The sequence below is a fragment of the Dactylosporangium sp. NPDC051087 genome (genome assembly GCF_055586325.1).
On record NZ_JBVJIJ010000008.1, the window covers coordinates 55958 to 109636 of the forward strand.

Consider the following 53679-nt stretch of genomic DNA (forward strand, 5'->3'; position numbering starts at 1 on the left):
GAAGCAGAGCGTGGTGGAGAACATCGCGCCGGTGCTGACCCGGCTGTTCACGCCGCTGTTCACGGCCGTGCTGCTGGCGTTCCTCATCGCCGTGGGGGTGACGGCGGCCCGCATCGACGTGCGGCGCGAGGCGCTGATCCTGTTCGACCTGCTGCTGGTCGTCGTCCTGGGGCTGCTGCTGTACTCGATCTCGGCGCGGGACCCGCTCGCCCCGCCCGGACCGTTCGACAAGCTGCAGCTCGCGCTGGTCGTCAGTGCCCTGGCCATCGACGCGCTGGTGCTGATCGAGATCACCGGCAGGGTCGCGGAGTTCGGCACGACCCCCAACAAGGCGGCCGCCCTCGGCGAGAACGTGATCCTGCTCGTCAATCTCGCCGGGTCCGCGCTGCTGCTGCAGCGTTTCATCCGCCGCCGGAGCGGGTTCGCGGCCCTGGAGCGCTGGCAGACCCGCCACCTGCCGGTCTACGCCGCCTGGGCCTGGATCGTCGTGCTGATCTTCCCGCCGGTGTTCCAGTTCATGTGACGGGCGCCGGGACTGGCCGGGGGCGGCCAGTTGTGTCAAGTTCCGTTAAGGCCGGCCCGGACGGCTGAGGCTCGATGCAGGGGGATCGCCGCGGTGGCGGTCCGGCCGGCACGAGGAGGAACTCATGACGACCGTCGAGGCGAAACCGCTGACCGACGAGCAGATCCGGGAGCTGACGATCCGCGCGGGCATGCTGCTGCGCTTCCGGCCGGTGCCCGGGTCCGACCCGCACCAGGCCAAGGTGTGGCTGCAGAGCGTCTCGGAATACCTGGCGTCCGAGGCGCTGCGCCAGGCGCTGCGCCAGCTCGGCGTGGACGTGCCCGACCCGACCGGCCCGGCCGGCCTCGGCGCGGCGGTGGTCATCGCCAGCCCGGGCATCGTCGCCTTCCCGCCCGGCCTCGCCAACCCCGGCGTCGTCGGCTACCCGTTCGCCGCGCAGGGTCCGGCGCTGGACCATCTGGCGCGGCTGCTCGACAGCGGGCAGGACGAGAGCGAGGACGTCGCGCCGCTCATCATCGGCGGTGTCTTCGCGGCGTACCTCGGTCTCGTCGGCTACGCCATCTACTGGAACGTCACGCAGGGCGGGGAGAACCCCGACGCGGGCGCCCCGGTCGACGCCGGTTCGCCGGGTGACGCCGGTTCCCCGGTCGACGCCGGCGCGTCAGGCTGAGCCGGACCCGACGACGATTCCCGGAGGCAGCGATGACCGACCAGCCGCACCTGATCCGGCACGCCGGCCGCACCATGGACCCGGCGGCAGCGGCCACGGCCGGCGGCGTGGTCGGCCGCTCGTGGGGTGCCGGGGTCCGCAGCGTCGTGCAGTTCCGCCGGCCGCTGACCCGCGACGAGCGGGACCGGGTCCGGCGCGAGCACGGCCTGACGCTGACGGACTACGTGCCCGACGGCGCCTACCTGGAGAGCGTCCCGGCCGGCCGGATTCCGGCGCTCGAGGCGGACCCGCTGGTCCGGGCGGTCGCTCCGTTCGCCGCGGAGCTGCGCCGCCCGGCCACCCGCGGGAGCAGGACACTGACGAGGCGGCTGCGTCGCCGGCACGAGACGGCCCTGTTCGACGACGCGGACGTGGCAACGGTGCTGAGGGCGCTGGAAGGGCTGGGCGCGGTGGAGCCGGTCGTCCTCGACGACCGGCCCCACGGCGGCACCGTCAAGATCCGCTTCGAGGCGCCGGAGCCGGCCCTGGAAGGGATCGCCGAGCTCGACGACGTCCGCTGGCTCGACGAGGTCGGCGAGGCGAAACTGGACACCGGTCCGGTGACGGCGCCGCCGGCCGCGGCCCGGGCGTGGGTCGCCGCGCTGTGGCAGCTCGGGCTGTCCGGCGCCGGCCAGGTCATCGGCGTCATCGACAGCCCGGTCGACCTGCGGCACGGCTACTTCGCCGACGACCGGCACGAGCCGGGACCCGCGCACCGCAAGGTGACCGGCTACCGCAACGCGGCCGGCGAGCGGCCCGCGCGGCACGGCACGTTCGTCGCCGGGATCGCAGCCGGCGACGACCCGGCCCGCCCCGGTGCGCACCCCGACCGGGGCGTCGCGTGGGGTGCCCGCCTCACCTACGGCAACACCGACGACCTCGAGCGCGCCGGCATCCTCGCGTACCTGGCGGCCGCCGCGGCGGACGGGGCGCACGTGCACACCAACAGCTGGCACGACGAGCCCGCGATCCAGTACGACCAGCTCGCCGCCGACCTCGACACGTTCGCCTGGAACAACGAGGACCACCTGGTCGTCGGGTCGGCCGGGAACCGCGACGAGCGGATGGGGCCGCCCGGCACCGCCAAGAACGTCCTGTGCGTCGCCGCGTCCCGGGGTCCGGCACCGGCCGGGTTCGGCGACGGCGCCACCGGACCGGCCGCCGACGGCCGGCAGAAACCGGACGTGATGGCGGCCGGCTGCTCGATCCGCTCCACCGTCGCCGGTACGGCGGCGGGAACCGCCCTCGACAGGATCGCCTTCGGCAGCCTGACCACGATCTGCGCGAGCAGCTGGGCGACGCCCGCGGTCGCCGGCCTGGCCACGCTCGTGCGGCAGTACTTCATGGACGGCCGCCATCCGGGCGGGCCGCTGACGCCGACGTCGGCGCTGCTGCGGGCGGTGCTCGCCGGCGGCTGCGTGCGGGACGGCGACGGGCCGTACCCGGGCGGCACCGGCGGCTGGGGCGCCGTCCGCGTCGACGAGACGCTCCGCGGACCCCTGTGGGTGCGCGACGTGCGGCACGCCGCCGGGCTCGACACCGGCGAGAGCGCCGACCTCGAGGTCGACCTCCCGCCCACCGCCGGTCCGCTACGGGTCACGCTCGTGTGGACCGACCCGCCCGGGCTCGCCGGGTCGACGGACCCGGCGGTCAACACCCTCGAACTCACCGTCGTCCCGCCCGGCGGCGGCCCGGCGCTGCGCGGCAACGCGCTCAGCGACGGGTTCTCCGTGCCGGGCGCGGCGCCGCACCGGATCGAGCCGGTGCAGCGGGTCCTGGTCCGCGACCCGGCACCGGGCCGGTGGACCGTGCGCGTCACCGCGACCGCCGTCCACGTCGGCAACCCCGGCCAGGGCTACGCCCTCGTCGTACACCCATGACAATCCCGAGGAGGGGACATGAGCACGCAACAGGTCACCGGTGTCCGCGCGATCGTCCAGGGCGACCTGCCCGACGAGATCATGGAGCGCATCGCCGCCGCCGTCCGCCGGACGGTCCTGCACGAACTCGCCGACATCGACCTCGGCCCCCGGCTGCTGCAGATCCCGCTGCAACCGTCCCGGCCGGCGGCGGGCCCGTCGAAGGACGGCCCGGAGGAGTTCCAGCTGCCGGAGATCCCGTTCCTGCTCGGCATCTGGTTCCAGCCCGGCCAGGGGCCGTTCTTCCCGGACGGGACCGTCGAGGGACCCGGCGGGTTCGAGGGCGGCCCGGCCGGCGGGATCGTCGGGCCATGAGCGGCGCGGTGCCCGGCGAGCCCGCGCGGACCTGCCCGAGCAGCTCGTGCACGCCGGGGAACCTCCTGCTCGGCATCGTCCGGCCCGACGGCACCCTCGCCGGGCTCCGCCCGCCGCTGGAGATCGACGCGACGTTCGTGGAGCGGGCGCGGGCCGGCGAACGGGTGCCGGAGGCCCGGATGCGGTTCGCCGGGCCGTGCGTCACGTCCCGGTGCCGGCACTGGAGCGGCTCGCGCTGCGGCGTCGCCGACCTCGTCGCCGACTCCGCCGCCGCCGCTGAAGGTCATGGGGACGGACGGGATGCGGGCCTGGCGCCGTGCCCGATCAGGGCGACCTGCCGGTGGTGGTCGCAGCGCGGCGCCGCCGCCTGCCGGATCTGCCCGGCCGTCGTGCACACCTGGCGGGCACCGGACCCCGCCTGAACCCCGCCTGACGGGCGATGCGGGCGTCGTACGTCCGGCGGCCGACACCAACGGGTGAGCGGACGGACGGCCGATGCCGACCGGCGGCCCGGGCGGGGGACACTGCGGGGGAGCCGTCCGTGGAGGATCGTTTGCGTGCCCTGCCCCGGCCACAGCTGCCACCGGGACCACTCGCCGACCTGTTCGACGAACTGCACCAGCTGCACCATCAGGCCGGCTGGCCGAGCCTGCGCAAGATGGCGGCCGAGGTCGGCTGCAGCCACACCACCATCGCCACCGCGTTCAGCGGCCCCCGGCCACCCCGCTGGGGGCTGCTGGAGCTCATCGTCGAAACTCTCGGCGGCGACCCGGAGCACTTCCGCGCCGCCTGGCTCGCCGCGACCGACACGGACACCGGGTTTGAGGCGCCCGCCGCGACGCCGGCGCCCGCGTACGTCACCCCGCGCGACCTGCCCGCGGCGGCGGCGCCGTTCATCGGCCGGGCCGCCGAGTTCGCGCTGCTGGACGGCGCGCTCGCCGCCGCCCGCGCCGGGGACGCCTCCAACGTCGTGCTCATCGCCGGCCCGCCCGGCGTCGGCAAGACCACCCTGGCCGTCGCCTGGAGCCACACCGTCGCCGACCGGCACCCCGACGGGCAACTCCACCTGGACCTGCGCGGCTACGACGTGAGCCGGCCCCGCACCCCGTCGGCCGCCGCGGACGCGGTGCTGCGCCGCCTCGGCGTGGAGGCGTCGGCGCTGCCGCGGGAGCTGAGCGAGAAGTCGGCGCTGCTGCGCTCCCACCTCGCCGGCCGGCGGCTGCTGCTGGTCCTCGACAACGCGCACTCCGCCGACCAGGTGTGGCCGCTGCTGCCCGGCACGGCGTCCACGTTCGTCGTCATCACCAGCCGCGACAGCATCCCCGGGCTCGTCGCCCGCACCGGCGCCCACCGTATCCTGCTCGACCGCCTCGACGAGCCGGCCGCCGCCGAACTGCTCACCCGGCTCCTCGGCGCGCCCGCCCGCGACGACCCCGACGCGGTCCGGGCCCTCGCCGCCCGCTGCGCGCACCTGCCCCTCGCGTTGCGCGTCGCCGCCGAGGTCGTCACCCAGGACCGGAACCTCGCGCTCGCCGAGCAGGTCGCCCGCTTCGACCGGCGGCCCGCCCGGCTGGACCTGCTCGACGCGGGCGGCGACGAACGCACCGCCGTGCGCAGCGTCTTCTCCTGGTCGCTGCGCCGGCTCAGCCAGCCCGCCAGGACCCTGTTCGACCTGCTCGGCCTCAGCCCCGCCCGGCACCTCGACGACGCCGCAGCCGCCGCGCTGCTCGGCGCGGGGCCCGCCGCAGGTGCCGCCGCAGTCGCCGAGCTGCTGCGCGCGCACCTCATCGAACGGCACGGTGACAGTTTCGGGCTGCACGACCTGCTGCGTGACTACGTCGTCGAGCTGGCCGCGCAACGCCCCGAAGCCGAGCGGCGGCACGCCCGGCTGCGGCTCTTCGAGCACTACACCGCCGCGTGCCGCCGCGCCACCAGCCCGGACCCGGGCGGCACCGACTGGCTGCGCCGGCACCGCTCGTCACTCGTCGCGGTCGCCCGCTCGGCCGCGCAGGACACCCCCGCGATCTGCCTCGAGCTCGCCGGGCTGCTGCACGCGTACCTCGAAGGCGCCGGCCACTACAGCGACGCCATCGCGTTGCAGCGCACCGCGATCGAGGTCGCCCGCCGCCGCGGTGACACCGGGCCGCTCGGCGCCGCGCTGTGCCGGCTCGCCGACGTCCTGCGCCGCGCCGGCGACCTCACCGGGTCCCTCGCCGCCGCCACGCAGGCCCTCACGATCGGGGAGGACCTCGGCGACCGGGCCGCCGTCGCCGGCGCGCTGCAGGCCATGGCCGCCGTCCACGTACGGCAGGGGCACAACGAACTCGGCGGCGACGAGCTCGGCCGGGCCGCCGGCATCTTCGGCGACCTCGGCGACCGGGCCGGGGAGGCCGCCGCCGCGAACCGCCACGGGATCGCCCTCATGCAGCTCGGCCGGCTCGCGGAAGCGTTGGAGCAGCACGAACGGGCGTACGTCATCCATCGCGACCTCGGTCAGCGGCTGCCGATGGGGCGGGCCGCCAACAACATGGGCGTCCTGTGCGTGCGCCTCGGCCGCTACGAACGCGCCACCGCGGTCCTCACCGAGGCGCTCGAACTGGCCCGTACCACGGGCAACCGCGCCGGCGTCGGGGTGGCGCTGGCCAACCTCGGCGACGTCGCCGCCCGCGAGGAGCGCTGGCAGGACGCGGCCGGGCACTTCCGGCAGGCCGTCGACGCGTGCGAGCAGGTCGGCTACCTCGGTGGTCTCGCCGACTCCCGGCGCGGTCTCGGCCTGGCCCTGGCCCATCTCGGCGCGTACGACGACGGTCTCGCCCTGCTGCACGACGCCCTCGACCTGGGCCGGCGGGTCGGCGACGCCGACATCGAGGCGGCCACCCTCATCGACATCGGGCACCTGCACCGGCTGGCGGGCAAGGACGGCTCCGGCAGCTACCGGGCCGCCCACGCCACCACGATGGTCACCGGCGACCTGTACCAGCGGGCCCGCGCCCTCGACGGGCAGGGCCGCTGCGCGTCCGACGCCGGGCACCCCGGCCGGGCCGCCGAGCACTGGCGGGCGGCCCTGGACCTCTTCACCCAGCTCGGCGTCCCGGAGGCGGCGACGGTCCGGGGGCTGCTGGACGCCGCGGGGTAGCCGCGGGCTTTGGACCGCGGCCTGGGTTGCGGGCTTTGGTCTGCGGGCCGCGGGCGGCGCCGTCAGAGCGGCGCGATCCAGTTCGGGAACACGACCATCACGAACGCCGCCGCGATGTCCGCGCCGGCCGGGCCGAGCAGCGCGTGCCCGAGCGCCGCGGCCGTCGCGACCAGCGCCGTCAGCAGCACGTTCCACGACCGCACGAGGCTCGCGTCCGGCAGCGTGGCGGACAGCGCCTCGTACACCTCGGTCGGCAGCGCGTCCGTCACGTGCATCGAGAACTCGGCCGGCCCCGCGAGGACCTGCAGCGCCTGGATGCGGCCCTGCAACTCGGCGCTCTGGTCGGTGGTGAGCACCCCGGTGTCCCCGAGGACGATCACCGACCGGGCCGCCATCCCCACCAGCGCGTCGAGCGGCGCCTCCCGCAACGTCATCACCTCGGCGTGCGCCCAGACGACGAGCATCCGCTGGACCAGCTGCTCCTGCTCCTTCCGTTGCAGGTCCTTGCTGTGCCCCAGCACAGCGCTGCCGGCGTTCTTGCTGTGGCCGGCGCCGAAGTTCTTGCTGTGGCTCATGACCGCTCCCGTCTCGTGACCGACCTGGATGCCCCCATTCTCAGGGCCCCGGATCGCCGGTTGACAGAATTGGCCGGGGACTGACCCTTTCCGGCATCGCCGTGCATCTACTGGTCAGAGAGGCCACGGAAGGCCGCGGAAGGGGACTGCACGGGTGGAGGCCGACGATGAGCGCGAGTACGTCGAGTACGTCAGGTCGCGACTGCCCAGGCTGTACCGGGCCGCGTACCTGGTTCTCGGCGACGGGCACCGGGCCGAGGACGCGGTGCAGAACGCGCTGACGACGCTGTACCGGCGCTGGTCGCGGCGCGGGCAGCTGGACAACCTCGACGCGTACGTGCACACGATGGTCGTGCGGGCCTGCCTGGCCGACCAGCGCCGCCCGTGGGCGAAGGTCTTCCTGCGGGCCGAGGCGCCGGACGCGGCCGTCGAGGGCGGCGCCGCGCTCGTCGACGACCGGCTCGCCATCCGGCAGGCGCTGCGCCGGCTGCCGGAGCGGCAGCGCCTGGTGATCGTGCTGCGGTTCCTGTGCGACCTGCCGATCGCCGACGTCGCGGCGGCGATCGGGCGCTCGGAGAACACGGTGAAGAGCCACACCGCGGCGGCGTTGCGCACGCTGCGGGACATCGGCGAGCTGCGGTTGAGGAGTTCCCTGTGAGCGCCGAGGAGACGCTGCGCGCGTACGCGGCGGGGGAGGACGTCACGCCGACGCTGCTGAGCGCCGAGGGCGTGGTCGTCACCGCCCGCCGGAAGGTCCGCAACCGGCGCCTGCGCATCGTCGCGGCCGCCGGGGTCGTCACCGCGCTGGTCGTCGTCGGGGTCGCGGTCGCGGCGCCGGGCCGGCACACCCAGCCCGCCCCGCCGAAGCCGTCGCCGTCAGCGGTACGGCCGACCGCGCCACCCCTGCGGTGCACGGCCGAGGCGCTGCCCGCGCCGGCCGGGCTGGACGCGGCCCGGCGGATGGTGACCACGATCGACCCGTCGGGGAGGTACACGGTCGGCCGGTACTCCTCGGGCACGAACACGACCGGCCTGCTGCTGTGGACCGACGGCGTCCTCAGCCAGCCCGCCGCGGCGCGGTCGTTCTCCCCGTCCGCGGTCAACACCCGTGGCGTCGTCGCCGGTTCCGCCCCGGGCAGCACCGGCACGAGGCAGGCGGCGGTGTACCGCGACGGCAAGGTCAGCATGCTGCCCACCCCGCAGGGCACGATGTTCAGTTCCACGAAGGGCATCAACGCGCACGGCGACATCGTCGGCGTCGTCTCCGGCAACGACCTGCCGAAGCTCGGCAGCAGCACCGAGGACCTGCCGGTGCTGTGGCCGGCCGCCGGTGGCTTCAAGCTGCTCGAGTCCGGCCGGGCGGACTGGTGGCAGCACGAGGCCAACGCCATCTCCGACGACGGTGTCATCATCGGTACCGTGCGGATCGAGCGACCGGGCTACGTCCTCGCCCGGCCGTTCCGGTGGGACGCCGGCGGGACGGGCGGCATGCTCCCGATCCCGGACCCGGAGGTGAGGGCATGGGCCGGGGCGACGGCGATGGCCGGCCCGTGGGCGATCGGCCAGGGCGGGCACGACGACGTCCAGCCGGGACCCGGCCTCGACATGGTCCCGCCCGCCGGATACCTGCGGTGGAACCTGGTGTCGGGCGGGTTCGACAAGCTGCACGGGTTCGCGCCGCTCACCGTCAGCGCGACCGGGGTCATGATCGGGATCGGCGGCCAGGACGGTGTGCCGTCGGTCTGGCGCGGCGGGACGGCGACGCCGCTGCCGATCCTGGACCCGGCCCGGGCATCGCTGCTGCTCACGGCCGGCATCACCGCCGACGGCGGCACCGCGGTCGGGACCCTGATGCCGCCGCAGAAGGAGACCGACCTCGACCTGAAGGGACCGTACGACATGGTGCGCTGGACATGCCCGACCACGCCGTAGCCCTCGCCGGGTTCGCCGCCGGGCTGCGGTCCCTAGGCTGGGTCAGCGACCTGCTCGTCGCGGGTTCGCTCGCCACCGGCGACCACGTGCCGGGCGTCAGCGACCTCGACCTGGTCGCCGTCACCGACGGACCCGTCGGCGACGCCCGGCAGGCGGAGCTGACCGCGCTGCACCGGCGCCTCGACGCGACCACGGCCGCGGGCGTCAACCTCGGCTGCGCCTACGTCTGCGCCGGCACGCTGGGCGACGTCGACGCGGAGCATCCGACGTGGACGCACGGGCAGCTGGTGCGGCGCATCGTGTCCGGCGTGACCAGGGCCGAGCTGGTGCTGCACGGGTACGCCACCTTCGGCCGCGAGCCGCGGGAGCTGCTGCCGGCCATGACCGGCGACGACGTCCGCGCCGCGGCCCGCGCCGAGCTCGTCGGCTACTGGACGTGGGCGGCGCGCCGGCCGTGGATCTTCCTCGACCCGATGATGGCGGACCTGGGACTCACGTCCATGGCGCGTGGCCGGTACGCGCTGCGGACCGGCGAACTGCTCACCAAGAGCCTCGCCGTCGAGCGGGCCGCCGCACCCGGCTGGCTGGTCGGGCAGCTGCGGGCCCGGCGCCGCGGCGAGGCGGTCACCTCACCGCGGCTGCGCACGGCGTGGATCGCCTGGCGGGACACCCGCCGCACCACGCGGGCGGCGCACCGCTGATTTTTGTCGTACCCCGGCGCTATCTTGACGGCCTCAGATCGATGCGAGGAGGTCCGGTGCGGGCAGAGGATTCGCCGTTTCGTCCGTTCTGGTGGGGCCTCGGCCGGGACACGTGGCACACCTACGGCCGGTATTCGTTCGAGGACCTGCCGCCGGTGCCGTTCCCGATGACCGGTGACCTGGCGTGGCTCGCCGCGCAGCCCGCACCCGGCGAATGGGGGATCGGATCCGCGCCGGCGGCCGGGCTGCCGGCGCTGGAGGCGGCCTGCACGGCGGCGGGCATCACCCTGCCACCCGCGTTCGTGCGGTTCCTGGGCGACCCGGCGCTGCAGCAGCGGGTCCGGTCGTGCACCGCCTGCTATGTCGACGTCAGCGAGGCGCCGGTCCGGGCACCCGGCGCCGACGGCCATCTGGTCAGGTTCCTCGCCGACCAGCAGGGCTGCCTGTTCTGGTATCTGTTCGTCACCGCCGACAGCAGCGACCACGCCGTGCTGTGCTCACCGGAGTTCTACGACCCGGACGAGGGCGACGAGCCGGAGGACGCCGAGGGCGGCCCCGAGGCGCTCGTGTTCTGCGGCGAGTCGTTCGAGACGTTCCTGTGCCGGTTCTGGCTGGAAAACGAGCTGTGGTTCGCCGAGCACGACAAGGGGCCGCTGCCGGCCGTGGACGCCGGCTACATCGGCCGCTATCAGACGATCCTGGCCGGCGGGCACTCCGTGACCGGGTAGCCGCGCGGATCTGTCAGCGGCGCACCTGGTAGCGCACGTGCAGCACCCGGTTGCCCTGGATCGCCACGTCAGGATCCTCCAGCAGGTGCTGCGCGTCGACCGACCCGAAGTAGCGCTTGCCGGACCCGAACACGACTGGCACGACGTCCATGCGCACCTCGTCGACCAGGCCCGCGGCAAGGACCTGGCCACCGACGTCGCCGGCGGCGACCTCGACCATGCGGTCACCCGCGAGCTCCTGCGCCTTGGCCACGGCCGCCTCGACGCCGTCGACGAAGTCAAACGGTGCCTCGGGGTCCCAGCCCTCGGGCGCCGGCCGGTGCGTCACGACGACCACGTGGGCGATCCCGCCCGGAGGCTTGCCCTCCCAGCCGTCCGTCAGGTCGAAGACGTGGCGGCCGACGACGGTGACGCCGATCTGGTCCCAGTAGGGCCGGGTGTAGTCGTAGGACGTCTGCGACACCTTCAGCACGCCGCTGTCGTCCAACGGGACGTCACCGCTTCCCAACCAGTCGAACAGCGGTCCGGGCTGGTCGTTCTCGTCCGCGACGAAGCCGTCCACCGACACCGAGCTGTACATGACGACCTTGCCCACGGGCTCTCCTCTGCGTTGGGTGTGCCCCCAAATTAGCGGGCCGTGGGCGGCCGCTCTTGTAAGAAATCAATCGGCCGGCAGCGGCCAGCTGTTCATCACGTGGCCGGGGTGTTCGCGCAGGAACCGCCGCCGGACCTCGACGTACCGGGTCGGTGTGAGCCCGGTGAACGCCCGGAACTCGTGGCCGAAGTGAGCCTGGTCGAAGTAGCCGGCGCCACCGGCGAGGCCGCCCCAGTCGACCGGCCCGGCGGGGTCGATCGCGAACACGGTGGCGGCGAAGCGGTGGGTGCGCGCCAGCCGCTTCGGCGTGACGCCGATGACCTCCTTGAACCGCTGCGCCAGATGCGTGCTGCTGACACCGGCGGCCAGGCTCAGGTCGCCGATCGTCACCGCCCCGCCGGTCGCCGCGATGAGGTTGCTCGTGTGGCGGACCAGTCCCAGCCCGGCGGTCTCGCTCAGCCGTCGCATCAGCTCGTCCTCGAGCAGCGTCAGCATCTCCTGCGGCCCGTCCGCCGTGGCCAGCCGGTCCCGCAGCTCAGCGGTGGCGGCCCGGCCCCAGACCTGCTCCAACGTCACCGGCCGGTCGCACAGCTCGGCCGCGGGCATCGGCAGGAACGGCGCCAGCCCCCACGGCTTGACGTGCACCCCGACCGACCGGGTCGGGACCGGGTAGCCGAACTCGAACGCCCGGGTGGGCGTGGTGACGACGCAGCCGTCGGCCAGCTCAGCCGTCTCGATGTCGGTGCCGGCCCGGATGCGGAACGGCGCCCCGAGGTTGACGATGAGCAACGCCCCCGGCATCGGCGGCAGCGTCAGCCGCGCGTACGGCGGCACACCCTCCAGGTAGTACAGGTCGTCGATCAGCCCGTCCAGCGGCGGCCTCGGCACTCTGGACACGTACTCCACGCCGACAGCATCCCCGATGTTTTGCCGGCATCACGCGCCGGGGCTGGTCTTTCGCTCGCCGTCGATGTTTGGGTGATCCGGAGCGGGTAATCAGACGGGTGTTCGAGAGGAGCAGTGCCGTGACCGATCGTAATCCGGAGAAGGACCCCGCCGACTGGGTGACCGGCGACGAGCCGATGACCGGGCCGCAGGAGTCATACCTGAACACCCTGGCCCGCGAGGCCGGCGAGGACGCACCCGCCGACCTCACCAAGGCCGAGGCGTCCCAGCTGATCGAGGAACTGCAGGACGCGACCGGCCGCGGCGGCGGGACGGCCACCACCGGGTGACGCGCACGCGCGGCGCGGCCATATTCGGTGTTGATGGGCGTCAGGGCCGCGCCGCCTACGCGGACTGCTGACCGGCGTCGTGCACGGTCAGCTCCAGCCAGACGCACTTGCCCGGCCCGGCATGGCCGCGGTCGACACCCCACCGGCTCGCGAGCGCCTCGACCAGCGCGAGCCCCCGACCGTAGTCCGCGTCCGGCGGCACGTCACGGACGACCGGCGTCTCCGCCCCACCGTCCCGGACACCGACCCGCAACGCGTTCCCCGCATGCCACAACTCGACCGCGGTGACACCCCCACCGTGCACGAGCGCGTTGGTCACCAGCTCGCACAGCAACAGCTCGGTGTCGTCGTGCAGATACCCGCGACCGCTCCTCCCGACCAGCACCGGCAACGCCGCCCGCAACCACGCCCGAGCCTGCCCGACGACACTGACGTCCGCGCCGTCGCTCGGCCGCCACACCAGCCGCGTCGCCGCCTCGGCACCCTGCCCCGAACCACCGTCCACCGTCACCGTCGCCCCTCCTCCACGTGGTGCGATCCGGAGGTGGTACCCGCCACGCTCCCACTCAAGCGAAATTTGCCCCAGCACTCCGGGACACGGCTCGGTGGACCTGCCTCGCTCTCAGCGCCCGGCGGCACACCACAGACGCCGCTCTCTCCAACGTGGTGCGTTCCTGGCGGGAGGCGCGGACAGGCTGCTGATCAGGCCGTTCAATGAGCCGGTCGGTGCCGATGCCGGGGATGACAAGTCCCTCGAACGGCACGCCACTGACGGCTGTCCCCGCAAATCACGACCAACGTTTGACGATTCCGCTCACCGCCCCGCGGTGGACGTAATTGAGCTGTACGAGCGTTCCAGCCGACGGCGGCGCCTGCGATGGCGCGGGGCACTCGGGACAGATGCTTGGCGCACGAGCATTCGGCCGGGCAACCGAGGTCAACGCGCAAGCGGCCAGCAGCCCGACCTGCGAGAGACCGGCCCGGCGAGCAAAGCCGGCGCGCATGCGGCCGGACAGCCCGGTGTGCGCGGGGTCAGCTGGGCGAACACGGTCAGGCGGGCAAACGGTCTGGTTGGTGAACGGTCAGGCAGTGGGGAGGGCGAGCAGTCAGACGGGCGAACACGCGTCAGACCCGCCGACCGTCCGAGGTGGGAGCAGCCCGGCGGGCGAACGAGGTCAGCGCGCAAGCGGTCGGACCGCCCGGTGGGTGAGCAGTCGGGCGGGCGAACGAGGTTGGCGCGAAGGGTTCCGGCAGCTCAATGCGCGAGAGGTCAGCCAGGGCGAACCAGGCCGGTGCGCGAGCGGTCAGACGAGCGAACACGGTCGGGCAAGTGCGAGCGTTCAGACGGCCGAGCGGGTGAGCAGTCAGCGGGGAGAACGCACGTCAGGGCCGCCGGCCGTCGGACGTGGGAGCGGCCGGGTGGGCGAAACGAGGAGATGTTCCATCGACCGGGTCGAGGCGCGGCAGTCCGTCTGAGCGCCCCTGCTACACGCTGCACAAGGTCTCCGCCGGGCTGCTGGACATCAGTGCGCAAGGGGCCAGTAGCCCAACGCGTGAGAGGTCGGCCGGGAGAACGACGTCAGCGCGCATGCGGCCGGACAGCCCGGTGCGCGCGGCCAGCCGGGCGAGTACACGTCAGCTTCGCCAGCAGCCCGACGTGCGAGCCGTCCAACGGTGCGGACCAAAGGATGGCGGCAAGCGGCCGGGCAGCTCGCCGCGTGTGCAGTCAGACCAGCGAACACGGTCATGCGTGCAAGCGGCCGGACGGCCCGGCGGGCGGGCAGCCGGCCGGGCGGGCGACGTCAGGTGCTCAAGCGGTCAGTGCGGGGCAGTACTTCGTCGCCTCGGTGGTGGCCTTGTCCAGGGTTGCCTCGAAGTTGCTGTTGGCGAAGTTGTCCGCGGCCAGGATCTTCGAGAAGGCGGTGACGAAGTTCTGCAGCGCGGCCTTGGCCTGCGGGTCCGTGGCCTTGGCGAGCTCGGCGTTGACCGCGGTGTTGAGCCGGTCGATGACGACCTGGCCCTTCGCCTTGGCGGTGGCGAGGGCGGCCTGGTCCTCCTTGACGCTGGCCATGAGGACCTCGCCGAGGATGGCGGTGAGCTCCTCCTTCTCCTTGTCGTATGCCGCGATGACGCCCTTGCACACGGCCTCGGTGTTGGCCTTCACGTCGGCGGGTTGACCAGCGCCGGCGCCGGCCCCGGCGCTCGCAGCGACAGAGGCGGAAGCGGACGCGGCGGCGGAAGCGGCGGGGGCGGACGAGCCGGCCGCCGACGTCGAGCCCGGGTCCGAGGTGCAGCCCGCGGTCAGCGCGACCACAGCGGACAGGGCCAGGATGATGCGTCGCAGCTGCATGTCTTCAGTGCTCCCAACGTGCTCTCCTACCAAAGCGACCAGAGCATACTTGCGACCACCGACATTTCCCCTCTCGTGGTGCGGTGTACCACAGGGGCGCGTACGCTCCCCGCTCGTGACTGTTGACATTGCAGCTGAGACCCCCGGCGATGTTGAGGCCGAGGAGACCGTCGGTGAGCTGAACGACGGGCCGTCGGTCATCTACACCGCATACTTCACGGCGGCGGAGGAGCTGGTTGAGCACATCCGGGCCGCGGACGTGCTCAACCTGGGCTTCCGGGTCGAGTCCTACCTGGTGACCCCGGAGGACGCGGCGGACGCCAGTCAGATCGAGTTCGAGTTCACCCTGCTCAGCGAGCTGCCGGTCCGCGGCGAGTAGAGGTCTGCCACGGCCTGGGCGGCGGTCCGCAGGGCATCGCGGACCGCCGGCGGGTCGAGGACCTCCACGCGGGTGCCGAGGCCGAGCAGGCTCCCGACCGCGTGTGACGGTCCGGCGAACGCGAGCCGCACGACCGTGGTGTGGCCGTCGTCGGCCGGGTCCAGGTGGCGGGCGAGCAGCCGGCGGACCATGGCGACCGAGTCCGGCGCCGCCGCCGCGACGACGGGCAGTGGGCGCGGCCGCTCCTGCACCTTGTCCCGCAGGGTTGCCCAGGCCGTGTCCAGGTCGAAGCCGGCCGGCAGGACCGCCGGTGACGGCAGGGCCGTGCAGGAGTGCACGCGCGACACCCGTACCAGGGCGGGCTCCGACGTGATCAGATACCAGATCCCGGCCTTCGCCACGAGGCCGGCGGGTGCGACCGTGCGCTGCGAGCGGGTGCCGTCGCTGTCCTGGTAGTCCAGCGACAGGTGGACGCCGCGCAGCAGGGCGTCGTGGATCTGCGGGAGCAGGGGGACGGGCTCGCCGGAGCGCATCCATGGGTCGACGTCGACGATGACGTGCCGGCGGCCCTGGGCCAGGCCGCCACGCAACGCTTGACCGCCGGCGCCGATGATCTTCTCGATGGCGGTGTCGAGGGCGTCGCCGAGGCCGAGCTCGCCGGCGAGGCGGGACTGCCCGACGGCCAGGCCCGCGCCTTCCGCCCGGCTGAGGTTGGCCAGGCCGGAGCGGTACGTGTCGAGCAGGCGGATCCCTCCGCCTCGCCCCTGGGCGGTGTACACCGGGATCCCGGCGGAACTGAGCGCCTCGACGTCGCGCATGACGGTGCGCACCGACACCCCGAGCCGGGCGGCCAGGTCCGGCGCCGTGGCGACATCGCGGGCCTGCAGGAGCAGGACCAGGGACAACAGGCGGTCGGCGCGCACCCGTCGAGAGTATCCGCGAAACATGACAACAGGTGTCTTGTTCAACGGCGCATGCTGCGGGGCATGCAGGCACACATCACCGGCCCGTACGACATGGCCAGGCAGAACGAGTACTTCGGTGGCTGGACGCGGCCGGTCGGCGACGACCGCACGATCGTCATGGCGTTCCCCGTCGAGGGCTGGACCCACTCCGCCGCCGTGCTGCTGCGGCAGACGGCGCCGGACACCGTCACCGGGCAGGGCCCGCAGGACGCGTGGCAGCAGGCCCTGGCGGTGCTGTCGCTCGACGTCGACGGCAGTGGATACGCGCAGGTCGGCGAGCGTGACCCGGTCCTGGGCGAGCTGCAGCGGCGGCACGCGCACCTGCGGCCGGTGTTGTTCCACTCGCCGTACGAGGCCGCCTGCGCCTTCATCATCGCCCACCGGATGCGCGTCGAGCAGGGCCGGGCGATCCGCCAGCGGATGGCCCGCGACCACGGCGAGGCGTTCGAGATCGGCGGCGTCACCGCGCACGCGTTCCCCTCGCCGCAGCAGCTGCTGCGCATCACCGACATCCCGGGCGTAAATGACGAGAAGGTGCGCCGCCTGCACGGCATCGCGGAGGCGGCCCTCGAAGGCCGGCTGGACCGCGCCCGGCTGCGGCGGCTGCCGGTCGAGGAGGCGCTCGCCGACGTGCGCCGGCTGCGCGGTGTCGGCGACTTCTTCGCCACCGCGATCGTGATGCGCGGTGCGGGGCTCGTGGACTCGCTGCCGGGCGACGAGCTCACGATGTCGGGGATGCGCCGCCTGTACAGCCTGCCGGCCACCCCCTCGGCCACCGACATCGCCCGGGTGACCGACGCCTGGCGGCCGTACCGGATGTGGTGCTCGGTCCTCGTGCACGCCTCGGAACGCCGCGCCCGGCAGGGGTAGGCGGCGGGCCGCTACGATGGCCGCGTGGTGATCTTCGGCTGGGGCTGGCGGGTGAAGCACCTGCGCACGCTGACCCTGCGCTGCCCGCACTGCGGCAACACGGTGGCGCACCCGCTGTACAAGCGGACTCTCAAACTCTCGTTGTTCTTCATCCCGCTGATCCCGCTGCAGGTCAAGCACACCGTCCAGTGCACCGCCTGCGCCACCCAGCGCGACGTCGACCCCGCCCGGGTGCACTGAGCGCCTCGGTCAACCCGCCGGCAGCGCCCGGGAGGCCGGTGACACCCGGGCGACGGCGAGCAGCAGCAGGCCGCACGCGGCGACGAGGACCCAGCCGGGCCGCGACGCCGCGGCGTGGCGCACGGGGGCGGCCCCGCGACGAGACCACCGGCGACGGCCATCCCGAGGGCCGCGCCGAGCTGCCGGGCGGTCGACGTGATGCCGCCCGCGACCCCGGCCCGGGCAGCCCGGCCACCGCCGTGTTCGTGATCGGCGCGTTGGCGAAGCCGACCCCGACGCCGAGCAGCAGGGAACGCCACGAGGTGGCGGAGTCCGAGACGAGCGTGTCGCACTGGTTCGGTCCGGCGGGGGAGCAGGCGGTGGAGATCCTGCACCTGTTCGGGCCGCAGGGAGAGAAACCCCGCACCCGCACGTGACGGCGGAGCCGATGGCCCCGCCGTCAGTGGAGAACCGGTGGATCAGACGGCGACCGGCTGCGCGGCGACCGCGTTCGCCGCGCGCTGGCTGCGCTCGGTGAGATACCCGAACAGCAGGCCGAGGGTGGCCCAGTTGACCGCCTGGGTGCCCAGCGAGGCGAGGCGGAACTTCCACAGCAGGATCGGGGCGAACCCGTCCGGCACCTCGTTGACCGCCGGCAGCAGCGCGATCGCGACACCGACGACGACCACGCCACCGATGACCGCGGCCGTCGCCGCGTTCCAGGTGCCGTAGCGGGCCTGCAGCGACCGGGTCACGACGGCGACGCCGATCACGGTCGCGACCCCGATGACGATCATCAGGAAGAACAGCCCGGTGCGCTGCTGCAGCGTGTCCGGGTTGCCGGTGGCCGGCGGGTTGGCCGGGTACTTCAGGAACGGCACGAGCGCCACCCCGACGAACCCGGCGAGGGCGACCAGCCCGGCGGTGGCCCGGGCGCTGATCCGCCCGATCCGGCCGAGGGTGATCGCGACGGCGATGGCGAACAGACCGCCGAGTGCCACCCCGTAGACGACGGAGGCGGTGGCGAGACCGACGGTGCTCTGCACACCGCGGCTGACGAGCTCGTGCTCGTGCTCACCGGCGGGCAGCTGCGCCGCCTGGGCCTCCTCGAACGCGATCGCGTCGTTGATCGGGCCCTCGCCGAACAGATAGGCGAACAGGAACGCGGCGACCCCGGCGACGGCACCGGCGATCATCCCGCGAACCAGAAGGGTGCGGGCGTTGAGCATGTCGGCTCCCCGTCTCAGTGGCAGGGGAAGCCGAGCAGGTGCCGCCCGTCGTGGACGAACTCGTGCACGGTCTCACCGGCGATGACCGAGGTGATGCCCTGCTCGGCGCCGACGAAGTAGAGCAGGACGACGGCGAGCACGACGCCGAACGTCGCCCACGGCAGGATCTGCCGCAGCGGGATCGGGGCCGGTGCGGCGGCCGGGGTGGGAAGAGCCGAGATCGATGCCATCTGTGCAGCCTCCTGCGGGATTTCGCGTCCCATCGAGCGTTGTCGTGACAGTGGCCGGGTCTGACTCCCACGGGTGCGTGGTTACAGCGGCGCGACCGTGCCGGGCTTGCACCGGCTTCCGTTCACTGTCACGTTTCGTTTCGGACGGTACGGACGGCGTACCGGTGTGTCAATCGAAGCGACCCCCGACGGACCCCTCCGGTGCTGATCAGCGGGGGTCCGGCGAAAGGCGAAGGTGATCAACTTCTCGCGGGCGGCAGGGCGGCGAGGTCGGTGCCGACCTTGTGCAGGCCGTCGAGCCGCCGGTCGAGGTCCTTGCCGCCGGGGCTGAGCAGCCCGTCGTACTTCGCCCAGATGGTGCCGCCGCTCGCGGTGAACGCCCACGGGTAGTGCCGGTCGGCGGCCGCGACCACCTGCGGCGCCAGGTCCACCCAGTGCTGCGCGGTGCCGCCGAGCAGCCTGGCGCCCTCCTTGCCCTTGGCCTCCACCGACAGGTTCGGTACCTCCTCCGGCAGGCCGACCAGCAGCCCGGTGTGCCGGTCGTCCTTCTGCGCGTAGTCGAAGACCATGAACGCCCGGCCGCGGTGCGAGCCGGTGACGACCCCGCCCGCGAACGGCTGCGCGCCGGGCCAGCCGAGACGCTCTATCAGCGTCGGGTTGATCCGCTCGTACGTGTGGCCGCGCCGCTTCGCCCAGCGTTTCCGCCCGGTCCGGGCCCGGAACGACGACACCAGCGCGGCGGCCGCGATCAGGGCGAACAGAGTGCCCGCGCCGCCGAGGATCCGGGAGCCCGTGCCGCCGTCGCCGGTGACGTTGCGCAGCCACGCGACGGTGGCCACCACGCCGCCGACGACCAGGAAGAACAGGCGCGTCTGGTACGGCGTGATCACCTGCTGCGGCTCGCCGGCGCCGAACCGGACCACCTCGACCAGGCTCAGGACGAAGAACAGCAGCGACAGCGTGCCGACGAGCAGGGCCAGGTTGCCGGTGAGCCGCCACGACCGGTCCGCGTCGGCGATCCTCTCCGGCGAGTTCCGCGCCGCGAACCGGTCGATCATGTGCTGGTAGGAGCCGCCCTCGTCGCCGCTGCCGCCGAAGACCAGGCATGTGTCGCCGCGCCGCATCGTCTTGCCGTCGCAGGTCGGCGAGTAGTCCGCGATGCGCTGCGCGGACTCCTGCTGCCGCTGCGCCGCCGTGCTGCTGCCGTGCTCGACCATCTGCCATCCGGCCAGCAGGAACACCACTGCCAGGACGATCCGGACGAGAAGCCCCACATGCCGTCGGTTCACGCGGGAATGTATAGCAGCCGATGCCTGCCCTGCGTGCGCCGGTGAGGTCCGGCATCGATGGACGAGCGCTGCCAGGGACCCGCGATCACGCTAGTGTCAGCGGTGTGGGCGTCATGATGGACTACTTCGCCGCCACCGCGCCGGAGCTCGCCGCGCTGGATCTCGACGTCGGCCCCGCCGGCAACGACTGGCCGTTCGTCGACTGCAAGGGCTGGATACTCGAGGTCGAGGAGTTCGCCGCGGAGATCGACGGCCGGGACCCGAGCGAGTTCGGCAAGGACGAGCCGCTCGGCGGCATCCCCGACCCGGAGTATCTGGGGCCGTGGACGGCCAGGATCAACGCGGAGCTCGTCGACACCCTCGCCAGGATCGGCGACGGGCAGATCCGCGACTACGCGGACGAGTATCTGCTGGAGGACTGGGAGGCGGAGCGGCTCATCGCCCTCGCGGGACTGGCCCGGTCGGCCGTCGCCGAGGGGCGGGCGCTCTACTCCTGGTCGTCGGTGTAGCCGGTCACCTACCCCTGGCCGTCGCCGTAGGCCGTCACCAGGAGCGCCCAGAGCCGGTCCCGCACCTGCGGCGGCAGCCGGTGCCCGAGCTCCCGGCGGCGGATCAGCACGAAGCCCTTCGGGTCGCGCGGCCGGCCGGTGCACACGAAGTCGACCGCCTGCGCGGCGAGCAGCGGGTCGGGCCAGGTGCCGGCGGGAGCGTCGCGGATCGCGGCGGTGACCTCCGCCGCGCGCTCGTCGACCCGGTCGATCAACGCGTATTCGTCGCCGTCGGCGGGCCAGCGCTGCGCGCCGAGGTCGATGTCGCGGAAGTCGACGTCGACGAGCTCGGCGCCGGAGAAGTCATTGCCGCGCCACTCATTGTTCACCCGGCCCGGCGGTCCGGTCCACCCGCCGCCTGGAGCGCCGCAGAAGACGGTGTGCCAAATCCGGCCACGGAACACACAATCGACAAATTCGGCGCATTCGGTGTCAAGCTCGCGGATGCGGGCATGGTCGAACAGGCAGCCCTCGAAGCGCACGTCACCGAGATACGTGTTGCCCAGCGGAAACCTGGTGCGCCGGAAGGTGCAGTCGACGAATCGAGTCTGACCCTGGTGTCCGACGCTGAACTTCCCGAATGTCGTTTCCGTGAAGTTACATCGCAAGAATGACCCGCCGTACGCGCCAAAAGTGTCGAACGAACGACCGGTAAAGTCGACGTCGGCCAATTCCACGTGGCGGTGTTCCACCCGTAGCAGATCCACAAGTGGACGTTACCAGTCGTCCGCGAGTGCGGCTCGAGTTCGATCCCGAACGATCTGTCGGCCGCCGCGGCGACCGGCCTACCGCGGGTCGCCGAGCCGGTCGCGCAGTGCCGTGAGCGGGCCGTCCCAGTCGCGGGCGAGGGCGGCGAGGAACTGCTGCGCCACCTTCATCGACGCGGAGTCCAGGCGGAAGCGGATCCGGCGCCGCTCGCCCGGCTCGGCGACGACGAGACCCGCGTCCGCGAGGAGGGTCAGGTGCTTGGCGATCGCCTGCCGGGTGATCGGCAGCCGGGCGGCGAGCTGGGTGGCGGTGGCCGGGCCGCCGGCCGCGAGCGCGGCGAGGATCCCCCGCCGGCTCGGGTCGGCCAGGGCGACGAAGACCTCCTGCGCCACCGCCTCCGGGTCAGGCCTGCCCATCGAGGTATGCGACGAGCTCGCCGAGCTCGCTGGTCCAGCCCTTGGTGTTGCCCGTGTAGGCGGTCTGGCCGGCCTCTCCGGGCAGCTGCGCGAAACCGGTCTCGACCATCGTCAGCGTGGTGCCGGCGCCGGACGGCTCGAGGGTGAACTCGACGAGGTTGCGGCGCGGATCCTCCTTGGGCAGGCCGTAGAGCGGCCAGGTGTAGGCGAAGACGTGCGGCGGCTCGACGCGCTCGATCGTCAGGTCGGCGGTGTCGCCGCTGTCCCAGATGAGCTTGGCCTTCCCGCCGACCCGCAGGTCGATCTCGGCGCGGTTGCCGAACCAGGTGCCGAGACCCTCGGCGGTGGTCAGCGCCGCCCACACCTTCTCCGGCGGGTGGGCCAGCTGCAGCGTGCGCTCGATCCGGTCGGGGAACGTCATGTCGACCTCCATGTAGCAACCATTCAGTTGCTATTGAAGCTATAGCAATCGTCAGGTTGCGTCAACCGGAACTGCGTACGATCACCACCATGCTGGGAGTGCACTTCGCCGTCACGGCGGAGCAGGAGAAGGCGCTGCTCGAGGCGGCCAGGAACGACGAGGTCGGCGACCTCCTCGAGGACCTCGAGGAGGAGTGGGACGACGAGTCCATGAAGGTCGACTCCGACAAGGCGTGGGACGCCGTGCACCGCTGCCTGGGCGAGGAGTACCCGCTGTCGCACGCGATCCTCGGCGGGGAGGATTTGAGCGAGGACGTCTGGGTCGTGTACGTCGCCGCCGAGCAGGTGCGCGACGTGGCGGCGGCCCTGCGCGGCCTGGACCGGGCGTGGCTGCGCGAGCGGTTCGACGCGTTCGACAAGGACGACTACAGGGGCGCGGGCGACGACGACGACTTCGAGTACACCTGGGACAACTTCACCGACATCCAGGCGTTCTACGACCGCGCCGTCGGCGCCGGCCGCGCGGTGGTCTTCACGGCCATGTGAGACGGCCAGGTGAAACGGCCGTGTGAAACGGCCAGGTGAAACGGCCGTGTGAGACGGCCGTGTGAAACGGCCAGGTAAAACGGCCGTGTGAGACGTGAGAGGGGGCGGCACCGCGACGCGGCACCGCCCCCGGTCGGAGCAGGGTCAGCCGGCCATCGGCTCGACCCAGATGTTGCGGTAGTACAGGTTCGCGCCGGCGTCACCGTGGTCCTGCAGACGGATCTTGCCGGTGCCCGCGCCCTCGGCGGCGCCGTTGCCGGTCGGACCGTCGATGGCCACGTTGTTGTGCACCGTCACGCCGTTCCACACGACCGTGACCCGGGCGTTCTCCGTCTTGGTGCCGGAGCTGTTGTACCGGGCCGCGCGGAACGTCACGTCGTACGTCTGCCACGTCTCCGGTGCCGTCGCCGCGTTGCTGGTCGCGGCGATCTTGTTGTAGATCGACGCGCAGGTGTCGATGCCGGGTGCCGAGGCGACCCCGTACGAGTCGAGCACCTGCAGCTCGTAGCGGTCCTGCAGGTAGATGCCGCTGTTGGAGCGCTGCTGCCCGGTGACGTTGCCCGGCAGGTTCGGCAGCCAGAACTCGATGTGCAGCTTGAAGTCGCCGAAGCTCTCCTTGCTGCGGATGTCGCCGCCGAGCACCTCGACGCCGCCGTTGCCGAGCGGCCAGGTGACCGCGCTGCCGCCGGAGCCCTCGAAGTTGTTCATGTTCGAGCCGTTGAACAGCACGATCCGGCCCGGGTTGGCACCGCCGGTCGAGTACGCCTCGAACTCGTAGATGCGGGCGGCACCGTTGCCGTCGCTGGCCGGGGTGGTGATGTTGAGCCGCAGGTAGCGGGCCTGCACGGCGGTGAAGTCGTGCGTCGTGGAGCTCAGGACGTTGCCGGTGACGGTGGCCACGGTCGTCCACGAGGTGCCGTTGGTGCTCCACTGCAGGTTGAAGTCGCGCGTGTTCCAGGCGCTGTTCTCGCCGCCGGCGCCGGCGTGCTTGAGCACGATCCGGCTGACGCTCTGGGTGGAGCCGAGGTCGACCTGCATCCACTTGCTGGCCCCGAGGGAGCACCACTTGTCGGTGTTGCCGCCGTTGACCGTGCCGTTGACCGCCTTCGCCGCAGTCTCCGTCGTCGCGCAGGAGCTGTCCTGCGTGGTGGTCTTGTTCAGCGCCAGGTTGCCGGTGGCCGGTGGCGCCGTCCCTCCGTACACCTCGAGCTCGTAGATGCGGGCGGCGGTGTTGCCGTCACTGGCCGGCGTGGTGACGTTGACCCGCACGTAGCGCGCCTGTGTCGAGGCGAAGTTGTGCGTGGTCGTGCTGGCCGTGTTGCCGGTGACCGTCGCGACCGTCGTCCACGCGGTGCCGTTCGTGCTCACCTGGACGTTGAAGTCGCGGGTGTTCCACGCCGTGTTCTCGCCGCCGGTGCCGGCGTGCTGCAGCACGACCTTGTTGATCGCCTGGGTGGCGCCGGTGTCGACCTGCAGCCACTTCGTGGCGCCCTGCGAGCACCACTTGTCGAGGTTGCCGTTGGTGGTGGTGCCGTTGACGGCGCGGGCCGCCTTCTCGTTGGTGGAGCAGTTGCTGTCGGACGTGGCGGGCTTGCCCAGCGCCAGGTTGACGGCCGGGACCTGGCCGGGGATGGCGTTGAGCGTGTACCAGACCTCGGTGCTCCACAGCGACTGGCCGTTGGCCGCGGCGAACGGCTTGGGCGAGCGGATGTGCACCACCCGGCCGGCCTTGAGGCCGGGGATGACCAGGGTGACCTTCTTGCTGTCGGCGGACAGCGTCGCCGAGGACACCGACAGGGTCTCCTCGTCGACCTTCGGGCCGCCGTACGCCGCGGTGGGCACGTAGCGCCACTGCTTCACCTTGTACTTGCTGGCGAGCGCCGTGGCGGTGGCGGCGGACAGCGGCTGGGTGTATTCGATCTCGAAGCCGTTCGCCGTCGCCTTGGTGTTGAGCATGTCGAACGTGTTGCCGCCGTTGGGGGTCAGCTTCTGCAGGCCGTAGGTGAGCTTGCCGGACTGGCCCCAGTTGCCGCCGGCGCCGAGGCCACCGACGTAGATGGCGCCGTCCGGGCCGAGCCCGACCTCGGAGATGCCGGCCTCGAGGCCCTGCGTCATCCGGTACAGCGCGCCCTGGTACTCGCCGTTGACCTTCTCCACGTTGGCCCGCTGCAGGCCGCCGTAGGTGACGTCACCGATGAGGAACTGCCCGGCGTAGATGCCGCTGGGCATGTACAGCGGGGTGCTCGGCGAGTTGCCGATCTCGTTCTGCGGCAGCCACAGCACCGGCTGGCTCACCGGCTGGTCGTCGAACAGCGCCTGCGGGTTGAGGTAGTGGTTGAAGAAGCGGCCCTGCTTGATGTGCAGCAGCTTCGACGCGGGCTGGTAGCCGCCCTGGTTGTCGGTGACGAAGATGCCGTTCTCCGGGCCCCAGCCGATGCCGTGCGGGGTGCGCAGGCCGCCGGCGACGTAGGTGAACGTCCCGTCCGCTGCGTTGATCTTGATGGTGGTGCCCCGGTTCACGACACCCTGCGGGTTCGTGGTGGCGCCGCCGTAGTCGATCGACACCGACAGGTTCAGGTAGAAGTAGCCCGCCTCGTACAGCAGGCCGAACGCGAACGAGTGGAAGTTGCCGTCGAACGGCATCGTCGCGACGGTCTGGTACTGGTCGGCGACCTCGTCACCGTTGGTGTCGACGAGCCGGGTCAGCCGCTGCTTCTCCGACACGTACACGACGCCGTTGACGACTTTGAGACCCATCGGCTCCTTGAGGTTGCTGCCGATGCGCTTGGTGGTGACGTTGCCGGGGCTGGTGGCGCCGCCGGTGTTGCCGAGGATGTACACCTCGCCGGCCTGTGACGTGCCGGACTGGTCGCTGCCGCCCCAGGTGCAGATGACCAGGCGGCCGTCGGGCAGCCAGTCCATGCCGGTGACCTTCGGCTGGAACGACGAGTTCGGCCGCAGGTTGGTCAGCGTGAAGTTGGGGTTGACCGAGGTGAGCGGCAGGCCGTCGCCGGGGGAGTCGCCGGTGCCTTCGCACTCCTTGCGGCCGGGGGCGGTGACCCGCACGACGCCGGCGTCGGTGCTGAGCACCGAGTTGGGCACCGTCACGAACGACGAGGAGCCGGGCGTCTGCCACTGCAGCGTGAGCTGCTGCCCGCCGCCCGCCTCGAAGAACTCGACGAACAGCGAGTGGTAGCCGGTGCCCAGCTGGACGGAGCCGTCCTTGGTGGTCGCGCCGTGCAGCCCGTCGTGGTTGATGACAACGTTGCCATCAACAGTCAGACGCGAGCCGTCGTCGCTGATCAGCCGGAACGTGTAGTTGCCGGCCGTGGCGATGTTGATGTTGCCGATGACCTGCGAAGTGAAGTTGTCCTCGAGGCCGAACTGGGCCGAGGTGGTCCAGTCGATCGTGGACATGAGCTTGTCGACGTTCGGCGTCTGCGCCGGCTTCAGCGTGCAGAGGCTGCTCAGGGGTGTCTGCAGGTCGAAGGTGCGCAGGGTGACGCCGGGCTCCTGTGGCGGTGGAGCGGCGGATGCGCCGGCCGAGGGCAGGACCAGCGCTGAGAACAGCAGGGTGGAGGCGAGCGCACCCACGATCGGGATGCGCGTGCGCCGGGGCGGGACGGACACGGTTCCTCCAGGGAGAGCGGGACGCTCCGCCTGTGGATACGGCAAACCGCCACGGCGGCGTGCTCGGACAACAGGCGGGGCATCACAAAATCGATGTCCTGCGGGTTGCCTGGCACGCCGATGCCTGGCGCGGTCAATCTATGAGGCTTTCATTTCCGTGTCTAGATGTTTCGTTCGCAATCGGCGAACTTTCTCTCAACATCGACAGAAGATTTAAGACGAGCTTGTCCGCTTGTAGTTCTCGCGCATCCGCTTGTACTGCGCCTTGGCCTCAGGGCTCCACCCCTGGATCGCGCCCTCGACGGTGGCCGGGCCGAAGACCTGGAACATCGCGTCGCCGAAGCGGTCCTTCTTGGGCTCCGCCGGGTTGCTGCGGGAGCGCTTGAACTTCCACATGACGACTCCTTGGTGTACTAACCATTAGGGCGCTATCAGTGTGCCACAGGCCGGGCCGTCTCCGACAGGGTCGTAGGCTGGCCGTAGGACCCACCGGAGGTGTGATGACCCACTCGACCGAGCTGGACAACCCGCTCGCCTTGGAGCAGCAGGTGTGCTTCGCGCTCGCCGTCGCCTCCCGGACGGTCATCGCCGTCTACCGCCCGCTGCTCGACCCGATGGGCCTGACGCACCCGCAGTACCTGGTGATGCTGGCGCTGTGGCAGCACTCGCCGCTGTCGCTCAACGAGCTCGCCCGGCTGCTGCAGCTCGACCCCGCCACGCTGTCGCCGCTGCTGAAGCGGCTGCAGGCGGCCGGATACATCACCCGCGAGCGGGCCGCCGCCGACGAGCGGATCCTCGAGGTCGGCCTCACCGAGGAGGGCCGCGCGCTGCGGGCCGAGGCGGAGAAGATCCCACCGGCGATCGTCGCCCGCCTCGGCATGCCCATCGAGCGGCTCCAGCAGCTGCACGCCGCGCTGACCGAGGTCATCGCGGCGGCCACCACGCCCCCGGCGGTCAGTTGAAGGTCAGTTGAAGAAGGGCGACGGGCCGCGGACGTCGCCGCCGCGCCCCTTCGGCTCCTCCCAGCTCTCCTGCCGCCCGAGCGCCGTCAGGTCGAGGATGCCGTAGGCGCCGCCGGCGTGTTCGGTGCCGCGGGCGAAGGTCGAATAGGTGTGGAAGACCTCCCCGTCGTGCCGCAGGAAGCAGCTCATCCCCGGCTGCTCGACCGGCTGCCCGGCCGGGTCGAGGATCCAGTCCATGCCGGCCGCCCGCAGCTCGTCCGGCCCGCGGTAGTTGAAGAGGACCGGCGCGACCGTCTCGTCGAACGTGACGTGGAAGTCGAAGTTGAAGTCCGACCCCGCCGACGAGTACAGCGGGATCGACCAGCCGCGCCGCAGCCGGTACTCCTGCAACCGCGCGATCGGGCCGCGCGCCACCACCGCGTACGTGGTGCTCCGCGACCGCAGGTGCCGCAGCAGCCCGTCGGAGAGCTCGTCGACGGTGGCCGTGCACCCGGCGCACCCGGATTCCGCGTCCGGCCCGAACATGAAGTGCTGCACGACCAGCTGCCGCTGACCGTCGAACAGGTCCAGCAGCCCGACCGGCCCGTCAGGCCCGTCGAAGCGGTAGTCCTTGTCGACCCGCACCATCGGCAGCTCGCGGCGCCGCGTGTTCAGCGCGTCCCTCGCCCGCAGCGCCGCCTTCTCGCGGTGGAGCAGTTCCTTGCGCGCGACCAGCCACGCCTCGCGCGACACGACATCCGGAAGGTTGAGATCACTCATACCCATACGACGAACGAGCCGCCGCGCGGATCTACACCTCGCCGTGAAAACGCACGGACCGCCAGGTGCGCAGCGCCCACTCGTGGTCGGCCGGGTCGTCGTGCACGCAGGTGACGCTGAGCATGCTGCCGGGGCGGATGACCAGGCCGTACAGCTCGTGCTGCGCACCGGCCACCAACCAGCGGGCGTGCCGCAGCTCGCCGCCGTCGCGCTCGGTGAGCCGGCCGTCGGCGGCCGGCGCTCCCTCGGTCATCATGGCGAGGACCTCGTCGACGGTCTCCGCCGGGTCGATGCCGAAGATGTCGAGGATGACGGTGCGCCCCGGCCCGACGAACCGCAGCGACCCCTCGTGCAACCTGACGGTGAACCCGGCGCCGCGCTCGACCGACCACTCGTCGCTCACCCGCGCCTGGATCGGCACCGGCAGCGCGGTCGCGAGGGACCCGAGCACGGTGTCGCGGTCCCATTCGTCGGCGACGACCCGCCCGAGTGTCGCATGTGGACTCGCCACCACGTAGGGGATCTCGTCGGCCTTGCGGACCGCCACCCGCGCGGGCGCGCCGAGAATGGCCTCTCCCCACGGCCGGATCGCGTTGGCGAGGACGCCGTCGAGCTCCAGCGCCGCATAGTCCGCGGTCCGCCAGACCTCCCGCGCCCGCCGCAGGTCGCCGGGGTGCACGCCGAGCCACGTCCCGAACGTCAGCAGCATCCCACCGGTCAGGTGCACCGGCAGCAGGCACCGCATGAACGCCCCGACGCCGTCGACCTCCAGCAGCGGCCCCTGGCCCCAGTCCGCGCCCCGCTCATGGCGCGGTGTGTCCAGGAGCGCGTCGGGCAGCAGGACCCGCACGTCCAGCTGCTCGGCGTCGAGCCCACTCCCGCACCGCTGACACGAGGGATCATGGTCCGCCACCCGGCCCACGCTACAGGTCGAACAGCGTCTCGGCCTGCGGTGGCCGCGGCATAGAGTAGGTGCGTGACGTTCGACGTCGATCGCTGGTGCCGGCGCCACCTCGGCGCCGCCGTGGCCGAGGTCATGTCCATCGGCGGTCATTTGTCGCAGGTGTACGCACTGCGCCTGTCCGACGCACGCACCGTCGCCGTCAAGGTGCGGCCGCAGTCGCCGCGCCTGCCCTCCTGCGCCGCCGTCCAGCGGGCACTGTGGCGCTCGGGGTTCCCCGCCCCGGAGCCGCTCGCCGGCCCGCTCGCCGGGTCCGGGCCGGCGGTCAGCGCCGAGACCCTGGTCCCCGGCGGTTCGATGGCACCCTCGGCCGCCGGTGTCGAGCGCGCGCACCTGTTCGCGGGGTTGCTGGCCCGGCTCATCCGGCTCGCTCCGCCGCCGGAGGAGATCGGCACCCTGGACCCGCCGCCGCCGTGGACCGCGTGGGACCACGACGTGCCCGGGGTGTGGCCCGCCGCCGACGACCGCGACGACGACCTCAACACCGCCGGGCCGCCGACGCCGTGGCTCGACGAGGCCGGGGCACGGGTCCGCGAGCGGCTCCGCGGCTTCACCCGCACCGGGCACGGCGGCCGCCTGGTCATCGGCCACGGCGACTGGGAGGCCCAGAACCTCCGCTGGCGCGGCGACGAGCCGCTCGTCGTCCACGACTGGGACAGCGTCATCGCCGCCCCCGAAGCCGCCGTGGTCGGTCTGGCCGCCGCCGTCTGGCCCTGCGGCATCGTCCCCAGACCGGCGACGCTGGCCGAGTCCGCCGCCTTCCTCGACGGGTACCAGCGCGCCACCGGCCGCACCTGGCATCCCGACGAGGTCGAGGCCGGCTGGGCCGCCGGTCTGTGGGTCGGCGCCTTCAACACGAAGAAGGCGTCGCTGGACGGCCGTGCGTGGCTGTCCCAGGACGAGGCGGAGCGGCGCCTGTCCCTCGCCGGCGCGGCCTGACCGGGGAGTAGGTTCGGGGGATGGCACGGGAGCGGCGGGCGCGGGTCGAGGACGTGCACGAGCTGGCGGCGGGCATGCCGCACGTCACCGTCGAGCACGGGTCCGGGGACAACCCGGTGTATCAGGTCGGCGGGAAGTCGTTCGTCTTCTTCCGCAACCCACGGCCCGACGCGGTCGATCCGGACACCGGCGAGCGGTATGCGGACGTGATCGTGTTCTGGGTCGAGTCCGAGGCGGACAAGCAGGCCCTCGTCCAGGACGGGTCGACGCCGTTCTTCACCACCGCGCACTTCGACGGGCACCCGTCGGTGCTGCTGCGGGCCTGCCGGGTCGGTGAGCTGAGCCGGCGGAGCTCGCCGAGCTGGTCCAGGACGCGTGGCTGGCACGGGCCTCCGCCCGCCGCGCCGCGACCTGGCTCGCCGCGCACCCTCCCGGCTGACCGCGCCGCGGCCTGGCTGGCGGCGCCCGCGTTGTTGACGGAATCCGGGCGCTGCTCCCAGACTGGCACGACGGAGGTGGCGGATGTCCTCGGACACCCCTGAAGTGGCCCAGCTGCTGGCCGACGACGGGTTCAACAGCCGGCTCGCCGAGCTGGGGGGCGAGCTCGGCCGCGACCGGGGCGAGGTGACGGCCGAGGCCGCCGGCTATCTGCGCGAGATGGGCGCGATGCACACCGCGCGGGCGATGAGCACCTGGTCGAAGTTCACGACGTGGATGTTCCGCGCGCACGAGCTGCTCGTGGACGAGGCGGCCGCGCGCCGGCTGCAGGACCTGGACCAGCAGTACTCACTGCTGTTCCTGTTCTCCCACCGGTCCTATCTGGACGGTGCGGCGGTCCCGGTGGCGCTGGACCGGCACGGGCTCAGCCCGGCGTTCACGCTCGGCGGGGCGAACCTGAACCTCTTCCCCGTCAACCATCTCGCGCGCCGCTCCGGCATCGTCTACATCCGCCGGGCGACGCAGGACCAGCCGGTGTACCGGTTGACGCTGCGCGCCTACATCGGCCGGCTGATCCGCAACAGGCAGAACCTCAGCTGGTCCATCGAGGGCGGCCGGACCCGCACGGGCAAGCTGCGGCCACCGACCTACGGCATCCTGCGCTACGTGACCGACGCGCTCGACGCCGCCCCCGGCGCCGAGGCGCTCATCGTCCCGGTGTCCATCGTGTACGAGCAGCTGCACGAGGTCGGCGCGATGACGGCGGAGGCGCGCGGGGCGAGGAAACGCCCCGAGGACGTCCGCTGGCTGGTCAACTTCGCCCGGCTGCAGGCCGACCGGCTCGGCCGTGCCTACCTGGACTTCGGTGAGCCGGTCCCGCTCCGCGAGCGGATGGCCGAGCTGCGCGACGGCGACCGGCAGGGCCGGCACGTCGTCGAGCGGATCGCCCTGGACACCTCGCACCGCATCAACCAGGCGACCCCGGTCACCGTCACCGCGGTCGTCTGCCTCGCGATGCTGGCCGCCGACCGGGCGCTCACCCTCGACGAGGTGCTGCGGACCATCGCGCCGATGGCCACCTACATCGGGTCCCGGCGCTGGCCGGTGGCCGGCGCGGCGGACCTCACCGACCGGGACACGGTCGGCCGCACCCTCTCGGAGCTGGTCGCGTCGGGGGTACTGACGAGCTACGACGGCGGCACCGACCCGGTGTGGGCGATCGGCCCGGGCCAGCACCTGGTGGCCGCGTTCTACCGCAACACGGCCATCCACCTGCTGGTCGACCGGGCGATCGGCGAGCTCGCCCTGGTCGCCGCCGCCGAAGGCGGCCCGGACGGCCTGACGACGGCGACCGGGGAGGCGATGCGCCTGCGCGAGCTGCTGAAGTTCGACTTCTTCTTCGCCCGCCGCCGGGACTTCGCCGAGCAGATGGCGCTGGAGCTGGCGATCATCGAGCCCGGCGACGGCAGCGGCCTGCGCGAGTTCACCCCGGCCGAGGCCCGCACCTGGCTGGGACAGGGCAGCCCGCTGGTCGCCCCGCTGGTCCTGCGGCCGTTCCTCGACGCCTACCACCTGGTCGCCGACCGCCTCGCCGCCGCCGCGGACCACGAGATCGACGAGCCCCGCTTCCTCGACGAGTGCCTGCGCGTCGGCCGGCAGTGGGCGCTGCAGGGCCGGCTGGCCAGCGAGGAGTCGGTGTCGCTGGAGCTGTTCAAGCCGGCGCTGCAGCTGGCCCGCCACCGCGGCCTGCTCGACCCGGCCACGCCGGACCTGCCGCAGCGCCGGGCGGACTTCCGCGACGAGCTGCGCGAGACGGTCCGCCGGGTGACCGTGGTCGCCGAGCTGGTGCGCCGGCCACCCGCATAGCCGCCCGCGGCTGGCCTACGATCCATCGGTGGACGACGACTTCCTCGACGAGTTCATGACGGCCGACCGGGAGCGCGATCTCGGTGTGTACGGGGTCCACGTGCACCGTGAGGGCGCCGACCCGGTGCAGCGGCGGGTCAGGTCCGACGACCGCGTCAACCTGTACTCGGTGTCGAAGACGTTCACGTCGGTCGCGCTCGGCATCGCCGAGGCAGAGGGCCGGCTGGGCGTCGACGACCGGCTCCTGGACCACTTCCCGGAGCTGCGCGCCGTGGCGGCCGACGGGTTCGAGGCGGTGACCCTGCGGCAGCTCGCGTCGATGTCCAGCGGCACCGGGCACGAGTGGTTCGCCGACATGCGGGTCGACGCGCCGGACCTGCTGCACGAGATCGTCGCCGCGCCGATGAGCGCCGAGCCGGGGACCCGGTTCGCCTACACCGACTCGGGGCCGTACGCGATCGGCCGGGTCATCGCGAGAGCGACCGGCGCGGACGTGCGCGCCTTCCTGACCCCGCGGCTGTTCGCGCCGCTGGACCTGCACAACCCCGCCTGGCACACGTGCCCGCTCGGGTTCCCGTTCGCGGCGAGCGACCTGTTCCTGCGGACCGCCGAGCTCGCCCGCTTCGCGCGGCTGCTGCTGCAGGACGGCGAGTGGGACGGCCGGCGGATCGTGCCGGCGGCCTACATCGCGCGGATGGTCGCCGAGCCCGCCGACACCAGCGGCCTGGCCGGCGAGGGCGAGCGGTTCACGCACGGCTATGGGCTCGGTGTCTGGCTCGACCGCGACGGCATGTTCCGGATGGACGGCCGCTACGGGCAGTACGCCGTCATCTGCCCGCGGCGCCGCGCTGCGGTCACCGTCACCGCGCACTCCGAGCGGGAGGTCGACCTGCTCGAGGCGATCCACGACCTCATCCTGGACCGGCTGCCGTAAGCCTGGCCTTGACGGCGGCGACCACGTCGTCGAGGCCGCCCCGGATCGCGGCGCCGGTGACGTGGTCGAAGTAGTCTCGGGACTCGACGATCTCGCCGTCGCGGACCCGCATGACGAAGATGCCCGGCAGCGTGAAGGGCACCCCGTCGGCGGTCCCCTCATAGGCGAACTCGGCGACGATGACCTCGGGGTCGGTCGTCTCGTGGACGGTGATGCCGGTGGCCCGGCGCTCGATGCGCGGCCCGGCACCGGCCGGCGGCGTGAAGTGCTCGCGGAGCTCGTCGCGGCTGCGCAGCGCCGGGGCGCGGTGCGGGTCGAACGGGTGCACGACGTGCGTGCGCTCCGCATACAGCTCGGGCAGCTCCTCCCACCGCCCCGCCGCGACCCCGTCGACGAGCTTCCGGAAGACGTCCTGCGGGCGCATGGCGGGCACCTTTCGCTACGATACGGAGTCTCGACTCCGAATATATGGAGTCCAGACTTCGGATGTCAATGAGGAGGCACGATGACCGGACGCGTCCAGCGCGTCGACGCGCGGGCCAACCGCGAACGCATCCTCGACGTCGCCGAGGACGTCTTCGGCACGGGCGGCAAGGCCGCGTCGACGGAGGAGGTGGCCCGCCGCGCCGGCGTCGGCATCGCCACCGTCTTCCGGCACTTCCCGACCAAGGCCGCGCTGGTCGAGGCCGTCCTGGTGCGCCGCTTCGACCGCCTGCGCGGCCGTGCCGAGACCCTCCTGCACGCCCCCGACCCGGGCCCCGCCTTCTACGGCTTCTTCACCGAACTGGTCGCCGACGCGGCCACGAAGATCGCCATCGGCGAGGCCCTGCACGACCTGTCCGGCGACGACGGCGCCGGCGAGGCGATGGCCGCCTCCCTCGCCCTGCGCCGCACCTTCGGCACCCTGCTGCAGCACGCCCAACAGGCCGGCGCCGTCCGCGACGACGCCGAGCTGCCCGAGGTGTACGCCCTGCTCGTCGCCACCTCACGGGCCGCCTCCCAGGCGGACATCGACGACGACGTACGGACCCGGATGCTCGCGATCGTCTTCGACGGCCTGGCCGGGAAACCCCGGGACAGCGCGGACCCACATGGTCTACGGTCGAGCGATCAACAGCGTGTAGCTCAGTGAGCAGAGCACCGGGCTGCACCCGGAGGGCGCGGGAGCAAAGCCCGCCACGCTGGCATGGACCCTCACGGTTACCCGATGGCACAGCTGGCGAAGGCGTTCACGGCCGCGGTCTCCGGCGGTGATCCGCGCGCCGACCGGCGGGCCCGCCAATGGTGGGACGTGCTGCGAGGGATGCGCTCAGGAAGGCTGACCGTCGGCTCCCGCACCCCGGTCGCCGGGTGGCCCGCCTGGGTGACGCCCGAGGTGGCGCGCGGCGGGTTCGCCACCGGCACCGCAGCGGCCGGCGGGCCGCTGCGCCCGCACGAGACCGCCCTCGCGGACCGCGCCGGCCTCGACCCGGCGCGCGGCCCGATCTTCGCCTGGCACCTCGGCGACGCCGGCCTCGACGCCCTCCACACGATGCTGGACAGCGGCGCGTACCGCCTCGAAGTCCCCGAGCAGGGAGCGCTGCTGAGCGTGGCGTGGCTGGTGCGGGCCGGGGACCGTGCCGCGGCGCTGGACCTGCTCGACGCGCTCGGGCCGTTCGCCGGTGAGCTGTGCTTCACCCCGGTGCCCGACCGCGCGGCGGCGGCCCGCGACTGGGAGGTCGTGTGGCGCGAGCCCGCCGGCACGGCCGCCGCGGCGTTGCGGGGGCGGACGGAGAACGAGCGGATCGCGGCGATGCGCGAGGCGCTGACGGTCTGGAACCCGTTCGGCGACGAGCTGCTCGCACTGTGGTTGGACACCCGCGACGGGTCCGGGACCGTCGCCGCCGTCTTCCCGCCCGGCTGGCAGGCGCGGGCGGAGGAGCTCGCCGCCCGCTACGAGCGGCTCGCCGCCGTCCACCAGCGCTGCGGCAAGCACCGCCGCCGCCGGGAGAACCTCGCCGTCCTGCGCACCGCGACCAAGGAGCAGGTCGCCGGCGCGCTCACCCCGCGGACGCTCGGCCTGCTCCGGAAGGTGGTCGAGGCGATGGTCGCCCGGCGCGGCCTGCCCGGGTCGCCCGGACACGCCGCCCTCCGCGCGACGCAGGCCGCCGAGGCGGCCCGTCCCGGCCTGCACGTCACCGCCCAGGCCGTCGCGGACCGGATCGGGGCGCTGGACCCGGACGCCGGGATCAGCGACGTCGACGCCGTGTGCGCACCCGTCGCAGGACGTCCCGTGCCCGACCCGATCCGGCGTGTGGTCCACCGCGCGGCCGCCGGCACCGTCACGGAACTCATCGACGCGGGCGTCGTCCCGTCCGCGGAGGTCCTCGCCGGTCTGGTACCGCAGCTGTCCGCGACCACGAGCGCCGCCGCCTACCCGGACCCGGCGCTGCGCACGCTGATGGCCGCCTCGTACCGCGCGTCCGCGGCCGCCGGTCGCTGCTGCTGCTCGACCTGGAGCACCAGGTGCGGATGGACGAGCTGCCATGGGTGCGGGCCCTCGCGGCGCACCGGCAGGCGACCGCCGGCACCCGCGACGAGGCCCGCGCGACGCTCGTCCGGCTCGGGGAGGACGCCCTCGGCGGGTTCCCGGCGACCCTGCTGCCCAACCCGCTCGTCACGGAGCTCGCCGCGCTCAGCCGCGCCGCCGGGGACGACCTGCCGTGGGTGGAGGAGCTCGCCGCGGACATCTTCATGGGCCGGTTCTCCCCGAAGTTCGCCGGCGCCGCCCGCCTCGCCGGGCAGGTCCTCGCCGGCAGCCTGTACGCGCGGTACTACGACATCGACACGTTCGACACCGCCGACTTCGGCGAGCTGTGCCGTGCCCGGGCGGACGTGCCCACCTCGCGCCGCTCGTGGGTCGCGGCCAACGGCATGGTGATCGAACAGGCGCAGATCCTCACCACGCACAACCTCGCCACCCTCGCGTCCCTCGGCGTCGTGCCGCCCGGCGGATGGGCGGCCCTCGCCCGGCGTACGTTCGCGACCGTGGTCCGGCTCACCGGCCGCCTCGACAACAACCCGCGCCCGCTGCCGACGGTGAAGGACATCGCGTACGCGTGGCGGCACCTCGTCTGCTACCTGTCGATGCCCGGCGCCGGCGACCCGGGCCCGGTCGTCGAAGCGCTCCGCGAAGACCTCGCCGCCGCACCCGCACCCGTGTCGACGCGGCTGACACCCGTCGTGGACGGGCTGGAAACCGGGGGCCGCCCGCTGCTGGGATGGACCGTCCGCCCGCATCCGCTCCTGGAACCCGCCGCCGACCGGACGTGACGGCGCCGGCCGGGTGTCTAGCCGGGGGCCAGCCGGAACACCGGCCAGCCGATCTCGGTGCGCCAGTCGGCGGCGACCGCCGTGTCGCGCGGGCCGACCGGGTAGGTCTCATGCACCGGGCCGTCGACGGTCAGGGCGTGCCCGACGACCCACGCGCCGAGCCGCCCGTACGTGACGTCGATGTCGTCGTGCGGGCCCTCGTGCACCGCGACCGCCAGGTCCGTCGCCGGCAGCTCGACGACCTCGATCCGGCCCAGCGCGCGAGGCGCACGGACCGGGTGGAACACCGTCACGACCCCGGCGCCGCCGGTGAACAGCTCGTTGTCGTACCGGCCACCGGGCGGCCCGGTCCGTTCGGCCGGCGGGAAGGCGGCGTCGAGCTCGGCCATCGCCGCGTCGTACCAGCCGAGCACATCGGCATGCGAGACCTTGTCGCTGACGGCGGCCACGGTCCGCGCCGGCACCGAGCGCAGCTGGACCTCGAGGCCCGCCGGCGCCGGCCGCAGCAGCCGCCGCAGCGACACGACCGCGGCGCGGGTGCGCTCCAGCTCGCCCTCGAGCCGCCGGAGGTGCCCGGCGACCAGGTCGGCGCGCCGCCCAGGGTCGCCGGTGGCGAGGATCGCCTTGACCTCGGCGAGCGGGACGCCGAGCTGCCGCAGCCGGTGGATGACCTGCGCGGCCGGGATCTGTCCGGGCTCGTAGTAGCGGTACCTGGTGGCCGGGTCGACGTGCGCCGGTTCGAGGAGCCCGCCCTCGTGGTAGCGGCGCAACGTCCGCACGCTCAGGTGGGTCAGCGTGGCGAACTCCCCGATCGTCAGGCCTTCGCGCATGTGCCCAGTCTGCTTGACCCTCTCCCCGGGAGAGACCCGAAGGTGGGGACATGACCGAAACCCCGATCGCACCGGCGGACCTGCCCGCCGTCATCCTCACGTACCTCACCGCACACCAGGCCCGCGACGCGGCGACGGCGGCGGCCACCTGTACCGGCGACGCCGTCGTCACCGATGACGGCAAGACGTATCGCGGCCCGGCCGAGATCCAGGCCTGGATCCGTGACGCGGCGAGCGAATACCGCTACACCACCACCGTCACCGCCGCCACCCGGATCGACGCCACGCGCTACGCCGCCCTCCACCACCTGGAAGGCGACTTCCCCGGCGGCACCGTCGACCTGTCGTACCGCTTCACCCTGCGCGGCGACCTGATCGCCGGCCTGACGATCGCCCCAGCGCACTGAACACCGGGGAAGCCGGTCACAGCAGGCCCCGGTCGCGCAACAGGGCGGCCTGTGCCGGCGGCAGGCAGGCGGCGAGGTTGCGTTCGAGGTCGGCCATCTCCAGGTCGACCGCGTAGACGACGAAGTCGTCGGTGACCGGGAGCACCCGCGACCACCGCATCGTGCGCCGCCGCCCGTCGCGCGGAGTACTCCTCGGCCAGGCGCGGGAAGCGCGCGTCGAGGTCCGTGAGGGCGGCGCCGGACATGTGCCGGATCGTACCGGGCGGCTACGCTGCTGGCCGTGTACGCCGGACTGGACGCGGTCGACTGGGCCTCGATGCGGCACGCCTACGGCCCGGCCGGTGAGGTGCCGGACCTGCTGCGCAGCCTCGTCGACGAGGACCCGGCGACCCGCGAGGAGGCCCTCGACGCGATGTACGGCGCCGTCCACCATCAGGGCGACGTCTACGACTGCACCCTCGCCGCGGTGCCGTTCCTGCTGGAAGCGCTGCGCACCCCGGGCGCGCCGGGGCGGGCCGGCATCGCTGAACTCCTGGCGAGCATCGGGGCGGCGGACGAATGGCCGTACACGAGCGACGACGAAGAAGACGAGGACGACCCGGACAGCTGGGCCGCGATGATGGCACGGACCGGACGGGCGCGGGAGCTCATCGCCGGGGCCGATCTCAGCCACCTGCTCGACGATCCGGATCCTGAGGTGCGGGCGGCCGTGCCGCGGCTGCTGACCGCGTGCGACGGCGACCCGCGGGTTCCGGGGCTGCTGGCCGACCGGCTGGCGGTGGAGACCGACGCCGAGGGGCGGCGGGCGTTGCTCGACGCGCTCGGCCGGTTCGCCGCGGCCGACGCGGGTGTCACCGCGCACCTGCTGCGGGTCGCGGCGACCGCGGCGGAGGCGTCGACGAGGGTCGCCGCGCTCATCGCGGTCGCCCGCGTCGACCCCGCGGTGGTGCCGCTCGACGGGGTCGTGGCGTTGCTGGAGCGGGCGTACGCGGAGGACGCCGGGCCCGCCGAGCCGGCCGGGTTCACCACGGACACGCACATCGGGGCGGTCCGGGTCCTGTTCGAGGAACTGGACGCGCACCGGCGGGCGCCGCACGCGGCCCGGCTCGTCGACGAGCTCACCGACGTGCTCGGGCCGCGGGTCGCCGAGCGCACGGCGATCCTGGAGGAGCTGCTGCGCTCGCCGCACGCAGACGTCGTCGACGACGCGTTGTACGGCGCGACCAAACTCGTCGAGCGGTGGCGCGGTGACCACAGTGGCCTGATCAGGCTCGTCGGCGAGCACCTCACGCACCCGTCGTCGCAGGTCCGCGGGCATGCCGTCAAGATGCTGCGGTACTGGGCGCCGCTGACCGCCGTGGTCGCCGACCGGGTCGCGGCGGTCGTCGCCGACCTGGCGGCCCGGCCGTGGCGGGACGGGCTGCCCGCGTGGGCCGACCCGGGGCCGCACCCGGCGCTGGATACCCTGGCCCGGCTCGGCGACGAGCGGGTGCTGCCGCTGCTCCTTGCCGCGCTGCGCCTCGACCGGGGCCCGCGGGACGTCGGCCACCTGCTGGCCCGCTATCCGGGGCACGCCGCGCGGATCGTCGAGGCGATCCTGCCCGCGCTGCCGTCCCGCCGGCCCGGTGAGCGTCCACCGCCGACGTGGTACGGCTTCCACGCCGCCCTGCGCGCGTTCGGGCCGGACTCGGCGCCGGCGGTGCCGTGGCTGACGGCGAGCCTTCCCGACGAGTGGACCGCCGGCACCCTCGGGCTGATCGGCCCGGCCGCGGCCCCGGCGACCGCGGCGCTGCGCGCCGCCGCCGGTGGTGACGACGCCAGGCTGGCCGTCGCGGCCGCGGGCGCGTTGTGGCGGATCGGCGGCGCGCCGGAGGCGGTGCCGCTGCTGACCGCCCGCCTCGACGAGCCGTCCGCCTTCGCCGAGCTCGCCGGGATGGGCGCCGCCGCGTCGGAGGCCGCGCCGCGGGTGGCGGCGTTCCTGGACGTCCCGGACACGTCCTGGCGACGGCCCACGCAGGCGGCGCTCGCACTGTGGCGGATCACCGGCGACGCGACCCGGTCCGTGCCGGTGCTCGCGGCGGCGTGGGCCGGCAACCCGCTGCTGCGCAATGACATCGCGGCGGCGGCGACCGGCGCGCTCGCCGAGGGGCTGGCGCCGCTGCTGCGTGCGGAGCTCGCCGAGCCGGGCCGCTGCGGCGTCAGCTCCACGTCGTGGTCCAGCGCGCAGGTCACCGACGACGAACGGCTCCTGGCCACGATCGGTAGGGTCCTGGCGTGACGATCGAGATCCACGACCACGACCCGGCCTGGGCGGGGCTCGCCCGGCAGGCGGTCGGCGAGTTGTGTTCGGCGCTGCCCGGCGCGTTCGGTGTCGTCGAGCACGTGGGCAGCACCGCGGTGCCTGGGCTGGCGGCGAAACCCGTCATCGACCTCATGGCGGCCACCGGCGACCTCGGCACCGTTGTGGGCAACGACGACGTCCTCGCGGCGCTGGGGTACCGGCGGCTGGAGACCGGCATGCGGGGGCGGCTGTTCTACCGGCGGGACGGTGCGCCCGCCTACCACCTGCACGTCGTCACCGCCGGCACCTGGGACACCCGCAACGAGCGGCTGCTGCGCGACCACCTCCTGCGGCACCCCGCGGACCGCGACGAGTACGGCCGCCTGAAACGGGAGCTCGCCGCCGCCGGGCATGACGGTGACACGTACACCCGCCGGAAAACGGCACTCATCCAGCGGATGGTCGACGCGGCCCGCGACGCGCGGGGACTCGACCGCGTCGACGTGTGGGAGGACTGAGCGGCACTCAGCGGGTTAACAGCATCGTCACCGCATGATGGCGCGCATGCGAGCGGTCATGTTCCGGGCGTACGGCCCGCCCGAGGTCCTCACCCAGGCGGAGCTGCCGGCGCCGGTGCCGAAGGACGACCAGGTCCTGATCCGGGTGCACGCCACCACCGTCACGTCCGCCGAGTGCGGGATGCGCCGCGGCGAACCGCGGTGGGGGCGGGTCGTCCTCGGGCTGCGCCGACCGCGCAGGGGCATCCGCGTGCTCGGCCTCGAGTTCGCCGGTCAGGTCACCGCCGTCGGCCCCCTCGTACGGCGGCACCGCGTCGGTGACCGGGTGTTCGGGTTCACCGGCTTCGCCGTCGGCGCGAACGCCGAGTACAAGTGCCTGCCGGAGAAGGCGTCCTTCACCACCATGCCGGACGGCGTCGGCTACCCGGAGGCCGCCGCGGCCGTCGACGGGTTCACCACCGCCTGGTACTTCCTGCACACCCTCGCCCAGGTCCAGGCCGGGCAGAAGGTCCTGGTGATCGGCGCGTCCGGCAGCATCGGCACGTACGCGGTGCAGATCGCGGCCCTGGCCGGCGCCGAGGTCCACGGCGTGTGCAGCGGCCGCAACGCGGAACTCGTCGAGTCCCTCGGCGCGACCCGCGTCCACGACCACACCGTCTCGGACTTCACCGCCAGCGGCGAACGCTACGACGTCATCTTCGACACCGTCACCCGCAGCACGTTCGCCCGGTGCCGGCCGGTTCTCGCGCCGGGCGGCTGCTACCTGCCGACGACCGGCCTGGTCAACAACGTCCACGCCCTGCGGACCGCGGTCACCGGCGGTCCCCGCGTCCGCACCGGCATGTCGGTGCGCAAACACGAGGCCCTGGCCCAGCTCCACGACCTGATCGCCCAGCAACGCATCCGGGTCGTCATCGACCGCTCCTACCCGCTGTCGGACATCGTCGAGGCACACCGGTACGTCGACAGCGGCCGCAAGGTCGGCAACGTCGTCATCACCGTCTGACCCTCGGACGGCGAGCATCCGGTTAGGCTGCCGCGCATGTACGAGGGGCTCGACGAGCTGGACTGGTCCGGCGGCGGCCGCGACGGTACCGTGGCTGCTCGCCGACCCGCTCGACGCCGGGTCGGCCACGACGCTGGGACGCATCGGCCCGGCCGCCGCCGAAGCGGTCCCGGCGCTGCGCGCGGCCGCCACCGGCGACGACGCCAGGTTCGCCGTCGCCGCCGCCGGTGCGCTGTGGCGGATCGAGGGTTCACCGGCGGTACTGCCGCTGCTGACCGCGCGGCTCGACGGTCACGCGGGCACCGCCGCGCTGGAGGAGATCGCCGGAATGGGCCCGGCCGCGGCACCGGCCGCACCGCACGTCACGAGGTACCTGGACGCGCCGGACTGGACCTGGTGGCGCCCGGCACGTGCGGCCCTCGCCCTGTGGCACCTCACCGGCGACGCGGAGCGGGTCGCGCCGGCGCTGACCGCCGCCTGGCACGGCAACCCGCGCACCCGTCCCGAGATCGCCGCGGCGGCCGTCGCGGGGCTGGCCGCCGCGCTGGCGCTGCTGCTGCTCGCCGAGCTGGGCGAGCCGCGCCGGCACGCCGGCCAGGGGGTGGTCAGCCGCGACGAATGCCTGCTCGCGGCCTGTCGTCGGGGGCTGGCGAGCGCGGGCCGCCTACCATCGGGCTCCAACGTCGCGCGCGCCGGGAGGGAGTAGTGCCGTAGCCCCGATGAGTGAGCCAGCCGAGGCCCGTGGCCCGTTCGCGTTCTGTCAGGAGGACCTGGCGGAGGGCAGGTTGCTGGTGGGGGTCGGGCACACGCTGGCCGACTTCCGGGCCTGGGCCGGGGCCAACCCGGAGGCGGTCGAGCGGCACGTCGACCTGTGCACCGAGCAGCTGCGGGAAGCCGGCCGGTTCGGGTGGCGGCGGGCGCGGGTCCGGCAGCGCAGGGAGCTGGTGCACTTCAGCGTCTTCAACCTTGCCGAGGTGCCGGCGCCGGAGGCGGTGGAAGCGGTCACGAAGACGCGGCTGCCGAGCGTGCGGGAGGTCCTCGGCGACATCGACGAGCGGCGCGGGGCGGCCGGGGTCGTCGCGGCGCTGGAGCGGCACCTGCCGGCGTTGCGGGACACGGCCGAGGCGCGGTGGCTCGCCGGGCGGCTGGAGCATCTGCACCGCATCCTGCCCGACGCGGTGGTGCGGGCCGGCGGGATGGGGAAGGTGGTGCGGGCCGCCACCGGGGTGCTGCTCATCGCGGCCCACAGCGGCGCGGCGGACCTCGCGGGTGTCGTGCGCGGCGCGTACGGGCTCGGCGCGGCCTACGCGATCGTCGACGACACGCTGCACGACGGGCCCGGCCGGTACCTGCGGCAGCGGGACCGGGAGCGGCTGCACGAGCTGGTCATGAAGGGGCTCGCGACGGGGGAGCCGGCGGACCTCGCCGAGGTGCCGGAGCACCCCCTCGCCGAGGAGCTGCACGCCGTGCACGGGTGGCTGCTCGAGGACTACCCGTTCGGTGAGTACCGGCACCTGTACCACGCGGCCGAGGCGATGTACCTCGCGCAACACCGTGAGACAGGGCGGGCGGCGGGCGGGCCGGAGGCGACGTACCCGGACATGTTCGTCAAGGCGGGCATGAGCCGGGTCATCGCGAACCTCCTCGCGCGCCGCCGGGTCGGCGACGGGTTCTACCGCCGGTGCATCAACACGATCTTCGTCAGCCAGCTCCGCGACGACGTCGTCGACGCCGCCGAGGACGAGCGGGCGGGGCGCCGGACGGCGGCCGGTGTGGACGACCTGTTCGCGTATCAGGCGTACGTCGCGGAGGAGGTCTACGGCGGTGACCCCGTGGCCGCGGACGCGCTCGCGTACTACACCAGCACCCGGCTGAGCCGCGCCGAGGACCTGCGCGCGCACCGCACCGGCAGCGCCGCGGTCGGCCGGTTCCTGGCCGCGGCCGCCGGGAGACCCGCCCGGGCGGACGTGGCGGAGCAGCGGCTGCGGGAGCGGGCCGGGCGGGTGCTGTCGAGCCGGGCGCCGACCGCCGTCGACTGCCGCACGTTCATCGCCGATCGGGTGCCGTACGTCAACGGCCTGCTCGACCGGCGCTGGCCGGCGCGCGACGGCGACGATCTGGACGCCGTCATCGGGCATGCGCTCGCGGGGTCGGCGAAACGCCTCCGGCCGGCGCTCGGGCTCATGCTCGCCGAGGGGCTCGGCGTGGACCCGGCGACCATCGAGCCGGTCCTCGTCGCCGGCGAGCTGTTCCACACCGCGAGCCTGGTCTTCGACGACCTGCCGGCGCAGGACGGCGCGACGCTGCGCCGCGGACGGCCCGCGCTGCACATGGTGTACGGCGAGGCGAGCGCCCAGCTGGCGGCCCTGTCGATGGTCTCGTCCGCGTTCGGCCTGGTGGCCCAGCTGGACCGTGCCTTCCCGGCGGGCCGGGTCACGAAGGTCATCGACTACGTGGGCTCGGTCCTCGGCCCGGCGGGCCTGTGCCGCGGCCAGCACCTCGACCTGCGGCTCGGCACGGACACCGGTCCGGCGCAGATCATCGAGATGTACGGCCTCAAGACCTCCACGGCGATCGAGGCGGCACTGGTGCCGCTGCTGATGCTGCTGGGCCGGCCGCCGGAGCAGATCGAGGAGCTCAAACGGTTCGCCTTCCACGCCGGTGTGGTGTTCCAGCTGCACGACGACGTCCTGGACGCGACCTCGTCGGCCGGGCTGCTCGGCAAGGACGCCGGCCACGACACCGCCAAGGCCAACATCGTGCGCACCTGCGGCCTCGCCGAGGCCCGCCGCCTGACCGCGGAACACCTCGCCGAGGCGGAGGCGTGCTGCGCCCGCCTGCCGTTCGACACCGACCTGCTCGCCTGCGCCGCCCGCCACTTCGCGACCCGCCGGCACTGACCGCGCGGCGAGCCGCCGGAGGGGATGCGTCAGAGGAGGCGTTCGGCGATCGCGTCGGCGATCTCGGGGTCCTCGGTCCACACCGGGTCGCCGGGCCGCGGGTCGTGGAAGACGATGTCGGTGAAGCCGAGCGCCTCGTAGCGGCCGACGAAGTCCTCGAACGCCGCCACGCTCGCCAGGGGCCGTTCCGCGGTGTTCCCGACCAGGTAGATGCGCTCGATCGACGCCGGGTCCCGGCCGGCCGCCGCGCAGTGGTCCTCGAGGATCGCGGCCTGCCCGCGTACCGCTGCCTCGATCGCGGCCGGTGACTGGTCCGCGGCGTCGGGCTCGCCGAAGGTGATCCACGCGTCGGCGAACCGTGCGGTGAGCGCCAGCGTCTTCGGCCCCGCCGCCGCGACGGCCAGCGGCAGCCGGGGCCGCTGGACGCAGCCGGGGACCATCCGCGCGTCGTCGACGGTGTAGTGCTCGCCCCGGTGCGAGTACACCGGCTCCCGCAGCAGCCCGTCGAGCACCTCGGTGAACTCGGCGAGCCGCGCCGCCCGCTGCCGCGGCGTGCGGACCTCCTCGCCGAGGACGGTCGCGTCGAAGCCGGTGCCGCCGGCGCCGACGCCGAGGGTGAGCCGGCCGCCGCTGACGTGGTCGAGGGTCATCGCCTCCTTCGCCAGCTGCACGGGATGCCGGAACGTCGGCGACGTGACCATCGTGCCGAGCCGCACCCGGCTGGTCACCCCGGCGAGCCCGGTCAGCCAGGGGATCGCGGCGTGCCACGGCTCGTCGCGGTACCGGCGCCAGGACAGGTGGTCGTAGGTCCACAGGTGCGAGTAGCCGAGCGCCTCGAGGTGCCTGGCCCGTTCGACGGTCCGTGCCCAGGGGTCGGTGGGGAGGAGCAGCACACCGAGTCGCATCCCATGATCCTATGCCGCTGCCGCCGCCGGACGAGGAGACCGGCGGCGACGACGAGCAGCGCGGCGCCGTACCCGGCCCGCTGCACGGTGGTCTGCACGAGGCCGAGGTCCGTGGCGAGCTGAGCGAACGTCCCGGCGACGGCGAGCGTGAGCCACTCCACGGGCGCGCCGTAGGCGACGAGCATCACCAGCAGCATCGCGTACCACGGGTAGGTCGGGGTGGTGACGAGCAGCGCCGCGGCGACCATCACCGCCGCGCCCCGCCACGGCCGGGCCGGCTCGGAGGTCCGCAGCACGGCCAGGGCGACCGCGGCGAGCAGGAGCGCCGCGACGGGCGCGACGACCGGGCCGGGGAGCAGCAGGCCCAGCAGCGCGAACCGGGTGCCGCTGGCGTACCCCTCCTCGTGCAGGTACCCGGGCAGGTAGCCGAGCACGTCCGGGCCGGCGGCGGCGACGTGCGGCAGATACACCAGGGCTACCGCGCCCGCGGCGGCCGCGGCGACCGTGACCGGTCGCCGGCGCAGGACCGCGGGGCCGAGCAGCGCCGGGGTGAGCTTCGTGGCGACCGCGAGCCCGAGCAGGACCCCGCCCGCCAGCGCCGCCCGGCGGGTGCCGGCGCGGGCCAGGACGAGCAGGGCGGCCGCGGCGAGCGCGACGGCGGCCACGTCGACGTGCGCGTTGTTCCCCGCTTCCAGGGCGACGAGCGGGCACCAGGCCCACACGACCGCGCGGCGCGGGTCGCGGCCGAGGCGGCGCAGGGCGTACCAGAGCAGTATCGCGGTCCCGAAGGCGAACCCGGCCATGGTGAGCTGCATCGGGCGGGTGCCCCCGGGGTCCGGCACGGCGGCGAAGAGCGCCTCGGCGACCGGCGGGTAGATGGTCGGCACGTCCGGCCGGTTGATGAGCGCGCAGCCGCTCGGCACGCACCAGTTCGAGTGCTCCGGCCACAGGAAACCGTCACGCAGCCCGGCGAGCTGCGGCGCCGACGGCGGAAACCGGTAAGGGTCGACGCCTGAGCGCTGGACGCGGCCGTCCCACACGTAGCGGTACATGTCGTCGCTGCTGTTCGGCGGCTCGAGGCCGGCCGCGAGGGGCAGCGCGGCGCCGCCGAGCAGCACGAGGACGAGCGCGGCCCGCCGGTCCAGGCGGCACACCAGCCAGGCGCCGGCCGCGAACGGCAGCCACATCAGCAGGTACCAGCGGCCGGGCAGGAGCAGCAGCGCCGCGAGCATCGCGACGAGGCACACGGCCGCACCCGCCCTCCGGGCGGTCACCGCCGGCGCCTTCGGAGCAGGCCCGCGACCGTCCACAGCGCGGCGGCGGTCCACACGACGGCGAGGACGACGGCGAGACCGCGGCCGTAGTGCTGCGGGAACGCCGACGGATTGTCGGCGATCCGCCCGGCGCCGACGACGAACGGCAACGCCACCACCGACACGGCGGCGCTGACGACCAGCGCCGCCCGCACCGGCTCGCGCGCCGGCCGCGGCACCCACCGGGCGAGGGCCACGCCGGTGAGGACGACGACGGGGACGACCACGAAGTCGTGCCCGGCGAGCAGCACGGCGAGGAACACCAGGTGCCCGGGCGGGTTGGCGCCGCCGTCGGTGAGCAGGCCGTAGGCGCCGTACCCCACGGCGACGAGCCCCAGGACGCCGAGCAGCGCCCTCATGACGGCAGCACGGTGAGCGCACCGACCCATTTCGTCTGCAGCACGCCCGGGCGGTTCGGGGCGATGAGCCGGCACGGGTACCCGTGGTCGGGGTGCAGCGGCTCGCCGCCGAGCCGCAACGCCAGCAGCGTCAACGGATCCCGGGCCGGGCCGGCGTCCAGTGTGGACGTCCGGTAGCCGCCCTCGCGTTGCAGCGACTCGACGGTCACCCTGGTGTCCGTGTCCGCGGCGCCGACGAGGCGGAGCAGGTCCGCGACGCGGACCCCGGTCCATTCGGCGTCGGCGCTCCAGCCTTCGACGCACGCGATCGGCAGCGACACCGTGTGCTGCGGCATGGCCCGCAGGTCGGCGAGGCTGAGCGCGTGCCGCCCGCCCGGCCCGGTGACCGTCAGCCGGTACGAGTCGTCCACAGTGGTCACGCCGGCGGCGGCCGCGGTCTTGTTCACCGGCACCCCTTGCGGTCCGACGTCCGGCAGGCGCGGAGCGAGCGGCGACAACCGCCGCAGCGGGCGGACCGTCTGCCCGGCGGTGGCGACGGTGATGACGCCGGCGGCGGCGCCGGTGAGGGCCAGCACACCCCGGCGTGACAGGCCCGCACCCGGCACGACCGGGGCGGTGAACGCGGCGACGATGACCGGCAGCTTCGCGGCGACGTGCAGCAGCATCGAGCCGGCGAGCAGCCACGCCGTCCAGTAGTGGGCGCCGACGAACCCGAACGGCATCAGCGAGTACCAGTAGGCGATGTTCAGCAGCCCGGTGACGAGCTCGAACAGCGCCGCGCCGGACAGCAGCGCCACCGCGCCGCGCTCCAGGGCGTGCGGCACGCCGCGGGCCGGCGGCCACGCGAACAGCTTCGGGTAGACCGACCAGACCTTCGCGGTGAGCAGCGGGAAGCACGCGAGGCCGGTGGCGACGTGCAGGCCCTGGGTCACCCGGTACAGCTGGACCGGCCGCGACGGCCAGGACCACCAGCCCGGCGGGTGCTGCAACGCGTGGCTGAGCAGACCCGTCACGAAGCACACGGCGAACGCGACGCCGAGCCACAGGCCCAGCCGCGCGGTCAGCGCCGGCGACCGCAGCGGCGAGGTGAACCGCCGCGACACCGTGGTCAGGGCGTCAGGTGGGCGAACCATCGGCCGGCCTCCGTCCAGGTTCCGGCGACCCGCAGCGCGGCGTCGCGGGCCACGGCGGCGATGTCGTCGACGGTCACGAACGCCCACGCGAACGTGGTGCTGGTCCGGCCGGCGCCGGTGAGCGCGACGGGCCCGCTCCAGGTGCGGCCGCCGGGCGGGTCGACCTCCGTGAGGACGCTGCCGGCGCCGCCGATCAGGGCCCGGCAGCGGCGCAGCAGGCGCGCCGGGTCACCGCCGATGCCGATGTTGCCGTCGGCGAGCAGCGCGCAGCTCCATCCGCCCTCGCCGGGCAGCGGGCCGAACAGGTTGCCGCGGATGACCGGGGCGCCGCGGCGTTGCGCGTACCGCACCGCCTGCGGGCTCACGTCGACGCCGAGGACCCGGCGGCCGGTCGCGGCGACGGCCTCGGTCAGCCGCCCGGCGCCGCAGCCCAGGTCGAGGGTGCCGTCGGTGCAGCGGCGCACGAGCTGCGCGTCGCCGGGCCGCGGCCGCCCCGACCAGGCGCCGGCGTCGAGCGGGCGGACCACCGCGCCGTGCACGTCGACGAGGTCCATCGTGGACGGTTCGCCGCGGGCGGCCCGGCGCAGCGCCGCGCCGTACAGGGCTACCGGCGCGTTCATGACGGGACTCCCGCTGAGACTTCCTGAACGAAGCGACCCGGGGCGCAGTCGGCGGCGACCACGAGGAGGTCCGCGGCGGTGTCGACATCGCGCAATGTAGGCAGCGCCGCCACCTCGAGGCCGAGCCCGCGCAGCGCGGCCCGCGTCGCCGCTGCGGTGTCCGATGTGGACATCGGCACGCCGGCGAGGACCCGGGCCGCGGACGGGTCGCGCAGGCCGAGCGCCCACCAGCCGCCGTCCTCGGCGGGGCCGAGGACCGCGCCGGCCGTGGCGAGGGCGGCGCACGCCTGCACGATGTGCGCGACGCGCAGCTGCGGGGTGTCCATGCCGACGAGCAGCGTCGCGACGCCCGGCAGCGCCGTGTCGGCGTAGGCCGCGGCGAGCCGCTCGCCGAGGCCCCCGCCGCGCTGCGGTCGCCGGTGCCAGCCGGGTGGGGCGGCGAGGTCACCGTCGACGACGAGGGTGCGGCGGGCGGCGGGAGCGGCGCTGAGCACGTCGGCGGTGTCGGCGAGCATGGCCGCGGCGATCCTGGCCGCCTCCACGGGCGTGCACGGGGGACAGAGTCGGGTCTTCACCCGTCCCGGGACCGGCGTCTTGGCCAGCAGCAGCAGTTGTACCTTCATCGGGCCAGCACCTTCGACATGTCGCGGACGGCGCGGACGGTGCCGCGGACGGAGCCGGTGACCTTCGACCGGCCACCGGCGATGCGGGGCGCGTAGTCGACGTCGACCTCGGCGATGCGCCAGCCCGCCCCGGCGGCGCGGACCATCATCTCCAGCGGGTAGCCGAACCGGCGGTCGAGCAGCCCCAGCCCGAGCAGCGCCTCCCGGCGGGCGGCGCGCATCGGGCCGAGGTCGTGCACCGGGATCCCGGCGGCGCGGCGCAACCGCCACGCGACGACGGCGTTGCCGACCCTGCCGTGCACCGGCCACGCGCCCGGGCCGGTCGGGCGGCGCCGGCCGAGCGACAGGTCGAGCCTGCGCTCCTGGACCGGCCCGGCGACCCGGGGCAGTTGCCGCGGGTCGAAGGAACCGTCGGCGTCCATGAAGCACACGACGTCGGCGGTCGCCGCCTCGAGGCCCGCGTGGGCGGCGGCGCCGAACCCGCGCGGGGCGGCGTGGACGAGCGTCGCACCGTGCGCGACGGCGATCGCCGGCGACCCGTCCGTGGAGCCGTTGTCGGCAACGATCGCGCGGTAGCCGTCCGGCAGCCGGGACAGCACCCACGGCAGCGCGGCGGCCTCATTCAGACAAGGCAATACGACATCTGGCACGGATCGGACGCTACCGACGGTTGCCCGCCGAAGATCTTACGAGCGGCGAACCAATCATTACGAACCGCGAACGCCGGCCCGCGTCGGCGGTCGCCGCTGCGTACGGTCGACGGCATGCGCATCCTCGTCACCGGCGGCGCCGGGTTCATCGGCACGCACGTCGTCACCGCGCTGCGCGCCGCGGGCCACGACGTCGCCGTCCTCGACCTGCTGCACCCCGCCGCGCACAGGGCGCCCGAGCCCGGGTTTCCCCGCGCCGACGTGCGCGACCGGGACGCGGTCGCCGCCGCGCTGGACGGTGCCGACGCCGTGGTCCACCACGCGGCGATGGTCGGCATGGGCGTGGACCTCGCCGACCTGCCGGAGTACGTCGGCTGCAACGACCTCGGCACCGCCGTGCTGCTCGCCGGGATGGCCCGCGCGGGCGTGCGCCGGCTCGTCCTGGCCAGCTCGATGGTCGTGTACGGCGAGGGTGGTTACGCGTGCCCCGGCCACGGCCCCACGCCCCCCGCCGCCCGCGCCGCCGGTGACCTCGCCGCCGGCCGGTTCGAGCCGGGCTGCCCGGCCTGCGGCGCGCCGCTGGAGCCCCGCGACGTCGACGAAGACGCCCCGTTACGGCCGCGCAGCGTGTACGCCGCGACGAAGGTCGCCCAGGAACACCTGGCGCAGGCGTGGGCGATCGCCGGTGCCGGCACGGCCGTGGCGTTGCGCTACCACAACGTGTACGGGCCCGGGATGCCCCGCGACACGCCGTACAGCGGCGTCGCCGCCATCTTCCGGTCCGCCCTCGCCGCCGGCCGGCCGCCGCGGGTGTTCGAGGACGGCGCCCAGCGCCGCGACTTCGTGCACGTCACGGACGTCGCCGCCGCCAACGTCCTCGCCGTCGACGCCGCCGTCGACGGGTTCCGGGCGTTCAACATCGCCTCGGGCCGCCCAGTCACGGTCGGCGCCATGGCCTCGACGCTCGCCGCCGCGATGGACGGCCCCGCGCCGGTCGTCACCGGCGACTTCCGCGCCGGCGACGTGCGGCACGTGGTCGCCGCACCGGCCCGGGCCCGCGCGGAGCTCGGCTTCACCGCCCGCGTCGACCTCGCCGCCGGCATGCGCGACTTCGCGACGGCGCCGCTGCGGTCCTGAACGGTCCTGTGCGTCAGCGCGACGGCGGGGCCGGCTGGACGCCGGTGGTCGCCGGCAGCGGTTTGGTGCACAGGACGTCGGGGACCGGCAGATACCCCATGGCCTGCCAGAAGCCGAGGCCGGCGGCATTGTCCGGCAGGACCATGAGGTTCGCCCGGGGGCAGCCCAGCGCGGCGAGGCGCCGCTCCAGCTCCTCCACCAGCGCCTTGGCCAGCCCCTGGCGGCGGTGGGCCGGGTCGACGGCGAGGCGCAGGATCCAGCCCCGCCGCCCGTCGTACGTGCCCAGCACCACCGCCGTCACGGCGCCGGTGGCGTCCGCGACCAGGAACAGCTCCGGGTCGCGGTCGAGCTTCGCCGCCAGTTCGGCGCGCGGCACGACCTCGCTGCCGGCGGACTCCCAGATCCTGACGACGGCGTCGTAGTCGGGCCATTCGAACTGGCGGATGCGCGTCACCGTTGCAGGTTAGTCGCGCCACTGCTCCTTCGGTGACACGCCCGGCAGCGGCCTGCCGATGAGGGCGAGCGGGATGTAGAAGCCGACCTGGCCGATCGCCATGATGAGCGTGGCGAGGGCCTTGTCGTCGTAGTGGCGGCCCGCCTCGTCGTACAGCGCGTCGGGGACCCGCTCGCCGGACGGGTTTGCCGTCAGAACCGCCTCGACCAGGGCGAGCGCGGCCCGTTCGGCGCCGGTGAAGCACAACGCGTCGCGCCAGGAGGCGACGGCGGTGATCCGGTCCTCCGTCTCGCCGGCCTTGCGCAGGATCCCGGTGTGCATGACGGTCAGGTAGGTGTTGCCGACGATCTGCCCCGCCCGCAGGTGCACGAGCCCGATAGTGGCCCGGGGGACGGAACCGTTGCCGGTGGCCCGGAACAGGGCGGCGCCGATCTCCTGCAGCTCCGGGACGAGCCGGGTCGGGTCGGGGAGCCGGGACTGGATGGCGTCGCTGGTCGTGTTGGTCATGCCGGTGTGACGGATCGCGCGGCGGGAAGGTGACCGGTCACCTTTTCCCGGCGCGGCACGTCACCACTGGGACATCACCTCCGAGAGGATCGTGCCCGTGAACGCCGAGGACCTGCTGGCCGTGCAGTTCGAGGACCACCGCGCCCGGCTGAAGGCGGTCGCGTACCGCATGCTCGGCTCCCTGACCGACGCCGACGACGCCGTGCAGGAGGCGTGGCTGCGGCTGGCCCGCACCGGAACGGGCGGCATCGACAACCTCGGCGGCTGGCTGACCACCGTCGTGGGCCGGGTGTGCCTGGACATGCTGCGCGCCCGCGCTTCCCGCCGCGAGGACTGCCTGCCGGACGTCGTGGTCACCGAGGCCGGCGGGCCGGATCCCGAGGGGGAGGCGCTGCTGGCCGAGTCGGTGGGGCTGGCGCTGCTGGTGGTGCTGGAGTCGCTGACCCCGGCGGAGCGGCTCGCGTTCGTCCTGCACGACATGTTCGGGCTGCCGTTCGAGCAGATCGCACCGATCGTGGACCGTACACCGGTGACCGCCAAGAAACTGGCCAGCCGCGCGCGGCAACGGGTCCGCGGTGCGGTCCCCGACCCGGATCCGGACCTCGCCGGCCAGCGCCGGGTGGTCGACGCGTTCCTCGCCGCGGCCCGCGGCGGTGACTTCGCCGCGCTGCTGAGCATCCTGGACCCCGACGTCGTGCTGCGCGCCGACACCGGCGCCGGCATGCGGGTCCTGCGCGGCGTCGCGGCGGTGTCCGGGCAGGCCGCCACGTTCCAGCGGATGGCGACCCTGTGCGACACCGGCGCGGTGCTCGTCAACGGCGCGGCCGGCCTGGTCAACACCGTCGACGGGCAGGTCGTGTCGGTCATGAGCTTCACCGTCGCGGGCGGCCGGATCGCCTCGATCGACATCCTGTCCGACGCTTCGCGGCTGCGGCGGTTGTACGGTTGAGCGCAGGGGGTGAGAGCACGATGATCGTCACCCAGGAACAGATGCGGGTGGCCGTGCCGCCGATGTCCGCCTACGGGCACCTGGTGCGGTTCAGCGAATACCCGCGCTTCATGTCCGGGATTCTCGGCCTGAGCCCGTCCGGTGACCGCGCGGCGCACCTCGCGCTCGACATCGGCGGGCGGCGGGTCGAGATCGACGCGGTCCTCGGCGACACCGAGGAGGGTCGCTACGTGCGCTGGGACAGCGCGCAGCTGATCGAGGCGTTCTGGCTGGAGCCGGTCGACGACGGCGCGACCAACGTGGTGGCCGTCGCGCAGCTGGACGAGCGTCTGGTCCGGCCGCACGACACGCAGCCGGACGCGGCGTTGCACGCCCGGCTGCGCATGGACCTCAAGGGGTTCAAGCGGTACTGCGAGGAGTCAGACCGTCAGTAGCGGTAGTGCTCCGGCTTGTAGGGGCCGGCGACGTCCACGCCGATGTACTCCGCCTGCTCCTTGGACAGCTCGGTGAGCCGGACGCCGAGCGCCTCGAGGTGCAGCGCGGCGACCTTCTCGTCGAGGTGCTTCGGCAGGCGGTACACCTGACGCTCGTACGCGTCCGGCTTCGTGAACAGCTCGATCTGCGCGATCGTCTGGTTGGTGAAGCTGTTGGACATGACGAAGCTCGGGTGCCCGGTCGCGTTGCCGAGGTTGAGCAGCCGGCCCTCCGACAGCACGATGACCGCGTGGCCGTCGGGGAACGTCCACTCG

At 73.6% G+C, this 53679-nt stretch carries 62 protein-coding genes, 1 tRNA gene, 1 pseudogene and 1 riboswitch (2 of these 65 only partly in view); of the genes and pseudogenes, 35 read left to right on the forward strand and 29 right to left on the reverse strand.

From position 1 onward, the window contains the following. From ACZ6TV_RS16690 to ACZ6TV_RS16715, 6 genes are all read left to right on the forward strand, one after another. Nucleotides 1-523, forward strand: the 3' end of a protein-coding gene (locus ACZ6TV_RS16690) for a permease prefix domain 1-containing protein (protein ID WP_465298052.1). Its footprint begins 827 nt before the window's first position; 523 of the gene's 1350 nt are visible here — the last part of the coding sequence; the start codon falls outside the window, past its left edge; the stop codon is at nt 521-523. A 124-nt stretch (nt 524-647) separates the two neighbouring features. Continuing rightward, nucleotides 648-1193, forward strand: a complete 546-nt coding sequence (locus ACZ6TV_RS16695) for a hypothetical protein (RefSeq protein ID WP_465298053.1) — start codon at nt 648-650, stop codon at nt 1191-1193. Nucleotides 1194-1225: 32 nt separating this feature from the next. Then, complete coding sequence (locus ACZ6TV_RS16700; protein WP_465298054.1) at nt 1226-3112, forward strand: S8 family serine peptidase; 1887 nt, start codon at nt 1226-1228, stop codon at nt 3110-3112. A gap of 18 nt (nt 3113-3130) precedes the next feature. Further along, a complete protein-coding gene (locus ACZ6TV_RS16705) occupies nt 3131-3466 on the forward strand; it encodes a hypothetical protein (RefSeq protein ID WP_465298055.1) in 336 nt (111 codons plus the stop codon). Then, nucleotides 3463-3888: a hypothetical protein gene (locus tag ACZ6TV_RS16710; protein WP_465298056.1), complete on the forward strand. Its 426-nt coding sequence runs from the start codon at nt 3463-3465 to the stop codon at nt 3886-3888. Before ACZ6TV_RS16705 ends, ACZ6TV_RS16710 begins: the two co-directional genes overlap by 4 nt. A gap of 119 nt (nt 3889-4007) precedes the next feature. Then, entirely contained in the window at nt 4008-6602 is a 2595-nt protein-coding gene (locus ACZ6TV_RS16715) for an ATP-binding protein (RefSeq protein WP_465298057.1), read from the forward strand. A 62-nt stretch (nt 6603-6664) separates the two neighbouring features. Here ACZ6TV_RS16715 and ACZ6TV_RS16720 read toward each other — a convergent pair whose 3' ends face one another. After that, nucleotides 6665-7177: a hypothetical protein gene (locus ACZ6TV_RS16720; protein ID WP_465298058.1), complete on the reverse strand. Its 513-nt coding sequence runs from the start codon at nt 7175-7177 to the stop codon at nt 6665-6667. A gap of 154 nt (nt 7178-7331) precedes the next feature. On the opposite strand from ACZ6TV_RS16720, the gene ACZ6TV_RS16725 reads away from it, so the two are divergent. The 4 genes from ACZ6TV_RS16725 to ACZ6TV_RS16740 are packed head-to-tail and all read left to right on the forward strand — an operon-like array spanning nt 7332 to nt 10538. Next, nucleotides 7332-7835: a SigE family RNA polymerase sigma factor gene (locus tag ACZ6TV_RS16725; RefSeq protein WP_465298059.1), complete on the forward strand. Its 504-nt coding sequence runs from the start codon at nt 7332-7334 to the stop codon at nt 7833-7835. Further along, nucleotides 7832-9109 (forward strand): hypothetical protein, encoded by a 1278-nt coding sequence (locus ACZ6TV_RS16730; protein ID WP_465298060.1) that lies wholly within the window; start codon nt 7832-7834, stop codon nt 9107-9109. The genes ACZ6TV_RS16725 and ACZ6TV_RS16730 overlap by 4 nt, the downstream gene beginning before the upstream one ends. After that, nucleotides 9091-9810 (forward strand): nucleotidyltransferase domain-containing protein, encoded by a 720-nt coding sequence (locus ACZ6TV_RS16735; RefSeq protein ID WP_465298061.1) that lies wholly within the window; start codon nt 9091-9093, stop codon nt 9808-9810. Before ACZ6TV_RS16730 ends, ACZ6TV_RS16735 begins: the two co-directional genes overlap by 19 nt. A 56-nt stretch (nt 9811-9866) precedes the next feature. Beyond that, on the forward strand, nt 9867-10538 hold the full coding sequence (locus ACZ6TV_RS16740) for a hypothetical protein (RefSeq protein ID WP_465298062.1): 672 nt from the start codon (nt 9867-9869) through the stop codon (nt 10536-10538). 13 nt (nt 10539-10551) lie between these two features. Here ACZ6TV_RS16740 and ACZ6TV_RS16745 read toward each other — a convergent pair whose 3' ends face one another. Further along, nucleotides 10552-11133: a dihydrofolate reductase family protein gene (locus tag ACZ6TV_RS16745; RefSeq protein ID WP_465298063.1), complete on the reverse strand. Its 582-nt coding sequence runs from the start codon at nt 11131-11133 to the stop codon at nt 10552-10554. Between the two features lie 66 nt (nt 11134-11199). Beyond that, the gene (locus ACZ6TV_RS16750; protein ID WP_465298064.1) at nt 11200-12039 is read right to left on the reverse strand and encodes an AraC family transcriptional regulator; all 840 of its coding nucleotides are present in this window, start codon (nt 12037-12039) and stop codon (nt 11200-11202) included. Between the two features lie 119 nt (nt 12040-12158). Here ACZ6TV_RS16750 and ACZ6TV_RS16755 point away from each other — a divergent pair, with 119 nt between their 5' ends. Continuing rightward, nucleotides 12159-12368, forward strand: a complete 210-nt coding sequence (locus ACZ6TV_RS16755) for a DUF3072 domain-containing protein (RefSeq protein ID WP_465298065.1) — start codon at nt 12159-12161, stop codon at nt 12366-12368. A gap of 55 nt (nt 12369-12423) precedes the next feature. On the opposite strand, the gene ACZ6TV_RS16760 is transcribed toward ACZ6TV_RS16755, so the two are convergent. Both ACZ6TV_RS16760 and ACZ6TV_RS16765 read right to left on the reverse strand, forming a co-directional pair. Further along, nucleotides 12424-12879 carry an ATP-binding protein gene (locus ACZ6TV_RS16760; protein WP_465298066.1) on the reverse strand — a complete coding sequence of 152 codons (456 nt, stop codon included), beginning with the start codon at nt 12877-12879 and terminating at the stop codon, nt 12424-12426. 1299 nt (nt 12880-14178) lie between these two features. Then, the gene (locus ACZ6TV_RS16765; protein ID WP_465298067.1) at nt 14179-14718 is read right to left on the reverse strand and encodes a hypothetical protein; all 540 of its coding nucleotides are present in this window, start codon (nt 14716-14718) and stop codon (nt 14179-14181) included. 115 nt (nt 14719-14833) lie between these two features. Between ACZ6TV_RS16765 and ACZ6TV_RS16770 the strand changes: the two genes are divergently transcribed. Further along, the gene (locus tag ACZ6TV_RS16770) at nt 14834-15097 is read left to right on the forward strand and encodes a hypothetical protein (RefSeq protein ID WP_465298068.1); all 264 of its coding nucleotides are present in this window, start codon (nt 14834-14836) and stop codon (nt 15095-15097) included. Here the strand turns inward: ACZ6TV_RS16770 and ACZ6TV_RS16775 are convergent. Continuing rightward, nucleotides 15043-16020 (reverse strand): helix-turn-helix transcriptional regulator, encoded by a 978-nt coding sequence (locus tag ACZ6TV_RS16775; protein ID WP_465298069.1) that lies wholly within the window; start codon nt 16018-16020, stop codon nt 15043-15045. The genes ACZ6TV_RS16770 and ACZ6TV_RS16775 overlap by 55 nt on opposite strands. Before the next feature lie 63 nt (nt 16021-16083). Between ACZ6TV_RS16775 and ACZ6TV_RS16780 the strand changes: the two genes are divergently transcribed. From ACZ6TV_RS16780 to ACZ6TV_RS16790, 3 genes are all read left to right on the forward strand, one after another. Beyond that, the gene (locus tag ACZ6TV_RS16780) at nt 16084-16932 is read left to right on the forward strand and encodes a DNA-3-methyladenine glycosylase family protein (protein WP_465298070.1); all 849 of its coding nucleotides are present in this window, start codon (nt 16084-16086) and stop codon (nt 16930-16932) included. 24 nt (nt 16933-16956) lie between these two features. Then, a complete protein-coding gene (locus ACZ6TV_RS16785) occupies nt 16957-17172 on the forward strand; it encodes a zinc-ribbon domain-containing protein (protein WP_465298071.1) in 216 nt (71 codons plus the stop codon). A gap of 245 nt (nt 17173-17417) precedes the next feature. Next, nucleotides 17418-17588, forward strand: coding sequence for a hypothetical protein (locus ACZ6TV_RS16790; protein ID WP_465298072.1), 171 nt, complete (start codon nt 17418-17420; stop codon nt 17586-17588). A gap of 42 nt (nt 17589-17630) precedes the next feature. On the opposite strand, the gene ACZ6TV_RS16795 is transcribed toward ACZ6TV_RS16790, so the two are convergent. The 3 genes from ACZ6TV_RS16795 to ACZ6TV_RS16805 all read right to left on the reverse strand — a co-directional run bounded on the left by ACZ6TV_RS16795 (nt 17631) and on the right by ACZ6TV_RS16805 (nt 19899). Further along, the gene (locus ACZ6TV_RS16795) at nt 17631-18380 is read right to left on the reverse strand and encodes a CbtA family protein (protein ID WP_465298073.1); all 750 of its coding nucleotides are present in this window, start codon (nt 18378-18380) and stop codon (nt 17631-17633) included. A 14-nt stretch (nt 18381-18394) separates the two neighbouring features. After that, nucleotides 18395-18610: a CbtB domain-containing protein gene (locus ACZ6TV_RS16800; protein WP_465298074.1), complete on the reverse strand. Its 216-nt coding sequence runs from the start codon at nt 18608-18610 to the stop codon at nt 18395-18397. A gap of 35 nt (nt 18611-18645) precedes the next feature. Then, nucleotides 18646-18791: riboswitch (cobalamin riboswitch) on the reverse strand. A 58-nt stretch (nt 18792-18849) separates the two neighbouring features. After that, nucleotides 18850-19899 carry a hypothetical protein gene (locus ACZ6TV_RS16805; RefSeq protein WP_465298075.1) on the reverse strand — a complete coding sequence of 350 codons (1050 nt, stop codon included), beginning with the start codon at nt 19897-19899 and terminating at the stop codon, nt 18850-18852. A 104-nt stretch (nt 19900-20003) separates the two neighbouring features. On the opposite strand from ACZ6TV_RS16805, the gene ACZ6TV_RS16810 reads away from it, so the two are divergent. After that, nucleotides 20004-20408, forward strand: a complete 405-nt coding sequence (locus ACZ6TV_RS16810) for a hypothetical protein (protein WP_465298076.1) — start codon at nt 20004-20006, stop codon at nt 20406-20408. An 8-nt stretch (nt 20409-20416) separates the two neighbouring features. Here ACZ6TV_RS16810 and ACZ6TV_RS16815 read toward each other — a convergent pair whose 3' ends face one another. The 3 genes from ACZ6TV_RS16815 to ACZ6TV_RS16825 all read right to left on the reverse strand — a co-directional run bounded on the left by ACZ6TV_RS16815 (nt 20417) and on the right by ACZ6TV_RS16825 (nt 22004). After that, nucleotides 20417-21154 (reverse strand): hypothetical protein, encoded by a 738-nt coding sequence (locus ACZ6TV_RS16815; RefSeq protein ID WP_465298077.1) that lies wholly within the window; start codon nt 21152-21154, stop codon nt 20417-20419. A gap of 78 nt (nt 21155-21232) precedes the next feature. Beyond that, nucleotides 21233-21571, reverse strand: a complete 339-nt coding sequence (locus ACZ6TV_RS16820) for an ArsR/SmtB family transcription factor (protein WP_465298078.1) — start codon at nt 21569-21571, stop codon at nt 21233-21235. Further along, nucleotides 21558-22004, reverse strand: coding sequence for an SRPBCC family protein (locus ACZ6TV_RS16825; protein WP_465298079.1), 447 nt, complete (start codon nt 22002-22004; stop codon nt 21558-21560). The genes ACZ6TV_RS16820 and ACZ6TV_RS16825 overlap by 14 nt, the downstream gene beginning before the upstream one ends. Nucleotides 22005-22081: 77 nt before the next feature. Between ACZ6TV_RS16825 and ACZ6TV_RS16830 the strand changes: the two genes are divergently transcribed. Then, complete coding sequence (locus tag ACZ6TV_RS16830; protein ID WP_465298080.1) at nt 22082-22537, forward strand: YfbM family protein; 456 nt, start codon at nt 22082-22084, stop codon at nt 22535-22537. Nucleotides 22538-22681: 144 nt separating this feature from the next. On the opposite strand, the gene ACZ6TV_RS16835 is transcribed toward ACZ6TV_RS16830, so the two are convergent. Together ACZ6TV_RS16835 and ACZ6TV_RS16840 are read right to left on the reverse strand one after the other, a co-directional pair. Further along, a complete protein-coding gene (locus ACZ6TV_RS16835; protein WP_465298081.1) occupies nt 22682-26167 on the reverse strand; it encodes a discoidin domain-containing protein in 3486 nt (1161 codons plus the stop codon). Nucleotides 26168-26380: 213 nt separating this feature from the next. Beyond that, nucleotides 26381-26563, reverse strand: coding sequence for a hypothetical protein (locus tag ACZ6TV_RS16840; protein ID WP_465298082.1), 183 nt, complete (start codon nt 26561-26563; stop codon nt 26381-26383). Between the two features lie 104 nt (nt 26564-26667). Between ACZ6TV_RS16840 and ACZ6TV_RS16845 the strand changes: the two genes are divergently transcribed. Further along, nucleotides 26668-27129 carry a MarR family winged helix-turn-helix transcriptional regulator gene (locus ACZ6TV_RS16845; protein ID WP_465298083.1) on the forward strand — a complete coding sequence of 154 codons (462 nt, stop codon included), beginning with the start codon at nt 26668-26670 and terminating at the stop codon, nt 27127-27129. Nucleotides 27130-27132: 3 nt separating this feature from the next. Here the strand turns inward: ACZ6TV_RS16845 and ACZ6TV_RS16850 are convergent, their stop codons facing one another. Continuing rightward, the gene (locus ACZ6TV_RS16850) at nt 27133-27888 is read right to left on the reverse strand and encodes a DUF899 domain-containing protein (protein WP_465298084.1); all 756 of its coding nucleotides are present in this window, start codon (nt 27886-27888) and stop codon (nt 27133-27135) included. Nucleotides 27889-27919: 31 nt separating this feature from the next. Further along, nucleotides 27920-28801: a DUF2199 domain-containing protein gene (locus ACZ6TV_RS16855; protein ID WP_465298085.1), complete on the reverse strand. Its 882-nt coding sequence runs from the start codon at nt 28799-28801 to the stop codon at nt 27920-27922. A 63-nt stretch (nt 28802-28864) separates the two neighbouring features. Here ACZ6TV_RS16855 and ACZ6TV_RS16860 point away from each other — a divergent pair, with 63 nt between their 5' ends. The 4 genes from ACZ6TV_RS16860 to ACZ6TV_RS16875 are packed head-to-tail and all read left to right on the forward strand — an operon-like array spanning nt 28865 to nt 33026. Next, entirely contained in the window at nt 28865-29788 is a 924-nt protein-coding gene (locus ACZ6TV_RS16860; protein WP_465298086.1) for a phosphotransferase family protein, read from the forward strand. Between the two features lie 20 nt (nt 29789-29808). Further along, on the forward strand, nt 29809-30330 hold the full coding sequence (locus ACZ6TV_RS16865; RefSeq protein WP_465298087.1) for a hypothetical protein: 522 nt from the start codon (nt 29809-29811) through the stop codon (nt 30328-30330). After that, nucleotides 30311-32092 (forward strand): lysophospholipid acyltransferase, encoded by a 1782-nt coding sequence (locus tag ACZ6TV_RS16870; protein ID WP_465298088.1) that lies wholly within the window; start codon nt 30311-30313, stop codon nt 32090-32092. The genes ACZ6TV_RS16865 and ACZ6TV_RS16870 overlap by 20 nt, the downstream gene beginning before the upstream one ends. A gap of 28 nt (nt 32093-32120) precedes the next feature. Further along, nucleotides 32121-33026 (forward strand): serine hydrolase domain-containing protein, encoded by a 906-nt coding sequence (locus ACZ6TV_RS16875; RefSeq protein WP_465298089.1) that lies wholly within the window; start codon nt 32121-32123, stop codon nt 33024-33026. Here ACZ6TV_RS16875 and ACZ6TV_RS16880 read toward each other — a convergent pair. Then, nucleotides 33004-33450 carry a nuclear transport factor 2 family protein gene (locus tag ACZ6TV_RS16880; protein WP_465298090.1) on the reverse strand — a complete coding sequence of 149 codons (447 nt, stop codon included), beginning with the start codon at nt 33448-33450 and terminating at the stop codon, nt 33004-33006. The genes ACZ6TV_RS16875 and ACZ6TV_RS16880 overlap by 23 nt on opposite strands. Nucleotides 33451-33531: 81 nt before the next feature. On the opposite strand from ACZ6TV_RS16880, the gene ACZ6TV_RS16885 reads away from it, so the two are divergent. The 4 genes from ACZ6TV_RS16885 (at nt 33532) to ACZ6TV_RS16900 (ending at nt 36338) form a co-directional block, all read left to right on the forward strand. Then, entirely contained in the window at nt 33532-34158 is a 627-nt protein-coding gene (locus tag ACZ6TV_RS16885; RefSeq protein WP_465298091.1) for a TetR/AcrR family transcriptional regulator, read from the forward strand. Beyond that, nucleotides 34141-34211 (forward strand) — tRNA-Ala (locus tag ACZ6TV_RS16890). The genes ACZ6TV_RS16885 and ACZ6TV_RS16890 overlap by 18 nt, the downstream gene beginning before the upstream one ends. A gap of 22 nt (nt 34212-34233) precedes the next feature. After that, a complete protein-coding gene (locus ACZ6TV_RS16895) occupies nt 34234-35946 on the forward strand; it encodes a hypothetical protein (protein ID WP_465298092.1) in 1713 nt (570 codons plus the stop codon). Further along, a complete protein-coding gene (locus tag ACZ6TV_RS16900) occupies nt 35940-36338 on the forward strand; it encodes a hypothetical protein (RefSeq protein WP_465298093.1) in 399 nt (132 codons plus the stop codon). The genes ACZ6TV_RS16895 and ACZ6TV_RS16900 overlap by 7 nt, the downstream gene beginning before the upstream one ends. A gap of 17 nt (nt 36339-36355) precedes the next feature. On the opposite strand, the gene ACZ6TV_RS16905 is transcribed toward ACZ6TV_RS16900, so the two are convergent. Continuing rightward, nucleotides 36356-37168: a MerR family transcriptional regulator gene (locus ACZ6TV_RS16905; RefSeq protein WP_465298094.1), complete on the reverse strand. Its 813-nt coding sequence runs from the start codon at nt 37166-37168 to the stop codon at nt 36356-36358. Between the two features lie 50 nt (nt 37169-37218). Between ACZ6TV_RS16905 and ACZ6TV_RS16910 the strand changes: the two genes are divergently transcribed. Further along, a complete protein-coding gene (locus ACZ6TV_RS16910) occupies nt 37219-37575 on the forward strand; it encodes a nuclear transport factor 2 family protein (RefSeq protein WP_465298095.1) in 357 nt (118 codons plus the stop codon). 16 nt (nt 37576-37591) lie between these two features. Here the strand turns inward: ACZ6TV_RS16910 and ACZ6TV_RS16915 are convergent, their stop codons facing one another. Next, nucleotides 37592-37720, reverse strand: coding sequence for a hypothetical protein (locus ACZ6TV_RS16915; RefSeq protein WP_465298096.1), 129 nt, complete (start codon nt 37718-37720; stop codon nt 37592-37594). Nucleotides 37721-37855: 135 nt separating this feature from the next. Here ACZ6TV_RS16915 and ACZ6TV_RS16920 point away from each other — a divergent pair, with 135 nt between their 5' ends. The 5 genes from ACZ6TV_RS16920 (at nt 37856) to ACZ6TV_RS16940 (ending at nt 44280) form a co-directional block, all read left to right on the forward strand. After that, nucleotides 37856-39853 carry a HEAT repeat domain-containing protein gene (locus ACZ6TV_RS16920; protein ID WP_465298097.1) on the forward strand — a complete coding sequence of 666 codons (1998 nt, stop codon included), beginning with the start codon at nt 37856-37858 and terminating at the stop codon, nt 39851-39853. Then, nucleotides 39850-40374 (forward strand): GrpB family protein, encoded by a 525-nt coding sequence (locus ACZ6TV_RS16925; protein ID WP_465298098.1) that lies wholly within the window; start codon nt 39850-39852, stop codon nt 40372-40374. Before ACZ6TV_RS16920 ends, ACZ6TV_RS16925 begins: the two co-directional genes overlap by 4 nt. A 46-nt stretch (nt 40375-40420) precedes the next feature. Next, nucleotides 40421-41380 carry an NAD(P)-dependent alcohol dehydrogenase gene (locus ACZ6TV_RS16930; RefSeq protein WP_465298099.1) on the forward strand — a complete coding sequence of 320 codons (960 nt, stop codon included), beginning with the start codon at nt 40421-40423 and terminating at the stop codon, nt 41378-41380. A gap of 328 nt (nt 41381-41708) precedes the next feature. Beyond that, entirely contained in the window at nt 41709-42086 is a 378-nt protein-coding gene (locus tag ACZ6TV_RS16935; RefSeq protein WP_465298100.1) for a hypothetical protein, read from the forward strand. 13 nt (nt 42087-42099) lie between these two features. After that, a complete protein-coding gene (locus ACZ6TV_RS16940) occupies nt 42100-44280 on the forward strand; it encodes a polyprenyl synthetase family protein (protein WP_465298101.1) in 2181 nt (726 codons plus the stop codon). A gap of 29 nt (nt 44281-44309) precedes the next feature. Here ACZ6TV_RS16940 and ACZ6TV_RS16945 read toward each other — a convergent pair whose 3' ends face one another. The 7 genes and pseudogenes from ACZ6TV_RS16945 to ACZ6TV_RS16975 form a co-directional block, all read right to left on the reverse strand. Further along, a complete protein-coding gene (locus ACZ6TV_RS16945; RefSeq protein WP_465298102.1) occupies nt 44310-45185 on the reverse strand; it encodes an LLM class flavin-dependent oxidoreductase in 876 nt (291 codons plus the stop codon). A gap of 233 nt (nt 45186-45418) precedes the next feature. Then, nucleotides 45419-46513, reverse strand: a pseudogene (locus tag ACZ6TV_RS16950) (glycosyltransferase 87 family protein); the annotation flags it as partial. Next, nucleotides 46456-46857, reverse strand: coding sequence for a hypothetical protein (locus ACZ6TV_RS16955; protein WP_465298103.1), 402 nt, complete (start codon nt 46855-46857; stop codon nt 46456-46458). The gene ACZ6TV_RS16955 and the pseudogene ACZ6TV_RS16950, both read right to left, overlap by 58 nt. Continuing rightward, nucleotides 46854-47990, reverse strand: a complete 1137-nt coding sequence (locus ACZ6TV_RS16960) for a molybdopterin-dependent oxidoreductase (RefSeq protein WP_465298104.1) — start codon at nt 47988-47990, stop codon at nt 46854-46856. The genes ACZ6TV_RS16955 and ACZ6TV_RS16960 overlap by 4 nt, the downstream gene beginning before the upstream one ends. Further along, the gene (locus ACZ6TV_RS16965; RefSeq protein WP_465298105.1) at nt 47966-48610 is read right to left on the reverse strand and encodes a methyltransferase domain-containing protein; all 645 of its coding nucleotides are present in this window, start codon (nt 48608-48610) and stop codon (nt 47966-47968) included. The genes ACZ6TV_RS16960 and ACZ6TV_RS16965 overlap by 25 nt, the downstream gene beginning before the upstream one ends. Continuing rightward, nucleotides 48607-49233, reverse strand: coding sequence for a TIGR04282 family arsenosugar biosynthesis glycosyltransferase (locus tag ACZ6TV_RS16970; protein WP_465298106.1), 627 nt, complete (start codon nt 49231-49233; stop codon nt 48607-48609). The genes ACZ6TV_RS16965 and ACZ6TV_RS16970 overlap by 4 nt, the downstream gene beginning before the upstream one ends. After that, the gene (locus ACZ6TV_RS16975; RefSeq protein ID WP_465298107.1) at nt 49230-49883 is read right to left on the reverse strand and encodes a glycosyltransferase family 2 protein; all 654 of its coding nucleotides are present in this window, start codon (nt 49881-49883) and stop codon (nt 49230-49232) included. Before ACZ6TV_RS16975 ends, ACZ6TV_RS16970 begins: the two co-directional genes overlap by 4 nt. Before the next feature lie 114 nt (nt 49884-49997). Here ACZ6TV_RS16975 and ACZ6TV_RS16980 point away from each other — a divergent pair, with 114 nt between their 5' ends. Further along, nucleotides 49998-51020 carry an NAD-dependent epimerase/dehydratase family protein gene (locus tag ACZ6TV_RS16980; protein WP_465298108.1) on the forward strand — a complete coding sequence of 341 codons (1023 nt, stop codon included), beginning with the start codon at nt 49998-50000 and terminating at the stop codon, nt 51018-51020. Between the two features lie 13 nt (nt 51021-51033). Here ACZ6TV_RS16980 and ACZ6TV_RS16985 read toward each other — a convergent pair whose 3' ends face one another. Together ACZ6TV_RS16985 and ACZ6TV_RS16990 are read right to left on the reverse strand one after the other, a co-directional pair. After that, nucleotides 51034-51474, reverse strand: a complete 441-nt coding sequence (locus ACZ6TV_RS16985; RefSeq protein ID WP_465298109.1) for a GNAT family N-acetyltransferase — start codon at nt 51472-51474, stop codon at nt 51034-51036. A gap of 9 nt (nt 51475-51483) precedes the next feature. After that, nucleotides 51484-51981 (reverse strand): carboxymuconolactone decarboxylase family protein, encoded by a 498-nt coding sequence (locus tag ACZ6TV_RS16990; RefSeq protein ID WP_465298110.1) that lies wholly within the window; start codon nt 51979-51981, stop codon nt 51484-51486. A gap of 97 nt (nt 51982-52078) precedes the next feature. On the opposite strand from ACZ6TV_RS16990, the gene ACZ6TV_RS16995 reads away from it, so the two are divergent. Both ACZ6TV_RS16995 and ACZ6TV_RS17000 read left to right on the forward strand, forming a co-directional pair. Further along, nucleotides 52079-52930 carry a sigma-70 family RNA polymerase sigma factor gene (locus ACZ6TV_RS16995; RefSeq protein WP_465298111.1) on the forward strand — a complete coding sequence of 284 codons (852 nt, stop codon included), beginning with the start codon at nt 52079-52081 and terminating at the stop codon, nt 52928-52930. Nucleotides 52931-52950: 20 nt separating this feature from the next. Next, nucleotides 52951-53364 carry a hypothetical protein gene (locus ACZ6TV_RS17000; RefSeq protein WP_465298112.1) on the forward strand — a complete coding sequence of 138 codons (414 nt, stop codon included), beginning with the start codon at nt 52951-52953 and terminating at the stop codon, nt 53362-53364. Here ACZ6TV_RS17000 and ahcY read toward each other — a convergent pair. Then, nucleotides 53358-53679, reverse strand: partial view of an adenosylhomocysteinase gene (ahcY, locus tag ACZ6TV_RS17005; RefSeq protein WP_465298113.1) — the end only. 1139 nt of this gene lie beyond the right edge of the window; the window shows 322 of its 1461 coding nt (coding positions 1140-1461); its start codon lies off the right edge, out of view; its stop codon occupies nt 53358-53360. The genes ACZ6TV_RS17000 and ahcY overlap by 7 nt on opposite strands.

Coding starts and splice junctions, on each gene's coding strand:
- ACZ6TV_RS16695 (WP_465298053.1), top strand. CDS start 648: ATGACGACCGTCGAGGCGAAACCGCTGACCGACGAGCAGATCCGGGAG.
- ACZ6TV_RS16700 (WP_465298054.1), top strand. CDS start 1,226: ATGACCGACCAGCCGCACCTGATCCGGCACGCCGGCCGCACCATGGAC.
- ACZ6TV_RS16705 (WP_465298055.1), top strand. CDS start 3,131: ATGAGCACGCAACAGGTCACCGGTGTCCGCGCGATCGTCCAGGGCGAC.
- ACZ6TV_RS16710 (WP_465298056.1), top strand. CDS start 3,463: ATGAGCGGCGCGGTGCCCGGCGAGCCCGCGCGGACCTGCCCGAGCAGC.
- ACZ6TV_RS16720 (WP_465298058.1), bottom strand. CDS start 7,177: ATGAGCCACAGCAAGAACTTCGGCGCCGGCCACAGCAAGAACGCCGGC.
- ACZ6TV_RS16735 (WP_465298061.1), top strand. CDS start 9,091: ATGCCCGACCACGCCGTAGCCCTCGCCGGGTTCGCCGCCGGGCTGCGG.
- ACZ6TV_RS16765 (WP_465298067.1), bottom strand. CDS start 14,718: ATGCAGCTGCGACGCATCATCCTGGCCCTGTCCGCTGTGGTCGCGCTG.
- ACZ6TV_RS16780 (WP_465298070.1), top strand. CDS start 16,084: ATGCAGGCACACATCACCGGCCCGTACGACATGGCCAGGCAGAACGAG.
- ACZ6TV_RS16795 (WP_465298073.1), bottom strand. CDS start 18,380: ATGCTCAACGCCCGCACCCTTCTGGTTCGCGGGATGATCGCCGGTGCC.
- ACZ6TV_RS16800 (WP_465298074.1), bottom strand. CDS start 18,610: ATGGCATCGATCTCGGCTCTTCCCACCCCGGCCGCCGCACCGGCCCCG.
- ACZ6TV_RS16820 (WP_465298078.1), bottom strand. CDS start 21,571: ATGGGCAGGCCTGACCCGGAGGCGGTGGCGCAGGAGGTCTTCGTCGCC.
- ACZ6TV_RS16825 (WP_465298079.1), bottom strand. CDS start 22,004: ATGGAGGTCGACATGACGTTCCCCGACCGGATCGAGCGCACGCTGCAG.
- ACZ6TV_RS16830 (WP_465298080.1), top strand. CDS start 22,082: ATGCTGGGAGTGCACTTCGCCGTCACGGCGGAGCAGGAGAAGGCGCTG.
- ACZ6TV_RS16840 (WP_465298082.1), bottom strand. CDS start 26,563: ATGTGGAAGTTCAAGCGCTCCCGCAGCAACCCGGCGGAGCCCAAGAAG.
- ACZ6TV_RS16845 (WP_465298083.1), top strand. CDS start 26,668: ATGACCCACTCGACCGAGCTGGACAACCCGCTCGCCTTGGAGCAGCAG.
- ACZ6TV_RS16850 (WP_465298084.1), bottom strand. CDS start 27,888: ATGAGTGATCTCAACCTTCCGGATGTCGTGTCGCGCGAGGCGTGGCTG.
- ACZ6TV_RS16865 (WP_465298087.1), top strand. CDS start 29,809: ATGGCACGGGAGCGGCGGGCGCGGGTCGAGGACGTGCACGAGCTGGCG.
- ACZ6TV_RS16870 (WP_465298088.1), top strand. CDS start 30,311: ATGTCCTCGGACACCCCTGAAGTGGCCCAGCTGCTGGCCGACGACGGG.
- ACZ6TV_RS16880 (WP_465298090.1), bottom strand. CDS start 33,450: ATGCGCCCGCAGGACGTCTTCCGGAAGCTCGTCGACGGGGTCGCGGCG.
- ACZ6TV_RS16885 (WP_465298091.1), top strand. CDS start 33,532: ATGACCGGACGCGTCCAGCGCGTCGACGCGCGGGCCAACCGCGAACGC.
- ACZ6TV_RS16895 (WP_465298092.1), top strand. CDS start 34,234: ATGGCACAGCTGGCGAAGGCGTTCACGGCCGCGGTCTCCGGCGGTGAT.
- ACZ6TV_RS16900 (WP_465298093.1), top strand. CDS start 35,940: ATGGTGATCGAACAGGCGCAGATCCTCACCACGCACAACCTCGCCACC.
- ACZ6TV_RS16905 (WP_465298094.1), bottom strand. CDS start 37,168: ATGCGCGAAGGCCTGACGATCGGGGAGTTCGCCACGCTGACCCACCTG.
- ACZ6TV_RS16910 (WP_465298095.1), top strand. CDS start 37,219: ATGACCGAAACCCCGATCGCACCGGCGGACCTGCCCGCCGTCATCCTC.
- ACZ6TV_RS16930 (WP_465298099.1), top strand. CDS start 40,421: ATGCGAGCGGTCATGTTCCGGGCGTACGGCCCGCCCGAGGTCCTCACC.
- ACZ6TV_RS16935 (WP_465298100.1), top strand. CDS start 41,709: ATGGGCCCGGCCGCGGCACCGGCCGCACCGCACGTCACGAGGTACCTG.
- ACZ6TV_RS16940 (WP_465298101.1), top strand. CDS start 42,100: ATGAGTGAGCCAGCCGAGGCCCGTGGCCCGTTCGCGTTCTGTCAGGAG.
- ACZ6TV_RS16945 (WP_465298102.1), bottom strand. CDS start 45,185: ATGCGACTCGGTGTGCTGCTCCTCCCCACCGACCCCTGGGCACGGACC.
- ACZ6TV_RS16955 (WP_465298103.1), bottom strand. CDS start 46,857: ATGAGGGCGCTGCTCGGCGTCCTGGGGCTCGTCGCCGTGGGGTACGGC.
- ACZ6TV_RS16960 (WP_465298104.1), bottom strand. CDS start 47,990: ATGGTTCGCCCACCTGACGCCCTGACCACGGTGTCGCGGCGGTTCACC.
- ACZ6TV_RS16965 (WP_465298105.1), bottom strand. CDS start 48,610: ATGAACGCGCCGGTAGCCCTGTACGGCGCGGCGCTGCGCCGGGCCGCC.
- ACZ6TV_RS16970 (WP_465298106.1), bottom strand. CDS start 49,233: ATGAAGGTACAACTGCTGCTGCTGGCCAAGACGCCGGTCCCGGGACGG.
- ACZ6TV_RS16980 (WP_465298108.1), top strand. CDS start 49,998: ATGCGCATCCTCGTCACCGGCGGCGCCGGGTTCATCGGCACGCACGTC.
- ACZ6TV_RS16990 (WP_465298110.1), bottom strand. CDS start 51,981: ATGACCAACACGACCAGCGACGCCATCCAGTCCCGGCTCCCCGACCCG.
- ACZ6TV_RS17000 (WP_465298112.1), top strand. CDS start 52,951: ATGATCGTCACCCAGGAACAGATGCGGGTGGCCGTGCCGCCGATGTCC.